This is a genomic window from Amycolatopsis acidicola (assembly GCF_007713735.2).
GTDB classification, from domain to species: domain Bacteria; phylum Actinomycetota; class Actinomycetes; order Mycobacteriales; family Pseudonocardiaceae; genus Amycolatopsis_E; species Amycolatopsis_E acidicola.
Genome location: NZ_VMNW02000063.1, coordinates 1 through 52996, shown reverse-complemented (window position 1 = coordinate 52996; position 52996 = coordinate 1). Strand labels below are relative to the sequence as shown.

The window sequence follows — 52996 nt, the reverse complement described above, 5'->3', positions numbered from 1 at the left end:
GACATGCGGTGGGGAACACGAGGAACGGGTTGGGACGGGATGGCGAATCGGGATGGCAGAGCGGTGCGGCAAGGCGGTACGGCGAGAAGGATGCGCCGACCGGCCTAAGCGACTACGGCCAAAAGGACGACAGTGACGACAGCGACCACCCCGCCCGCCACCCAGCCGCACTGTCCACTGTGTACAAACGGGCACCGGATGCGCAAGCCACTACCGGTTCAGCCGGAAGCGAGCCGTCCGCTGGAGCGGCGGCCGGCGTCGGACACGCGTGCCAGGAAGCCCGCGAGCAGTTCGAGTTCGGCCTCGTCGTAGTCGGCGCAGATCTCGTCCATCTCGCCGTTCATCCCGGCATAGAGCCGGAAAAGCTCGCCCGCCCTGTCCGGCAGCGCCCGCACGAGCACGGCCCGTCGATCGGCCGGATCCCGGTCCCTGGCCACCCAGCCGGCACGCTCCAGCCGGTCGAGGATCCCGGTGATGGTGGCCGGATGCAGCCCCGCCTGCCGGGCCAGCGCGCTCGGCCCGATCGGCCCGTGCCGGGTGATCAGGTCGAGACAGTCGAGGTCCACGTCCTTCAACCCGGCGTGCCCGCCCACCTGGTGGTTCAACAGCGACAACTGGATGCTCAGCTCGCGCAGCGTCTCCTTGATCCCGGTGGCCAGCCGCCGCTTCCGCCGCCCCGCGTCCGCGCTCACCTTCACGTTCACAGCATGAAGATACGCGAAGATCCGGCCAGCGAGATTCGATCGCCGTTTCGGGGGTACTCCGTCCGGGCAGCTGACAACAGGATGCGAGGGACGGACGGCGTGGACATTTACGGGTGGGATGCGGCGGAATCGGCTCTGCGGGCGTACATCGCCGTCACGGCGAAAGCGCTGGGGGTCCCGCCCGACTCCACCTGTTGCACGATGGGCCGCCCCGCCACCGGCTACATCGCGCTCGACGACCGCCTGCCGGGATTCCCGGACCGCGACCTCGCCCTGCTCTGGGAGGACACCCGCGGCTGGGCCGCCGCGATCGAAACGCACTGCGGCGAGGACCTCATCGTGGTCTCCTACCTCGGCGTGGACCCCGTTCCGGCACCACACCAGGTGGCCGGGTTCGTCAAGGACCTACTCGCCGACGCACAGCCGGGTTCGATCACGCCACCGGAGTTCCCGGTCACCCCCGACCTGCTTCGCCGCCTTGCCGCTTTCGGCTACACCGGTACCCACCACTGGATGACGACCCGCTCCTCTTCGTGACCGACCTCGCTGCCTCCACCATGCAGCAGCGCGCGCTCCAGGAGCTCGGCGACGAGCCGCTGGTCGGGGCCGCCGCCGTGGGCGGGCGCGCGCACCCGTAACCGGACCTGGAAGTCGTCACGGGACAGGGCGATCTCGACGGGACCGCCGGAGTTCGCGGAGCCCACGGCGCGCAGCGCGTCGCCGAGCACCCCGGGCACCTCCACCGCGAGCCACTCCGGGAGGTCGTGGTCGAGGTCGCCGGTCAGCACCAGCTCGGGCACCACGCCGAGCCCGTTCTCCAGATCGTCGACCAGGTTCTGCACGGCGATGCCGAGCGACTCGGTCACCACGATCTGCCCGTACAGCGCGCCGCGCAGCCGGTTGATGGCCTGGTCGAGATCGGCGATCGTGCGGGTCAGCAGCACACGCGCGCCAGGATGGCGGGCGGCGCCGGACTGCAGGTTCAGCCCGATCGCGAACAGCCGTTTGATCACCGTGTCGCCGAGTTCACGGGCGATCCGGTCGGTCTCCTCGAGCCGCGCAAGCTGCTGGGACTTCTGCGCGGTGAGCTCGATCTCCGCCAGGGTGCGCGCCCGCATGGTCTCCACCGCGCGGCCCACTTCGGCGACCTCGTCCGGGCCGGCGGGATCCACGCGCGCCCCGAGTTCCCCATCGGCGACGCGGCGCACCTGGCCGACGAGCCGGGTGAGCGGCAGGGCGAGCGAACGGCGCAGGATCAGGATCGTGGCCGCGCCGAGCACCAGCGCCACGAGCGCGCAGGTGATGGTGACCGTGCGGGCGGTGGCCTGCGCGCTCGTCGCGGACTCCAGGCCGACCGCGGTCAGGTCACTGATGCGGCCCTGCAACTCCGTGGTCCTGGTGCGCAGGACGTCGAAAGTTTCCTTACTGGTGGCCAAATCCGCCACCGTCGCACCACTTCCGCCCGCGCGCGCCGACGCGATCTCCGGCATCGCGGACCCGCTCTGCCACCGCGAAAACGCCGCGTCGACGCCGTCGAGCATGCCCAGCGACACCGGGTCCTCGGTCAGCAGCCGGCGAAGCTCCTGGGTCTGCCGGGCCGCGTCCGCCTGGCCGTCGACGTAGGGCTGCAGGAACGACTCGTCCCTGGTGAGCAGGAATCCGCGTTCCCCGGACTCCATGTCCACATAGCTCTTGCCCAGTTCGGCGACCGACTGCTGCGCGGGCCGGAACACGGTGCGCACGTGCGCGCCGATGTCGCTGGCGTGCAACCACGTCAGCGTCGCCGCCGCCGCGGTGACGAGCACCAGCACCAGCAGCGCCCAGACGAGCAGGTAGACCCGCCACCGCAACGTGCGTGGCCGGAGATGGCTGAGCACGGCTCAGCGTAACCCGGCGAACCGCCTGTGCGAGTGAGATCCGGATGGCATGGGCACTTCCGGCGCAACGGGTGCGCGCCGGAAGTGGCCGGGCTTGCCTGCCGGTGCCGCTGCCCTTAGCGTCTTTGCCAGCATCGGGTAACGGGTGGCGTCGACCGAAAGAAGTCAGGTGAAACTTCCCCCGGTGGCGGGTACCCCGACGGGGCGCCGGTTCCAGTTGGCCGCGCTCCTCAAACACCTGCGTGAAGAGCGGGTGATGACGCAGGAGACGGTCGGGCGGCTGTTGTGGCCGGGCGCCCGCGCCGTCCAGAACAAGCTGACCAGGCTGGAAAACGGCGACAGCGCGATCAACCAACGGGATCTGAGCAGGCTGCTGGAGATCTACCAGGTGCTCGACCCGATCACCGTCGCGCTCGCGATGCGGTTGTGCGACGGCACTTCGCAGCGCGGCCGGTGGCGCGGCTACCGCGCCTCGTATGAAAAGGAGCTGTGGCCGTACATCGATCTGGAGGAGGACGCCGAGCAGATCCGGATGGTCGGCACCGAGCAGCTGCCGGGTCTGCTGCAGTGCGAGTCGTACGTGCGCGCGGAATTCGGCATGACGGCCCCGGCCGGCACGGTCGACGCCGCGGCCGAAGCGGTGCGGGCGCGGCAGGCGAAGCTGCTGCGGCCGGGGAGGCCGGCCGAGATCTACGCCGTGCTGAGCGAATCCTGTCTGCGCCGGGTGCGCGGCAACGACGAAGTGATGCACGAACAACTGGAGTATCTGCTGGAGCTGTCCTACCGCCCGAACCTCACCTTGCAGGTGGCGCCGTTCCGCTCGCCTTCCGGCACCTCGGCCGCCGGGCTGCTGGAGCGGTTCATCCTGCTGCGCCTCAGCGCTCCGGGCGTGATCAGCGATTTCCAGCAGCACCTCGACTTCGTGTTCACGCGCGTCGGCGGCAGGCTCACCTCGGGCGAAGACGTGCACGCGTACGAAGATCTGTGGCGCGGCGCGACCAGCGCGGGCCTCGACCCCGAGCGCACGCGGCGCTTCCTGCGCGAAGTCAGCCGCGGCTACCGGTATCTGAGCAAGGAGCCCCACTATGCCGACCGAACCTGAAGCCCGGCAGCGCGGAGCGCACGCGTCCGATCCGTCGGTGGCCACGGCCGCGCGCGTGTACGACTACATGCTCGGCGGCACGCACAACTACCCCATCGACAGGGCGGCCGGCGCGCGCACGCTGCAGTCGTTCCCGCTGGCCACGCTCGTCGCCCGCTACAACCGCGAGTTCCTGCAACGCGCGGTGCGTTTCCTGGCGCGCGCCGGGATCCGGCAGTTCCTCGACCTCGGCTCGGGAATCCCGACGGTCGGCAACGTGCACGAGATCGCGCAGGCGGAGGCGCGGGGCTCGCGCGTGGTGTACGTGGACTACGAGTGGGACGCGGTCGCGTTCGGCAGGGAGATCCTCGGCGAGGATCCGGACACCCGGTACCTGCACGCGGATCTGTGCGAGCCGGAGGCGGTGCTCGACAGCCCGGAGGTGACCGGGCTGCTGGACTTCGCGCAGCCGGTGGCGGTGCTGATGATCTCCGTGCTGCACTTCGTCACCGACGACGCCGAGGCGCTCGACGTGGCGCGGCGGTACACCTCGCGGCTGGTGCCGGGCAGCTATTTCGCGCTGAGCCACCTGGCCCCGCCGGAGAGTTCGGACCGCAGCCTGGCGCTGCAGCGGGAGACGAACAAGGTCTACAACAGCTCGGTGGCCGAGGACCTCGCGATCCGCAACCGCGCGCAGATCACCGAGTTCTTCGGGAACGCCGAACTCGTGCCGCCCGGCCTGGTGCTGCTGCCGGACTGGCGCCCCGACGACCCGGGCTACGTGCCCGACGACGAGGACGCGTCGCGGCAGATGGGGGTGGCCGGGGTGGGACGGATCGGTTAGGCGTCGTAGTCGACGGTCAGCTTTGGGCCGCACGGGAGAGTCTGGCAGGTCAGCACGAAGCCCTCCGCCACTTCCGCCTCTTCCAGGGCGAAGTTGCGGCGCATATCCGCCTCGCCGCTGGTGACCTTCGCGCGGCAGGTTCCGCAGACACCGCCCTTGCACGCGAAAGGCAGATCGGGCCGCGCTCGCTGGGCGCCGTCGAGGATGGCGAGGTCGCGGGGCTGCGCGGTGGTCGTCGAGCGCCCGTCGAGGATGATCGTCACCTCGGTGGTCAGGCCCTCGGCCTTCGCGTCCTCGTGGCGCACCGGTTCGGGCGGCACATCGTCCACATAGAACAGTTCCTGGTGGATTCGTTCGACGCCGATCCCCTTGTCGCGCAACAGGTCCCGCGCCTCGGTGACCATGCCGAACGGGCCGCACAGCCACCAGTGGTCCACCGCGGACACATCCGGGAACAACGCCATCAGCGCGCGCAGCTTGGCCGCGTCGAGCCTGCCGGTGAACAGCTCCGCCTCACGCGGTTCGCGGGAGAGCACGTGCACCAGTTCGAGCCGGTCCGGGTACCGGTCCTTCAGGTCGGCGAGCTCGTCGGCGAACATCACCGTGTCCGTGCGGCGGTTTCCGTAGAGCAGCGTGACCGTGGACTTCGGCTCGCGCAGCACGGTCGACGCGATCGAGAGCACCGGCGTGATCCCCGATCCCGCCGCGATGAGCACGTGGTGGCCAGGCTCGGCGCCGGGGGTGAAGGCGCCGGCCGGGGTGCCGACCTCGATCTCGTCGCCGGGCCGCACCTCCCGCACGAGCCAGCTGGAGAACAGCCCGTCCGGCACCTCGCGCACGCCGATGCGCGGCTTCTCGCCCTCCGGCGCGCAGATCGAGTACGAGCGGCGTTCTTCGCGGCCGTCGACCATGCGCCGCAGCGTCAGGGACTGCCCTGCCCGGAACCGGAAGTCGTCCGCGAGCTCCGGTGGCACGTCGAAGGTGACCGCGACCGCGTCTTCGCACAGCCGGTCGACCCCGGCAACGGCGAGCGAGTGGAAACTGCCCCGCACACGTGTGGTGGTCAACTCAGATCTCCTTGACGTGCTCGAAAGTTTCGTGACAGCCGTGGCAGCGCCGCAGCGCTTTGCACGCGGTGGGCCCGAATTCCGACACCGCCACGGTGTCGGCGGAACCGCACAGCGGGCAGGTGACCCGCCGCACCGCGGGCCCGAGCCGCAGCGGAATCGGGCCGCGGGGCGCCGCGCCGGGCGGGGCGATGCCCGCCTTGGCGAGTTTGCGGCGGCCGTCGTCGGTGATCCAGTCGCTGGACCACGCCGGGCGCAGCACCGTGCGCACCTCGACGTCCTCGTAGCCGGCGCGCTCCAGCGCGTGCACCAGGTCGTCCCGCATCGTGTCCATCGCCGGGCAGCCGGTGTACGTCGGCGTGATCGACACGACCACGCGTCCGTCCTCTTCGGACACTTCGCGCAGCACGCCGAGGTCGGCCAGCGTGAGCATCGGCAGTTCGGGATCGGTCACCGATTCGGCGGCCCGCAGCGCGCTCACCATGTCGCGTCCGGATACGCGCGTGCCACGGACTGCAGCTCCGCCAGCAGGTAACCCATCGCCTCGGTGTGCACGCCGTCGCGACCGGTACGGCCGGAAACCCCGGCACGTGCGGGCACCTCGGGCACGTCCAGCGTTGCCGCCGAACACACCTGCGCGAGCACGTCGTCGAATTCTTCACGCAGCGACGCCGGGTCCACGCCGACGCTCACCTCGACCGGATGCGACGCGAACAGCTCGCCCACGTAAGGCCAGATCTCGTTCAGCCCGGCCTGCATGCGCTCGTGCGAGAACTCGGTGCCGTCACCGAGCCGGACCGCCCACTGCGCCGCGTAGTCGCGGTGGTAGGCGACCTCCTTGACGCCCTTGGTCGCGATGGCCGCGAGCACCGGGTCACGCGAGTCGCGCAACCGCTGCAGCAGGGCGAGCCGCCAGGTGGAGAACACCAGCAGCAGGGCGATCAACCGCCCGAAGTCGCCGCGCGGCAGCTCGGCCAGCCGGACGTTGCGGAACTCGTGCTCGGCGCGGAAGAACGCGTAGGAGTCCTCGGAACGTTCGCTGCCGTCGGCCTTCCCGGCCCGCGCCAGCAGCAGCCGCGCCTGGCCGAGCAGGTCGAGCCCGATGTTGGCGATCGCGACCTCGTCCTCCAGCTCGGGCGCGTTGGTGCACCACTCCTGGAGCCGGTGCGAGAAGATCAGCGCGTCGTCGCCGAGCATGAGGCAGTACGCCGAAAGCTCGGCACCGTCCATTCCGGACGGCAGCGTGGTGTCCACTCCGGACAGTGGGTCGGCGAACCCGGTACCGAACGCCCACCTCGAGTCGTCCTGGGCGTCCGCGAGTGCCTCGTAGGCAGTGTCAAAGGACATCGTCAGCTCACATGTGGGGAACGTCGTCGGGAATGTCGTAGAACGTCGGGTGCCGGTACACCTTGTCGGCGCTCGGCGCGAAGAACGGGTCCTTCTCGTCGGGCGAGGCCGCGGTGATGTCGGCGGCCTTGACCACCCAGATGCTCACGCCTTCGTTGCGCCTGGTGTACAGGTCGCGGGCGTTGTGCAGGGCCATCTGGTCGTCCGCCGCGCGCAGCGAACCGACGTGCACGTGATTGAGGCCCCGCTTGCCCCGCACGAAAACTTCGTACAACGGCCACTCGTTCACGCCGCCACCTCCTGGGTCTTGCGCGCATGCGCGGCCGCGGCTTCGCGGACCCACGCCCCGTCTTCGTGTGCCTGCCGGCGGTGTTCGACGCGCTCGGCGTTGCACGGGCCGTTGCCGGAGACGACCTGCTTGAACTCGTCCCAGTCGACGGCGCCGAAGTCGTAGTGCCCGCGTTCGGCGTTCCACTTCAGCTCCGGGTCCGGGAACGTGACGCCGAGGATCTCCGCCTGCGGTACCGACATGTCGACGAAACGCTGGCGCAGCTCGTCGTTGGTGTGCCGCTTGATCCGCCAGGCCATCGACTGCGCGGTGTTCGGCGAATCGCCGTCCGGCGGGCCGAACATCATCAGCGACGGCCACCACCAGCGGTTCACCGCCTCCTGCACCATCTCCCGCTGCGCCCGGGTGCCCTTCATCATCGTCATCAGCAGCTCGAAACCCTGCCGCTGGTGGAAGGACTCCTCCTTGCAGATCCGGATCATCGCCCGCGCGTACGGGCCGTAGCTGCTGCGGCACAACGGCACCTGGTTGCAGATCGCCGCGCCGTCCACCAGCCAGCCGATCACGCCGACGTCGGCGAAGGTCAGCGTCGGGTAGTTGAAGATCGAGGAGTACTTCTGCCGCCCGGTGACCAGCCGTTCGGTCAGGTCACCGCGGTCGGCGCCGAGGGTTTCGGTAGCCGAGTACAGGTACAGCCCGTGGCCCGCCTCGTCCTGCACCTTCGCGAGCAGGATCGCCTTGCGGCGAAGGGAAGGCGCGCGGGTGATCCAGTTGCCCTCGGGCTGCATGCCGATGATCTCCGAATGCGCGTGCTGCGCGATCATCCGGATCATCGTCTTCCGGTAGCCCTCGGGCACCCAGTCGCGCGGCTCGATCCGCTGGTCCTTCGAGATGGTGTGCTCGAAGTGGGCTTCGAGGTCCTTTTCGGACAGTGTGGCGGTCACGAGTCCTCCTTGGCGACCAGGGTGAGCACGTCGTACTTGGCGACCGAGTCCCCGCCGGCGTTGGTCACGTCGGCGTCCCAGCGGACCTCGCCGTAGTCCTGGTCGAGTCGCGGGGTGATCTGCTTGCAGGTCAGGGTCACCGTCAGCTCGTCGCCCGGTTTGACCGGGGTCAGGAAGCGCAGGTTCTCCAGGCCGTAGTTCGCGAGCACCGGGCCGGGCTCGGGCGAGACGAACAGGCCCGCGGCGAACGAGACCACCAGGTAGCCGTGCGCGACGATCCCGCCGAACAGCGGGTTCGCGGCGGCCGCATCGGGGTCGGTGTGCGCGTAGAACGTGTCGCCGGTGAACTCGGCGAAATGGTCGACGTCCTCGCGCGTGACGGCACGGGGCCCGGCCACCACGGAGTCGCCGATCTTCAGCTCCGCCAAGGACTTCCGGAACGGGTGGACGCCCTCGGCACGCGGCGCGCCCGCCACCCACCGGCCCGTGACCGCGCTCAGTACCCGGGGGCTGGCCTGCACGGCGGTGCGCTGCATGTGGTGCAGCACGCCGCGGATGCCACCCATCTCCTCGCCGCCGCCCGCGCGGCCGGGGCCGCCGTGGACCAGTTGCGGCATCGGCGAACCGTGCCCCGTGGACTCCTTGGCGTCGTCGGTGTCGAGCACCAGCAGCCGCCCGTGCCACGGCGCGACGCCGAGCACGATCTCGCGCGCGAACTCCGCGTCGCCGGTGACGACCGAGCCCGCGAGGCTGCCCTCGCCGCGGGCCGCGTAGCCGATGACCTGCTCGGCCGACGTGTACTGCAGCAGCGTGGACACCGGGCCGAAAGCCTCGACCTCGTGCGGCTCGGCGCGCTCGGGGTCGCCCTTGAGCAGGATCGGCGAGATGAAGGCGCCGCGCTCGGCGTCGGCATCCGTGACCTCGACCCGTTCGGGGTCGCCGAACACGATGCTTCCCGCCGCCTGCAAGGCTTTCAGCGAGCGGCGGACTTCTTCGCGCTGCTCCAGGCTGGCCAGCGCGCCCATCCGCACGCCTTCACTGTTCGGGTTGCCGACGACGACCTTCGCGAGCCGCGCGCTGACGGCCTCGGCGACGTCGTCGAGCAGTTCCGCGGGCACGAAAGCGCGGCGGATCGCGGTGCACTTCTGCCCGGCCTTCACCGTCATCTCGGTGACGAGCTGCTTGACGTAGAGGTCGAACTCGGGCGTGCCGGGCTTCGCGTCCGGGCCGAGGATCGAGCAGTTGAGCGAGTCGGCTTCGGCGTTGAACCGGACGGCGTTGCGCACGATCGCCGGGTGCGCGCGCAGCTTCCGCGCGGTGGAGGCGGAACCGGTGAAGGACACCAGATCCTGCGCCGTGACGTGGTCGAGGAGGTCACCGGCGCTGCCGCACACCAGCTGCAGCGAGCCCTCGGGCAGCAGGCCGGAATCGATGATCAGCTCGACGAGCTTCTCGGTGAGGTACGCGGTCTGGCTGGCCGGCTTCACGAGGCTCGGCACACCCGCGAGGAACGCGGGGGCGAACTTCTCCAGCGGGCCCCAGACGGGGAAGTTGAACGCGTTGATCTGCACCGCGACGCCGTGCAGCGGGCTCGCGATGTGCTGCGCGACGAAGGTGCCACCCCTGCCCAGCGGCTCCACGTCGCCCTCGACGTACACCGTGTCGTTCGGCAGCTCGCGCTTTCCCTTGCTGGCGAAGGCGAACAGCACACCGATACCGCCGTCCACGTCGAACTTCGAGTCACCGAGCGTGGAACCGGTGCGCGCGGAGAGCGCATACAGCTCGTCACGGTGCTCGCGCAGGTGCGAAGCCAGCGCCTTGAGCAGCGCGGCACGCTGGTGGAACGTCAGTTCGCCCAGGGCGGGCCCGCCGACGCGGCGGCCGTAGTCGAGCGCCGCGTCCATGTCGACGCCGGTGGAGGAGATCCGGGCGACCTCCTCGCCGGTGACGGCGTCGTGGAGCGGGGCGCCCTCGTCGGGCGCGGTGAACCAGTCGCCGCTGACGTAGCTCCGCAGGAGCGTCATCGATCCTCCTCGAATTACCAACCGAACGTTCAGGAAGTCATGGTAGCGCCTCGTGGCGGTTTGCGAAAGACACCCACCCCTTGACAGACCTCGCGGAAAGGGTCACTTTAATTACCGTCCATTCGGTCAGTCACAAGGTGGTGAACGAGTGTCGGAGTCCACGGCAGCTCAGGCGATGTTCGACGACGACGTGGCGTCGAAGGCGCTCGGGATCGAGCTGCTCGAGGCGGGTGACGGGCGTGCCGTCGCGCGGATGACGATCACCGATCAGATGGTCAACGGGCACGCCATCGCGCACGGCGGGTACCTGTTCCTGCTGGCCGACACCGCCTTCGCCTGCGCGTGCAACAGCCACGGCCCGGTCACCGTCGCCTCCGGCGCGGAGGTCTCCTTCGTCAGCAGCGCGCGGCTCGGCGACGAGCTGGTGGCCACCGCCGACGAGCGCACCCGCTACGGCCGCAACGGGATCTACGACGTGACAGTGCGCCGCGGCGAGGAAGTCATCGCCGAGTTCCGCGGCCGCAGCCGCACCATCGAACGCCCCGAGAACTGAGGAGCCCCCGATGACCACCACGCACAGCGAAGTGCCGCACGCCAAGCGGCTGGGGACCGCGCCCGCGGCCGACGACCTCACGGCGGACGAACGGCTGAGCGTCGACGAGCTCCGTGCCCGGCAGCTCGAACGTCTACAGTGGACGCTCAAGCACGCCTACGAGAACGTGCCCTGCTACCGCGCGAAGTTCGACGAGGCCGGGGTGCGCCCGGAGGACTGCCGCGAGCTGGCGGATCTGGCGAAGTTCCCGTACACCACCAAACAGGACCTGCGCGAGCACTACCCGTTCGGCATGTTCGCGGTGCCGCAGGAGCAGGTCCGCCGCATCCACGCCTCCAGCGGCACCACCGGCAAGCCGACCGTGGTGGGCTACACCGAGCAGGACATCGACACGTGGGCCACCGTGGTGGCGCGGTCGATCTTCGCCGCGGGCGGGCGGCCGGGGCACAAAGTGCATGTGGCGTACGGGTACGGTCTGTTCACCGGCGGGCTCGGCGCGCACTACGGCGTGGAAAAGCTCGGTGCCACGGCGATTCCGGCGTCCGGCGGGATGACGGCACGGCAGGTGCAGATCATCACCGACTTCCGGCCCGAGGTCATCATGGTGACCCCGTCGTACATGCTCACCCTGCTCGACGAGTTCGAGCGCCAGGGCATCGACCCGCGCACGAGCTCGCTCAAGGTCGGCATCTTCGGCGCCGAACCGTGGACCGAGCAGATGCGGCTGGAAATCGAGGAGCGGATGGACCTCGACGCGGTGGACATCTACGGGCTGTCCGAGGTGATGGGCCCCGGCGTGGCGCAGGAAGCGGTGGAGACCAAGGACGGGCTGCACGTCTGGGAGGACCACTTCTACCCTGAGGTGATCGACCCGGTCGACGAAAACGTGCTGGGCGAAGGGGAAACCGGCGAGCTGCTGTTCACTTCGCTGACCAAACAGGCGATGCCGATCATCCGCTACCGCACCCGCGACCTGACCGCGCTGCGCCCCGGTACCGCGCGGCCGGCGTTCCGGCGGATGGACAAGGTGACCGGGCGCAGCGATGACATGATCATCCTGCGCGGGGTGAACGTGTTCCCCACCCAGATCGAGGAGATCGTGCTCGCCACCGGCGGGCTCGCCCCGCACTTCCAGCTGCGCCTGACCCGCAAAGACCGGATGGACCACCTCACGGTGCTGGTGGAGGCGCGGTCCGACACCCCGGCCGAGCGCCGGGGCAGCGCCGCGGCGGAGATCGCGACCAGGGTCAAGGACGGCGTCGGGGTGAGCGTCGGCGTCGAGGTGCTGGACCCGGACACGCTCGAACGTTCGGTCGGGAAAATGCGCCGTGTGATCGACCAGCGGCCGCGGCCGTGACCGTGCTTGCGATACTCGGATCATGACGAGCGCACCACCCGCCCGCCGGGGCAGGCCGGGCTACGACCTCGAGTCGCTGCTGGCGGTCGCCGTCAAGCTGTTCAACGAACGCGGGTACGACGGCACCAGCATGGAGGATCTCTCGCGCAAGCTGGGGATCACCAAATCGGCCATCTACCACCACGTGCCGAGCAAACAGGAACTGCTGCGGCTGTCGGTGAACCGCGCGCTGGACGGGCTGTTCGGCGAGGTCGACAAGCTGGCCGCGATCGAGGGCCGGGCCGTGGACAGGCTGGAACACCTCGTCCGCGGCAGCGTGGTGGTGCTGGTGGAGGAGCTGCCGTTCGTCACGCTGCTGCTGCGGGTGCGCGGGAACACCAAGGTGGAGCGGGACGCGCTGGCCCGCAGGCGCGAGTTCGACCATTTCGTGACGGGCCTGGTGGCCGAGGCCGCGGCCGAGGGCGACCTGCGCCCGGACGTCGATCCGGCCACCGCCGCGCGGCTGCTGTTCGGCATGGTCAACTCGCTGATCGAGTGGTACCGGCCGCGCGGCGGCGCCTCGGCGAGCGAGCTGGCGGAGACCGTAACCACGGTGGCGTTCAACGGATTGCGCGTGCGGGCGCGATGACTTTCCCGGCGCCGGTAGGTCTTCACCGGCAACGGAAGAGGTGGTCGCGATGGCGGGCAAGGTCCGGGAACGCACTGGGCGCGACGGGGAAGAGTGGTTCGCTCTGCTCGACGAGTGGGGCGCGGCGAAGCGGTCGCACGGCGAAATCGTCGGACGGCTGAGCACGTACGGCATCGGCAACTGGTGGGCCCAGCACCTCACTGTCGAATACGAACGCGCCCGCGGGCTGCGCGCACCGAACCAGGCGCGCGGGGGCGGTTTTTCCGCGACCGCGGGCAAGACGGTCGCCGTTCCGGTCGAGCGGTTGTACGAGGCGTTCACCGAGGACGCCGTACGTGCCGGCGCCCGGGTCCGCACGGCCACCCCGCCGAAGACGTGGCGTGCCGACTGGACCGGCGGAACGCGGCTCGCGGCCGGGTTCGTGTCCAAAGGGGACGGCCGGTCGCAGGTGGCGCTGGCGCACGAGAAACTCGCCGGCGCGGCCGCCGTCGAGGAGGCCAAGGCGTACTGGCGGGAACGGCTGGCGGCGCTCAAGGACCGGCTGGAGAGATAGCGCGCCCGGTACCCTGTGGTGGTCCAGCCGAGGAGGAAGCCCACCGGATGAGCGCGCACCAGCAGACCGTCGACGAGAAGACCCCGTCCAGCCGTGTCCAGCGGAAACGCGGCCGGCGGATCCAGGAGATCCTGACCGTCGCGGCAGAGCTGTTCGGCGAGCGCGGGTACGACGCGGTCAGCCTGGACGACGTGGCCGAGCGCCTCGACGTCACCAAGGGCTCGCTCTACTACTACTTCCCCAGCAAGGACGAGCTGTGCACGGCGGCGATCGAGACGCTGGGCAACGACTGGACGGCGCGCCTGGAGCAGCTCCCAGCGGACGGCACGGTCACCGAGCGTCTACGCGCGCTGATCCACGAGCACGTCACCATCGCGGTCAACGACTACCCGGCGGCGCTGCGGCTGTTCCTGGTGCCACGCGAATGGCCGGAGCCGCAGCGGGCGCGGATCAAGGAACTGCGGCTGCGGCACGACAACCTGTTCCGCGGCCTCGTCGAAGAGGGCGTCGCGAGCGGCGAGTTCAAGGTCACGAGCGTGGACACGGTGCTGCAGTGCCTGCACGCTTCGATGACGCAGGCGCCGTTGTGGTGCGGGGAGCTGGGCGTACGGGCGCGCAAACGCGCGGTCGACGAGCTGGCCGACACGCTGATGTCCCTCGTCGGCCGGTGAACCGATGGACGTCATCGAGGCGCTGAAACAGGTGGTGCCCGGTCTCGCCGCCACGTTCGGGCGCTCGTGCGAGGTCGTGTTGCACGACTACCGCCAGGGCGAGCGGTCCGTCGTCGCGGTGTCCGGGGAGGTCACCGGGCGGCACGTCGGCGGCGCGCTGAGCGAGATCGGGCTGGCGATGCTGGCCCGCGGCGAAGACGCGGAGGCCGAGCTCAACTACGTGACCAGGACGCCCGAGGGCCGCACGGTGAAATCCTCCACGCTCCCCTTGCGCGACGACGACGGCACGCTCGTCGGCGCGTTGTGCGTGAACCTCGACGTGACGGCGTTGCAGCAGGCCGGGGACGTGCTGGCGGACCTCGCCGGGATAGCGTCCGCGCCGGTCCCGGCGACCACCTTCACCGACGACTTCGACGAGGTGGTGGAGGCCGTGGTGCGCGCCGAGGAACGCAACCTCGCCAAGCCCGTCGCCACCCTCACGCGGCGCGAGCGGCTCCCGCTGCTGAAGGCGTTGGACGAGCGCGGCGTGTTCGCCGTGCGCGGCGCGGCCCCGAAAATCGCCGCACGGCTGGGAATTTCGCGCGCTTCGCTCTACACCGATCTCGCCGAATGCCGGAAGCGCGAAGTCAGGCGCTGACGGCTTCGCGCAGCAGCGGCAAGGAATCCGGGTCCTCCAACGCCGAGCCGACGGCAACGCCACGGCATCCGGCGCGGAGGAACTCCCCGGCGTTGCCCGCGCCGATCCCGCCCGTGGCCACGAATCGGACGGCCGGGAAGGGCGCCAGCTGCGCGGTGATCCACTCCGCGCCGAGCTGTTTCGCCGGGAAAGCCTTGAGCCACGTGTAACCCCGCGCGAGCGCCGCGGCGATCTCGGTGGACGTGGCGACACCGGGCAGATGCGGGAGGCCGATGCGCTGCGATTCGTCGGCCACCTCGGGGTGCAGCCCGGGCGCGACGGTGAAGGCGGCGCCCAGCTCGTGCACCTCGCGCAGCTGCGAAACCGTGGTTACGGTGCCCGCGCCGACAGCCTTGCCCCGCTCGCGCGCCGCGTCCAGCGCCGCACGGAGGGACGGCACGGCGTCCGGGGACTGCACCGGTATTTCGACCAGCTCCACCCCGAACTCCCAGGCCCGCTCACAGGCCGCGACCGTCTCGGCCGGGTCGTGGTTGCGGAAGATCCCGAGCACCGGGCTTCCGGCGAGTCGGTGTTCGAAGAACTCAGCGCTGTCCATCGCCCATCCCTGTTGCACATTCTGCAAACGTCATGCCTTATGTGCACACGCTAGAGCGGGCGGCCTCGCGGACGCAACCGGACGTTCGGCAACGCGGGCGCGGGCAGCGGCGCGCCGTCGTAGCCGTCCACGCGGCCGTAGCGACCCGTGGACGTGCCGCCGTGGATCACCTCCGCCTGCCACTGGTCCCGCAGCGCGGCGATCTCGTCGTGACTCCGGCCGATGAAGTTCCACCACATCACGATCTGCTCGGCGAACGGTTCGCCACCGATCAGCAAGGCGCGCAACGGTTCCTCACCCGCCTGAATGTCCAGTTCGGACAGTCCAGTGCCGACGACGCCGAGCCGGGCCGCCGGGACCTCGACGCACTGGAGCTTCGGCGTCCCGGCGTCCACCACCAGCCCGTGCTCGAACTCCGGGTCGACCGGGAGCCGGACACTCGCCCCGGCCGGCAGGTCGAGCTGCGCGCCGACCAGCCGAGTGAATCCGGTCACGGCGGCCTTCGACCCGAGCAGCTCACCGGCGAAGACCCGCAACGTCGCGTCGCCGAAGGAGATCGGCTCCGGCACGAAATGCTCGAAGAACGGCGCGACGTGCCGGCTCGCGTCGGGCAGCGCGACCCACAGTTGCACGCCGTGCAACGGGCGGGCGTCGGCGGTGGACACCTCGGAATGCTGGATGCCCGCGCCCGCCGTCATCAGGTTCACCTGGCCGGGCGTGATGTGCGCGAGTGTGCCGACGGAATCGCGATGCTCGATCCGGCCCGCGTAGAGCCAGCTCACCGTCTGCAGGCCGGTGTGCGGATGCGGCGGCGTGTCCATCGTGCGCGGCGCCGACGACGGGGTGGGCCCGTAGGAGTCGACGAAACACCAGGCGCCGACGAGGCTGCGGCTGCGCTGCGGCAGCGTGCGCCGCACCTTCAGCGCTCGCGGGCCGCCGAGCGGAACCTCGCGCGGCTCCAGGATTTCCACGACAGCCGGGTTTTCCCCGGCCGTGCAGACCACTTCCACGGGGTCGCGCTCGAAGTTGCTCACCTTCGCATGCTAGCCGCGTCCTGCAGGACACAGTCGCCGCAAACGGGGCCCGTTCCCCCGGGAGCGGCACGGTAGATCAGGCAGCAGCTGCGCCGCCGGAACCTTCCGCCGACGACCGTGCTCGTGCCCTTGAGCGGTGGGGCCGACAGCAGTCCGTTCGCCAGCTCGCGGGCGCGGCCCAGCCAGTCCGGCGCCGCCGCGCCGACCATCGTGAGCGCGCCATTGACGGCGGAGCCGACATTGCCCCAAAGCACTTGGGAGGACACGGAAAACGGCTCGAACGCGGCGTTGAGGTCGGCGAGCGGTTCGAGCGTCAACTCGCCGCCGACCGGGCAGACCGACAGCGGCAAAGCACCGCCCACGACGTCCTGCCACCAGATTTCCGACGGCACCTCGCCGCGCGACGCGTTGAGCGCCAGCGCGGGCGAGAGAAGCCGTGCGGCGAGGCCGAGATGCGCCACCGACGCGGCGACGCGCAGCTCGACCTCGTCCTCGGGACGGCCGTTGGCGAGATGCCGCCGCACCGCCCGCACGCGCTCCGTGAGGTCCGCCTCGTGGAACGCACGCCACGGTGGCGGGGGCACCGCGCCCGCGGCGTGCGTCTCCACGGCGAAGAACGGGCCGAGCTCCTCCAGCATCAGGCGACCGCGGCCACCTTGCCGCGCTCCCGGTCGAGCAGGCGCTCGGCCAGCGGCCCGAAGGCGAGCCCGAGCGCGCCCCACAGGACGATCTGCGCGCCCACCGAGTACAGCCGGAACTTGAACAGCACGTCGGCCGGGTAGCCGGGGAAGACGATCACCCCGGCGTCGTTCGTCATCGCACCGGGGGTTTCGGCGATCGTCGGCAGCACGGCCATCACGATGCCGATCACGACGAGGAACGCCGCGCCCGCGACGAGGGTGGCGTTCCAGTTGCCCAGGCGTGCCCGCAGACGGCGGCCGAGCCACAGCGCGAGGCCGAGGACCACGATCGACGCCAGCACCATGACCAGGTACATGCTGCCGCGTTCGCCGATGGTGTCCGAGCCGCCGATGCCCGGCGGGTTGGCCGGGTACTTCAGGAACGGCACCAGGTAGACGCCGGCGAACCCGGCACCGGCGACGAGCAGGGCCAGCGTGCGCGCCCGGACATTGCCGACCCGGCCGAGGCACACCGTGTACACGACGGAAAACAGCGCGCCCATCGCGACGCCGAAGAGCACGATGCCGACGCCGATACCCAGGTTTCCCTGGACAGCGCGGCTGAACAGCTCCATCTCCTCGCCGCCGCCGCTGTGCGTCATCGCCTGCTCGGCGGACTCACGGCCCGCCTCGTAGTCGATGCCGGCCTGGATCTGCGGCTCGGCGAAGACACGCGCGAAGACGAACGCGAGCAGCCCCGCGAAGGCGCCCGCGAGGACGCCGCGCAGGATCAGTTTCTTCTCCATGTTCGGTTGTCCCCCCGCGGATCAGTGGCAGGGGAAACCGAGGAAGTGACGCGCGTCGTGCACGAACTCGTGGATGTGCATATCGCTGCCGAACACGGACGTCGCGCCCTGGTCGATGCCGATGAAGTAGTACAGCGCCAGCGCCAGGAACACGGTTCCGGCGAGCCACAGCACCGCCTTCGTCGCGGGCAGGACGACGGGCGTCGCTCGGGTGGATTCGGCGGGAATGGCAGTCATGGCTGGCGAGCCTCCTTCGGGGATCACGCGTCCCGTTTCGAGCGGTCATCGCGACGGCTCCTGGACCTGACTCGCCCGGTGCGGGCTCACAGTGGCGCGACCGTGCTGGATTCTCACCAGCTTCCCGGAACCGTCACGCGGGGATGACAGTACGTGCGCCGCTGTCACGCAGTCAATCAAGGTGACCCGCCTTGCACGATTCATCACCCGGGTGCCGAGGCACGCTTCCAGCCATCACACCGACACCCGCGGCCAACACGCGGCCAGCCAACACGCCAACCCGGGCAGCCAACACACCGACGCGAGCGGCCAACACGCCAGCGCGGCCAGCCAACACACCGACCCCGCCAACCCGCCAGCGCCACCGGCCAACACGCCAACCCGGCGGGCAAACACACCAACGGGAGGGGCCAACACGCCGCGGGCGCAGGTCATCGAGTGGCGAGCCACTCGCGGTACCGCGACAGCAGCCCCGCCCGGCGGCGCTGGTCGAGGCGTAGCGCGGCGGCGGGGTCGACGGACGACGGGGTGGTGCCGGTCGCGGCCGTGCGGCGGAGGAGCCAGCGCACGGCCGCCTGTTTCGCGGCGGACGGGGCGGAAAGTGCTGCGGGGCCCGGGTTTCCGCGCTCCCAGTCCCTCGGCAGCGTGGGCCGCTGGGCGAGGGCGGTGGCCACCCCGACCACGGCCACCCCCGCGGCCAGCACCTCGCACGCGCCCGCGCGGGTCCGGATACCGCCGGTGAGCATCACGGGCATCGGCGCGGCCGCGACGACTTCCTTGGCGAGATCGAGAAAATACGCTTCCCGGCTACGGGTCCGCTCGCTCATCCCGGCACCGTGCATCGCGGGCCGTTCCGCGCTGCCGCCGGAAAGCTCCAGCAGGTCCACGGGCAGCTCACCGAGCAGCGCCACCACTTCGAGCGCGTCGTCCGGGCCGAAACCGCCGCGCTGGAAGTCCGCGGTGTTCAGTTTCACACCCACCGACACCCCGGCCGGCAACGCCTCGCGCACCGCCCTCACCACTTCGAGCAGCAGCCGGGCGCGGGCGCGCACCGAACCGCCCCAGCCATCCGTGCGCCGGTTCACCAGTGGGGAAAGGAACTGCGATAACAGATATCCGTGCGCCCCATGGATCTGCACCCCGGTGAACCCCGCTTCGGCGGCCCGCGCGGCGCTGGTGGCGAACATCCGGACCAGCGTGCGGATGTCGGCCACGCTCATCGTCGACGGCAGCGCGAAATCCCCGCCGATCGGGATCCCCGACGGCGACCACGCGACCCCGCCCTGATCCGCGCGGACCTGCCGCCCCGGGTGGTTGAGCTGCATCCACACCTGCGCGCCACCCGCCCGCGCGGCCCGCGCCCACGAGGCGAACGGCGCCAGCGGACTGCGTTCGTCGAGGACCACGCCCGCCGGGCCGGTGACCGCCCGCGCGTCCACCATCACGTTCCCGGTCAGCAGCAGCCCGGCACCGCCGGAACCCCAGGCGCGATAGAGCTTGCGCAGCCGGTGATCGGGCACCTGACCGGCCGCCGCCAGGTTCTCCTCCATCGAGGCCTTGGCGATACGGTTGACCAGGACGGCGCCGCCAGGCAGGGACAACGGCGAGAAGAGCTCCACGTGTTGCAGGATAAGCAACTCGTTGGGCATTATGCAATGTATGGACACCACCAAGACCCCGATCGTCCTCGGCGGCAACGTGTTCGGCTGGACGGCCGGGCGCGAGGAATCGTTCGCCGTCCTGGACGCGTACGTCGCCGCGGGCGGCACGCTCATCGACACCGCGGACTCCTACTCCCAGTGGGCGCCGGGCAATTCCGGCGGTGAGTCGGAAACGATCCTCGGCGCCTGGCTGGCGGAGCGCGGGCCGTTCCCCGTCGCCAGCAAGGTCGGGCAGTCGAAACACCGGCCAGGGCTGTCGGCGGAGAACATCCACGCCGCCGTCCGAGATTCCCTGAAACGGCTCGGCCTGCCCTCGATTTCCTTGTACTACGCGCATTTCGACGAGGACGGCCGCCCGATCGAGGAGATCGCGCGCGCGTTCTCGGAGCTCCGCGAGGAAGGGCTGATCGAGGAGATCGGCGTGTCCAACCTCAGCGCCGAGCGCATCGCCGCGTGGCTGGACGTCGCCGAGCGCGACGGCCTGCACGCGCCGACCGTGCTGCAGAAGGAATACAGCCTCATGGAGCGCGGGATCGAGGCCGACATCCTGCCCCTGGCCCGGGAACGCGGGCTGACCGTCCAGACGTACTACTCGCTCGCGCGCGGCTTCCTGACGGGCAAATACCGCGATGGCGCGGCCTCCGTGGACAGTCCGCGCGCGGGCGTCGCCGCCGGTTACCTCGACGACCGCGGCCGCGCGGTACTGGCCGCGCTGGACGAGATCTCCGGCCGTCACGACACCACGCAGACCGCCGTCTCCCTCGCCTGGCTCGCCACGCGCCCGCAGGTCAGCGGGGTCATTTCGTCCGCACGCGACACCGGGCAGCTCTCCGGCGTGCTCGCGGCGACCGAGGTGAAGCTGAGCGAGGAGGACATCGCCCGGCTGGACGCGGCGTCGGCCGCCTAGGATTTCCCCATGACCGAGATCACGGCGCTCAAACGAGGTCTGGACATCCTGGACATGTTCAGCGCCGAGCAACGGGTCGTCGGGATCAGCGAAATCGCCACCCGGCTCGCCATCCACAAGTCCAGCGCGTCCCGGCTCGCCGCCACGCTGGCCTCGTCGGGCTACCTCGTCGCGGCGTCGGCGGGCAACTACGCGCTGGGCCCGCGGCTCGCCGCGCTCGGTTCGCTCGCCGCCGCCCGGCAGGACCTCACGGCCGTGGTCACCCCGTTCCTGAAGGACCTCGTGGAGGTCACCGGCGAGACGGGGCACCTGGCCGTCCTCGACGGGACGATCGCGAAAACCGTGCAGGTGGTCGACGGCTGGCACACGGTCCGGATGCATTCCTGGGTCGGGAAGCTCTCGCCGGCGCACTGCAGCTCGATGGGCAAAGCGTTGCTGGCCGGGCTTTCCGACGCCGAACTCGACGAGCTGTACCCGGACGAGGCGCTGCCGGTCCGCACGGATCACACCATCACCACCCGCGAGCAGCTGCGCCACGAGCTCACGAAGCTGAGGCGCACCGGCAGCTGCCTCGACTACGAGGAGCTGGAGGTCGGCCTGCGCTGCGTCGCCGCGCCGGTGTTCTCGCCGGACGGCACGGTGGACGCGAGCATCTCCATTTCCGGTCCGGCGCAACGGCTCACCCGCGACAGGATGCAATTCCTGGCCAGGCTGGTCCGCTGGCACGCGTGGCGGGCGAGCCTCGCGCGCGGCGTGCTCGCGGTGCCGCCCGGCTGGCCCGCTCCCCTCGCGGAGGAGCCGCCGGCCCCGGACTGGGCCGTCCGGTCCGAGGCACGGCACTCCTGATCAGCGCGCCGCGTCGAGACCGGCGAGGTACCCGAAGGTCATCCCGACGGCCAGTGTCGCGCCAGGGCCCGGATAGCCGTCACAGGTCCAGAAGGCCGCGGCGTTCCCGGCCGCATACAGTCCGGAAAGGACGGTCCCGTCGCGGGTCAGCACGCGACCCGCGGTGTCCGTGACCGGGCCTCCTTTCGAGCCGATCACGCCGGAGTAGATGCGCGTCGCGTAGTAGGGCGCGCGGTCGATCGGTCCCAGGCAAGGGTTTCCCTCCTGCCACGGGTCGCCGTAGTAGCGGTCGTAAGCGTTGTCGCCCCGATGGAAGTCGTGGTCCACGCCCTCCGCGCAGAACCCGTTCCAGCGCTCGACGGACTCCGCCAGCCCGCCGGGGTCCACGCCGATCCGCGCGGCGAGCGCGGGCAGGTCGGGCGCCGTCACGATGTGGGCGGGCAGCGGGCCGGAAGGCGTCAACCCGGGCAGCGGGTAGCGCGCACGGAAGCCCTCGTCGAAGATCAGGTACGCCTCGACGTCCGCGCCCTGGCGGTGCATGGCCTTGCCGAACTCGTTGTAGGGCAAGGCTTCGTCGAGGAACCGCCGGCCTGCCTTGTTCACCACGATCTGCCGCGGCACGCCCCGTTCGCGCACCAGGCCCCGCGGGTACGGCGCGCCGTCGACCACATCGCCCTCGGGCGTGGCCATCGGCATCCACCAGCCCTCGCCGAGGTTTTCCGTGGCCAGGCCGAGTTCTTCGGCGACGGTCAACGCGATGCCCGTGTCGCTCGGCGCCGAGGCCGAGACTCCAAGCCCGGCGGGCAGCAGTTTCCGGCGCAGTGAGTCGTCCGCGTCGAACGCTCCCGTCGCGAGGATGACCGAGGACGCACGGATTTCCCGCTCCCCCACGCGCACACCGGTCACGCCGTCCGAGTCGGTGAGCACTGCCGTCAACGGCGCGTTCGCCCACACCGTCGCGCCCGCCCGGACAGCTCCGTCGAGCAGCGCGGCGGCCAGGCCGAGCCCGCCGGTGCGGATGCCTTGCGCCTGCCGGGAAGCGAGCAGCTCGGTGTCGATGTTGGCCGGGTAGCGCCAGTTTTCCCATTCGGCGTGGGTGATCGGCGAGTAACCCGGCGGCTGCCGGACCGAGCGCGCCTCGGGAACCAGCTCGCGCAGGTGCACCGGGCCGACGTCGAAGCAGCGGCCGCCCTGGGTGGCTCCCTCGTAGTCCTGGTGGTAGTCGGGATAGTTCGGGCAGATCGCGAAACGGTGCGGGGAATGCTTCTCGACGAACTCGGCCATCGCGCGCGCCTCGTGCACGAACGTGCGGATCATCGGTTCGTAGCGGGTGTCGAAGATCCGGTCGAGGTAGGTGTTCGCGAGTTCCTCGGAGTCACCCGCGTTCTCCGGCCTGCCGTTCGCGGGGATCCACACCCGGCCACCGGAAAGCGCGGTGGTGCCGCCGAGTTCGCCCGCCGATTCGAGCACCAGCACGCGGGCTCCGCCGGTGGCGGCGGCCAGCGCGGCGGTCAGCCCGGTGGCGCCGCTGCCGGCCACGACGACGTCGAATTCCTGCTCGCTCATGGGAAATCCTCTCACTCGGGCCGGTGCAGGTTGAGCACGACGATGCGGGGGTCGGTCATGTCTTCGACGGCGTAGCGCGGGCCTTCGACGCCGTGCCCACTGTCCTTCACGCCGCCGTAGGGCATGGCGTCGGCGTGGTAGCTGGAGGTGTCGTTGATCATCACCCCGCCCACGCGCAGCTCGCGCGCGGCGTGGAAGGCGCGGTCGAGGTCCTGGGTGAAGACGCCGGCCTGCAATCCGTAGCGGCCTTCGTTCACCCTCGCGATGGCCTCGTCGAAGTCCCGCACGGGCACCACGGACACGACGGGCGCGAAGATCTCCTTGCTCAGCACCTCGCTCTCCGGCGCCGGGTCCGCGAGCAGCGCCGGGGTGAGCACGCTGCCGTTCCGTTCACCACCGACGCGAAGCCGCGCGGCGGACCTGCTGACCCACTCCTCGGCACGAGCGGCCTCGGACTCCGCGATGAGCGGGCCGAGGTCCGTGCCTTCCGCACGCGGATCACCCGCGGTAAGCGCTTTCACACGCTCCGCGAGCGCCGTGGTCAGGTCGTCGAACCGGCTCTCGTCGACCAGAATCCGTTGCACGCTCGTGCAAACCTGGCCCGCCTTGCGGAACCCGGCGGTGGCGACCAGCCGCACCACGTCGTCGAGCCGGGCGTCGGCGGCGACGATGGACACGCTGTTGGAGCCGAGTTCGAGGTGTGTGCGGGCGAGCCCGGCGCCCGCGGAGATCACCCGCCCGACCGCCGTCGAGCCGGTGAAGGTGTAGAAGCGCACACGGTCGTCGTCGAGCAGCGCCGAGCCGATGGCACTGCCGGAAGCACACACCAGCTGCAGGAACCCGGGCGGCAGACCGGCGTCCGCAAACGCTTGCACCACGTTGAGCGCGCTGAGCGGGGTCTTCTCCGCCGGCTTGAGCACCACTGCGTTGCCCGCCGCGATCGCGGGCCCGATCTTGTGCGCGACCGTGGACAACGGCGCGTTGAACGGGGCGATCGCGACGACCACGCCGACCGGCACGCGGACGGTGAAGGCGAGCCGGTTCTCGCTGCCGGGCGTGGCGGAAAGCGGCACCTGCTCCCCCGCGATCCGCAGGGCTTCCTGTGCGCTCAGGCGGTAGATCGAAGCTGCTCTTCGCAGCTCGTTGCGCGCATCGGCGGTGGTGAACCCGGTTTCCGCCACGTAATCGGCCACGAATTCGCCGGCCCGCGCATCCAGCAGGCCCGCCACGGTTTCCAGCACCCGCGCGCGTTCCGCCGGTTCGAGCGGCCGGGAACTCGCGGCGTGCGCCCCGGCGATCGCGTCCTTCACGTCCGGCTCCGTCGCCGCGGCGATTTCGGCCACGACCTCGCCGGAATACTTGTCCAGCACCGGGATCCGGCCCGCGGCCGGGCGCCAGCCGCCGTCGACGAACAGCCCGCTCGAGCGTGTCGCTGTGCTCACTCATCGTCTCCTTCGACTCCGCGTCCGTCTCTTGACGCGCGCCCCAGAGCCTACCTACCATCTCGCATCATGCAAGGCATTGCGTACTACGCAATGCACATCGTTCGTGGAGGGCACACATGGGCCGCACCGGCGCGCAGATCATCACCGAGTACCTCGTCCGTGAGCGGGTCCCCTACGCGGTCGGCCTGTGCGGGCACGGCGACCTCGGCCTCCTCGACGCGCTGGTCGAACGCACCGACGAGATCAGGACGATCTCCGTGCACCACGAGTCGATCGCCGGGTTCGTCGCCGACGCCTACTACCGCGTGGCGCACCAGCCGCTGGCCACGTTCACCTCATGCGGTCCCGGTTCGGCGAACATGCCGATCGCGCTGGGTTCGGCGTTGATGGACGACTCGGCCTTCCTCGCGATCACCGGCAACGTGCCGACCAGCCAGTTCAACCGCGGCCCGTTCCAGGAGAGCGGCAGGCACTTCCAGGCGGACTTCCCCAGCGCGGTCCGGCCCTACGTCAAGCGCAGCTTCCAGGCCACGCGCGCCGATCAGCTGCCGTTGATGCTGCGGCAGGCGTTCTCCCAGATGCGCGGCGGCCGCCCCGGCCCGGTGCACCTCGACGTGCCACTGGACGTGTTCGTCGAGCAGACCGACGAGCCGGTGCCCGAGCCCGCGGATTGGGACACCGCAAGGGTTTCCCAGCCCGCGGCGGGGCGCGCGGAACTCGACGCCGCGTGCGAGCTGATCCGCGACGCGGGGCGCGTCGTGATCGTCGCGGGCTCCGGGGTGGAGGGCAGCGAGGCCGAAGCGGAGCTGCTCGCGTTCGCGCACGAGCACCGGTTCCCGGTCGCCACGTCGCCGCTGGGGAAATCCGGTTTTCCCAGCAGCGACGCGCTTTCCCTCGGCACGACCGGGCGCAACGGCACCTTCCAGGCCAACCACGCGGCGCGGAACGCGGACCTCGTGCTGGCCTTCGGCACCCGCTTCGACGATCGCGCGACGAGTTCCTGGCTGCCCGGGTACACCTACTCGTTCCCACCGACGAAACTCGTGCACGTCCACCTGGACTCCCTGGAGCTGGGCCGGAACTTCCCGCCGACGGTGGGCATCCACGCCTCCCCGCGGGAAGTCCTGCGCCAGCTGCGGGAACGCCTGCCCGAGTTCGCGCCCGACGCGCAGGTCACCGAAAAGCGCCGCCGCTGGCTCGACGAGCTCGCCGAGGCGAAAGCCAAGTGGGTTCAGCACATCGAGCCGCACGACTACTCCGACGCGAAGCCGATCCGGCCCGAACGCGTACTCGCCGAACTGCGCGATGTGCTGCCCGGCGACGGGATCCTGCTGTCGGACGTGGGCGTGCACCACAACTGGATCGTGCAGAACTGGCGCACCGACGCCGCCAGAACCCTGTTGCAGAGCTGGGGTTTCGCGTCGATGGGCTTCGGGGTCGGCGGGGTGATGGGCGCACATCTCGCGGCGCCGGACCGGCCGGCCGTCGCCGTCGTCGGGGACGGCGGGTTCCTGATGTTCCCCGGCGCCGTCGCCACCGCCGTCGAGTACGACCTCCCGGCGGTGTGGGTGGTGTGGAACAACCGCGGCTTCATGTCGATCCGTGACCAGCAGAAACTGTACTTCGGCGCGGACCGGCAGCTCGCCACCTCCTTCGCGGACACGAGCGGCGCCCCGTACTCCGCGGATTTCGCCGCGATGGCCCGGTCGATGGGCGGCGAAGGGCTCACCGTCACCGATCCCGCCGACCTCGGCTCCGCCTTCAAGACCGCCATCGACCTGCGCCGCCCCGTGGTGGTCGACGTCCGCGTGGACGACGCCGTCGGCCTGCCCGCCGCGGCGACGTGGGAGCTGCCGCCGCTGTCCCACCCCGAGCCTTCGTTCGGCTGGCCCGACGCCTGAGGAGACGGTGATGAAAGCCCTGATCAAGACCGCGCCCGGGAACGGGCACCTGGAATGGGCCGACCGGGCCGAGCCGGCGCCGGGCCCCGGCGAGGTGGTGCTGGAGCTGACCGGCGCCGGGCTCTGCCACACGGATCTCGGCATGATCCACGGCGCGTACGGCCCCGGCAGCGGGTACTCGCCGAGCTTCCCGATGGTGCTGGGCCACGAGTACACCGGCCGGATCGCCGAAAACGGTGCGGGCACGGAACTTCCGCCGGGGTCGCGGGTGGTCGGCAGCGCGCACCTCACGTGCGGCCGTTGCGCCTGGTGCGATCGCGGCCGGTCGATGCTGTGCGACCAGCGCCGGGTGCTGGGGCTCGACGTGGACGGCGTGTACGCGGAACGGTTCGTGGTGCCGGAGCGCAATCTCGCCGTGCTGCCGCCGTCGGTACCGGACCGGCTCGCCGTCCTCGCCGAACCGTTCGCCGTCGCCGCCCACGCCGTGGACGTCGCACGGCTCGGTGACAACGAGAAGATCTGCGTGCTCGGCCCGGGCACGGTCGGGCTGCTCACGCTGGGCGCGCTTGCCGGGCGCGAGGTGACCGTGGTCGGCCGGAGCGAGGACAGCGCACAGGTGGAGCGCGCACGCGAGCTCGGCGCGACGGAAGTGGCCACGACGGAAATCGAGGCGCTGCACGGGAAGTTCGACGTGGTGTTCGAGACGGCGGGCACCGGCGCCGCGGTCACCACGGGCACGAAGCTGCTCGGCCGCGGCGGTCGCCTGATCTGCGTCGGCCTGCCCGCGGAGGAGGCGAACTTCTCGTCGGCGCAGCTGGCCTGGAACGAGCAGTCGATCATCGGCTCCCGCGCGTACGACGTGTCCACCTGGGAATCCGTGCCGTCGAGACTCGCCGCCGCACCCGGCCTCGAGTCCATCGTCACGCACACCGTGCACCTGTCCGACCACGAGCGCGCGCTCGAACTGGTCGAGTCCCGGCAGGCGACCAAAGTCCTGCTGCATTCCTGAGAAAGGTGGAGACGTTGAGCCGAGACACCGAGGTCGTCGTCGTGGGCGGGGGCAACGCCGGGTTTTCCGCGGCGCACGCCGCCGCCGAACGCGGGCGGCGGGTGGTGCTCCTGGAGCGCGCGCCGCGAGAGCTCGCGGGCGGCAACAGCTACTACACCGCGGGCGCCACCCGGATCGTCCACAACGGACTGGACGACGTGCGTGACTTCGTCGAGCCCGACGAGCGGCACGCGCGGACCACGGTGCCGCCGTACTCCGCCGAGGAGTTCACCGCGGACCTGGTCAAGGTCACCGACGGCCGCAACGACCCGCGCATGACGGAAATCCTCGTCGGCGAGAGCGCGGACACGATCCGCTGGCTGGCGGGCAAGGGCGTGCGGTACCGGCTGATGTACGAGCGCCAGGCGTACGAACGGGAGGACGGCTACCTGTTCTGGGGCGGTCTGCACGTCGGCAACGTCGACGGCGGGATCGGCCTGATCCGTGACCACACCCGCATCGCCGAGGCCGAAGGCGTGGAGATCCGGTACGGCCACCACGTGACCGGCTTCCTCGTCGAGGACGGCGCGGTCACCGGTGTCCGGTACGAGGGCGGGGAGCTGCGCGCGGAATCGGTGATCGTCACCGCGGGCGGCTTCGAGTCCAACGCCGCGATGCGCGAGCAGTACCTCGGCACCGGGTGGGCCAACGCCAAGGTGCGCGGAACCCCTTACAACACAGGGGAACTCCTGTTCGAGGCGCTCGAACTGGGCGCGGCGCGCGGTGGCGACTGGAGCACCTGCCACAGCACGGCCTGGGACGCCTGGGCCGAGCACAACGAGAGCAACCGCGAGCTGACCAACCGGCTCACGCGCCAGAGCTACCCGCTCGGCATCGTGGTGAACACCGACGGAAAGCGCTTTCTCGACGAGGGCGCCGACTTCCGCAACTACACCTATGCCAAGTACGGGCGGGAAATCCTGCGCCAGCCCGGCTCGGTGGCGTTCCAGATCTTCGACGCGTCGTTGCGGCCGATGCTGCGCGCCGAGGAGTACGAGATGCCGGGCATCAGCGTGGTGCGGGCCGACAGCCTCGACGAGCTGGCGCGCGGGATCGACGTCGACCCGGCCGCGCTCGTGAGCACTGTCAAGGAGTTCAACGAATCCATCGACCCCCGCCCGTTCGACCCGACCGTCAAGGACGGCAGGCGCGCCTCGGTCACCCCGCCGAAGAGCAACTGGGCGGCGGCGATCGAGCGGGCGCCCTTCTACGCGTACCCCGTCACCTGCGGGATCACGTTCACCTTCGGCGGCTTGAAGGGAGACGACGACGGACGCGTGCTGCGCGAAGACGGCAGCGTCATCCCCGGGCTCTTCGCGGCCGGCGAAGCGCTCGGCGGCCTGTTCAGCGGCAACTATCCCGGCGGATCCGGGCTCGCGGCCGGGATGGTGTTCGGCAGGCGAGCCGGCTCAGTGGCCTGAACCTTCTCATTCCTCGACGAAGCGGAAGAAGATCATGACTCTCGACGACAACCCGGCCGGCCTGGCCCCCGACCGAAAGTCCGTGCGCATCGCCGTCTCCTCCGGCGTCGTCGGCACCGCGGTGGAGTACTACGACTTTTTCGTCTACGGCACCGCCGCGGCACTCGTGCTCAACCGGCTGTTCTTCCCCAACTTCTCCCCCGTGCTCGGCACGCTCGCCGCGTTCGCGACGTTCGCGGTCGGGTTCGTCGTCCGGCCGGTCGGCGCGATCCTGCTCGGGCACGTCGGCGACCGGGTGGGCCGCAAGCGGGCGCTCGTGTTCTCGCTGATGCTGATGGGCGCGGCGACGTTCGCGATCGGTTTCCTGCCCACCTACGCCACGGCCGGGATCACGGCCCCGATCCTGCTGGTCACGCTGCGCCTGGTCCAGGGGCTCGCGCTCGGCGGCGAATGGGGCGGCGCCACGGTGCTCGCGTCGGAGTACGCGACCAAGGGCAACCGCGGATTCCTCGCCTCGTTCGTGCAGACCGGTTCCCCGATCGGCCTGCTGCTCTCTTCCGGCGCGTTCGCGCTGGTCGGGCTCGCCCCGGACTCCTTTGTGGACACCTGGGGCTGGCGGATCCCGTTCTGGGCCAGCGCGGTGCTGGTCGGGATCGGGCTGTGGATCCGGATGCGGATCATGGAGTCGCCGGAGTTCCGGCGCGCCACGGCCGCGGGCGAGATGTCGGAGAAGGCGCCGATCGTGGAGGTGTTCCGCGAATCGTGGCGGCAGGTGCTGATCGCGATCGGCATCCGGTTCGTGCCGGACATCGGGTTCTACATCGCCGCGACGTTCCTGGTCAGCTACGCGGTGACCACCGAGCACTACGCGAAGGGCGACATCCTCGCCTGCGTGTCGATCGCGGCGGCGATCGAGATCTTCACCATCCCGTTCTTCGGCAGGCTTTCGGACCGGTTCGGGCGCCGGAAGGTCTACGTCGGCGGGGTGGTTTTCTGGATGCTGCTGGCTTTCCCGCTGTTCGCGCTGATCGGCAGCGGTTCGGTGGTGCTGACCGGGATCGGCGTGGTGCTGGCGCTCGCGCTCGGGCACAGCTCGACGTGGGGGCTCGGCGCGGCGATCAACTCCGAGCTGTTCCCGACGCGCTACCGCACGACCGGGGCGGCGCTCGGGCTGAACGTGTCGAACATCGTCGGTGGCGGCCCGGCCGCGCTCCTGGCTTCGGCGCTGGTGATCGCGGCCGGAGGCGGATACTGGCTGGTTTCGCTGTACATCATCGTGGCCGGCGGGCTCAGCCTGTGGGCGATCCTCGCGATGGCGGAGACGTCCCGGCGTGACCTCGCGGTGGACTACACCGGCCGCGCGGTTTCGCCGCAACCCGCGAAGGAGCAGGCGCTGTGACGGTGCTGGTGACCGGCGGCGCCGGGTTCCTCGGCCGCCCGCTCGTGCGCAGGCTCGCGGAACTGGGCGAACGGGTGGTGAGCTTCGACCGTTCCGTCACCGGTGTTTTCGGCGACGGAGTGGTCGAGGTCGCCGGGGACATCACGGACGGAGCGTTGCTGGAGCGCGTACTTCGTGAGCACGAAGTGTCCGAAGTGGTCCATGGGGCGGCGATCGTCGGGGTCACCGCGAGCGTCGCCGGGCTGGCGGATTCGGTGCGGGTCAACATCGACGGTTCGGTGGCGTTGTTCGAGGCCCTGGTACGGACGGGCGTACGACGCGTTGTCGACTTGTCGTCAGAGGAGACGTACGGCCACTTCCACGCGGACCCGATCGGCGAGGACGATCCCGCGCGGCCGGTTTCCCCTTACGGGATCACGAAATACGCGGTGGAGCGGCTCGGCGGTTATTACGCCGAGCAGCACGGTCTGCCTTACGTGGCCGTGCGGCTGTGCTGGGTCTACGGGCCCGGCTTCCCCCGGCGCCGGCTGCCGCAGCCGTGGCTGGAGGACGCTGCCGCGGGGCTCACCAGCAGCCTGGGCCAGGGCGGTGACCACCGGATCGACTTCACGTATGTGGACGACGTCGTCGACGGGATCATCCTGGTACTGCGGGCGGAAAAGCTGGAGCACCGGGCATACAACCTCGCCACCGGGCACGCCACCGGCATCCGCGAACTGGCCGCGCGGATCGCGGAGCTGTGCCCGGGCTGGCAGGTCGAACTCGGCGGCGGGCCCATCGAAATGGCGCCCGGCGTGGCGGCCGCCGACAAGGGCGCGCTCGACATCAGCCGGGCGAAGGAGCTGGGCTACGCGCCGCGCGTCCCGCTCGCGGAAGGGCTGGCGCGGACGCTGGCCGCACTCGAACCGACAGGGAGCGATTCGTGACCCCACTGGCACTCGGCGGTACCACCTACAGCTGGCTGCACCAGGCTTCGCTGTACGAGGCGATCGACCACCTGGCGGCGGCCGGGCTGCGGCAGATCGAGCTGACGTCGGCCTCCCCGCATCTGCAGGCGGGGAGTTTCGGCAAGTACGAACGGCATGAGCTGCGGCGTTTCCTCGCGGCGCGCGACCTTTCGGTGACGTCCACGAATCCCGGGTTCCTCGACATCAACCTGATCAGCCCCGGCGACACGTTCCGGCGCGCGAGCCTCGAAGCGCTGCTGGCGGAACTGGAGTTGGCGCACGATCTGGAGGCGCCGCTGGTGATCGTGATGCCCGGCAGGCGGCACGCGCTGTCCCCCGCGCCGGACGAGGCGTGCCGGTGGTGGCTGGACCAGGCGATGGAAATCCTGGTGGAACGGGCTTCGCGGCTCGGCGTGACGCTCGCCCTGGAGACCAACCCGTACGGCTACCTCGGTGATGCGCGTCAGCTGTCGGAACTCGTGGACCATATCGGCTCGCCGCACGTCGGGATCGCCTACGACGTCGCGAACACGATCAACCAGGAGGACCCGTGGGACGGCGTGCACACCGCCGGGCAGCGGATCCGGATCGCGCACATGAGCGACACCTGGCGCGATCGATGGGCCCACACGTCCCCCGGCCGCGGCGACGTCGACTTCGAACGGTACGCGGAAGCCTTGCGGGACATCGGTTTCGACGGGGTGACGGTGTTCGAGCTGATCGACATGGAGCCGCCGTTGCCGAGGCTGCACGAGGACCTGGCCACGTTCAGGAAATGGGGCTGGTCGCCGGAGGTTCGAGGCGCGGTGCCTGGGGGTGTCGGCCGAGCGGTGGTCGGCTAGTGTCTCGTGATCTTGCGGTCCTTACGCGCAGGTGTGTTTGCCCGCCAGGGCGCCGAGTTGGTCCCTCGCGTCGCCGAGTTGGCGCCTGGCGTCGCCGAGTTGGCGCCTGGCGTCGCCGAGCCGGCCGGCCGCTGCCGCCGCGGGCAAACTCACCGACCGCACGGGCAAACACGGCAACGTAAACCGGACAGGGTCACGAAACGTTAGCGCGGCAGGAGGTACCGCGCAGCGGCGAGGGCAACCAGCGAGCCGACGAAGAGCAGCAACGCCAGCAAGTGCGGCTGGAAGCTCCGCTTCGGTTCCGCTGGGCCCGCCGTCTGCGCGGCCATCGCGGCCTGCACGGCCGCGAGGATCCGGTTTTGGAGGAGATCTCCCATCAAGGCGGACACGGCCGAGCTGCCGCTGACGACCGGCGTGACCTTCCGGCCGGTCCGCAGCACCAGGCAGACCCCGCCCCCGGTCCGGTCGACCGATTCGACCGCGCCGTAGGGAATCTCGTGCCGGAAGAACCAGTCCACCACGACGATCCGGTCCTCACCGACCACGATTCGGGCCTGGATGCCGATCGACCACGCGCCCCAGGCGACCAGACCGCAGCACAGGCCGAACCCGATGGCATCGCCCAGCGTGGCCGCCCGGACCGTCAAGGCCAAGAACACGCCTGCCACCACGATCGCGGATACCACGACCCAGGCAAGACGGTAAGTCGCCTTATTGCGTAAGGTCACCGGCCCCTCGGCCCGCTCTCGCACGGTCCCCATCGTGCCACGAAACCGCCGTACACCACCAAGATCCGCCACGCCCCACTACCGGGGATGGACCATCGACATCGCGTCCACCTGTACCGAGCCGCCGAGGAGGACTTCCTGGGAGCTGGTCGCGTTGTTGGTCGCCGTCGTGCCCCAGTTGCCGCCGAACAACCTCGTGGACTCGGCACGTCCCTCCGGGGTCGAGACGTCGAGGACACTGCCGGCGCCGGGGTTGTCCTTCCGGTACTTCTTCGCGTCGATCGCGACCATCCGCTGGCCCGGCTGCCGCCAGCGTTCCGCCACTTCGAGGGACTTCGTCACGGAAATGAACCGGTCCTTGAACCCGGGCCTGCTGCCGCTGCCAACATGCCCGGCCGGGGTGCCCATCTTGTCGTAGTTGACGCTGCCGTCCTGTTTGAACAGTGGCCCGCCACTGGAGTGCCTGCCCTTGAGCGGATCCTTCGCATACAACCCCAGCCGCGGATCGTCCTCGGGCGCGAGATTCCGGTACCAGTACTCGCGCGAACCGCCGCTGCACCCGCCCGGCGAACCGGTGAGCCCCAACGGGTCCATCCACGTGACCGGGTTGTGCACGTACGCCGCGGGGTTCGGCGAAGGGGCGAGGCCCAGCGGGTCGTTGCTGGTGAACCGAGCCGTGGCCGGGTCGTAGTAGCGGTGGACGTTGTAGTGCAGCCCCGTTTCGGCGTCGAAGTACTGGCCGGGGAACCGCAGCGGCGTGCTCGCCCGGCTGGGCGGCGCCGGGAGCTGCTCGCCCCACAACGTCGATTTTGCTTGCCACGCAAGGTTTCCGCGCACGTCCACCAGCTCCGTGGGCGTGCCGATGATGTCGGTGACGATCGAGTAGAACTCCGCGTCCACCCACTCCGCCCGCGCCGTGCGCACTCGCTCGGCCTGGGTGATCGGGGTGCCGGTCTTCTCCTGGTAGTTCCAGGTCGTCGCGCGCTGCCCGTTGTGCACCTGCTCGACCAGCGTCGCGTCGTCCCAGGTGAAATCCAGCTGCTCGGCGACGGTCACGCCGTCCGGGGCGAGCCGCTGCTTCGCGACCCGGCGGCCGAGCGCGTCGTAGCGGTAGCGCCAGCGCGTGCCGTCCGGGGTGACGGCGCCGATCAGCCTGTCCTCGGCGTCGTAGCTGAAGTGCCACGTGTCCGGCTTGCGGGACAAGCGTTTCCGCTGCCGCATGACCACCCGGCCCTGCGCGTCGTAGCGATAGGTCAGGCCGCCGGCCGACTGGAGCCGGGTGCCCTGGTACGCGCGCGGGCCCTGCGCGTCGGGCTCCACTCCCTGCCACGCCGCGTCCACGACGTTGCCCGCGCCGTCGTAGGCGTAGCGCTCGGACCGGCCCGCACCGCGCACGCCCGTCACGCGACCGCTGCCGTCGAGGTCGAACGCGCGGTTCCCGGCGAGCCTGTCGTCGATGGCTTCCACGTGATCGTCCGCGCGGTAGCGGTACCGCCGCTGCTGGATCTGGTTCACCTGCGTGCCACCACCGGCCACGACGGACACATGCTGCTCCGCCAGCCGGTTCCGCGCGTCCCACCGCTGCGCCAGCACGATGCCGGTGTCGAGCAGCCGCTCGACTTCGCGGCCCGCCACATCCAGGCCGAAGCTCAGCAACCGCCCGGCGGTGCGCAACCCCGTGGCCTGGTGATCGACGTCGTAGTCCCAGACGCTCTCCGAGCCGGTCGGGGTGCGCCGGTACACGCGCCGGCCCGCCGCGTCATAGCGCGACTCCAGCACCCGGCCGTTGACGATCTCGCGCAGCTCCCGCCCGAGCACGTCCCGTTCGATGACCACTTCGGCGTCGGCGTTGACCGCGCGCACCAATCGCTCGGCCGGGTCGTACTCGAAGGTCGCGACCTGGTCGCCCCAGCGCTTTTCCACCACGTTGCCGAGCGGATCCCGGACGAACCGGGTGACTTCGCCCGCCCCGTTGACGGACTCGACCAACTGGCCCGCGGCGTCATAGCCGTAGCGGAGCCGGCGGCCGTCGAAGTCCGTCTCGGCGACCAGCCGGCCCGCCGCGTCGTACTGGTACCGCCAGCTCAGCCCGTTCGTGTCGCGGACCGCTGTCAGCCGGAGCGCCGAGTCGTACTCGTATTCGAGCCTGCTGCCATCGGGCCGGGTTTCGCTGGCAGGCAGGTCGAAATGGGTCGTCTCGACGCGGATCATCCGCCCCTGCGCGTCGACGAGACCGACCTCGTTGCCCTCGGCGTCACGGCGCAATTCTTCGGTGCTGCCATCGGGAAGCGTCCGCGAAAGCAGCCCGCCCTCGACCGTCCACCGCAACGTGGTCACCCCGCCGAGCGGGTCGGTGATCGTGGCGACACGGCCGAACTGATCGCGGGTGTAGCGGGTGGTGCCGCCTTGGCGGTCGGTGATGGCGACTACGCGGCCCGCGGCGTCGTTCTCCATCCGGAGTACGCCGCCGAGCGGGTCCGTGACCGCCACGAGACGGCCGTTTTCGTCGATGCCGTAAGCGATCCTGGCACCGGCGGGGTCCACGACCGCGGCCAGGTAGCCGCGCTCGTCGTAGAGGTAGCGCCAGACCGCGCCGTCGGCGTCGACCACCGTGGTGCGCCTGCCCTGCTCGTCGAACTCGGCGAACTCCTGCGTGCCGTCCGGCCGCGTGATGCGCGCGATTTCGCCCTGCTCGGTGTACTCGTAGCGGTACGTCCGGCCCAGCGGGTCAGTGCGCGAGAGCAGCCTGTTGTACTCGTCCCACTCCGAGAGCGTGACGTTGCCGAGCGGATCGGTTTCGCGGACCAGCTGGTGCGCCTCGTTGAACTCGAAGCGCGTGGCGTGGCCTTCCGCGTCGGTGTAGACCGTCGTCGAGCCTTCGTACTCCCACTCACCGGTGAGCGCGCCGCCCGAACCCTCCGTGCGCACCACTCGCCCGGAGCCGTCGTAGTGGTAGGCGTACCACTCGCCGTTGCGGTCCTCCCAGCGCGTGACCCGGCCCGAAGCGTCGTAGCCGAAGCGCATCGGGCGCCCGGAGGAGTTGGTGACCTCGGTCAGCCGTCCGTCCTCATAGGAGTAACGGACCAGCGAGATGGTGTTTTCGCCGTCTCGCAACAGGAACTCCGTGACGAGCCCGTTTTCCGTGCGCACCTCGAGGTGATGGCCGCCGGAGTGGCGGATCGCGGTGAGCCCGCCCTCGTCGCGGTCGAAGTCGATCCGGTCGCCGTTCAGGTCCAGCACGGCGGAAACCGGGGAGAGCCCGTCGGCCTCCGGTCCGAAATGGAGCGCCCGCCCGGCGAGGGGTTGCACGATCCGGTAGCCCTCAGCTGTACGGGACAGCGGCCACCGCTCCCCTGCCTCGGGCAACACCTCGGCGCCCGTCGCGGGCGGGTTCGGGTAGACCAGCAGGGCGCCGTCCTCCGCCGTGAACACCACGCCCTTGGCGTCGAACTCCAGCCGCTGGTCCACAGTGGACGCCCAGCCGCGGCCGAACGACCGGCCCGCGCGGTAGGCGGAGATGTGACTGCGCCGCAGCACCAAGGCCAGCGGTGCATCGATCCGCACGTCGGTGAACGACTGGAACATGTCGCCGGTCGCCGGGTCCACCGGGTCACCGGAACCGGGTTTGCAGCCCTCGTTGCGGCCCGCGGTCTGAGGATCGTCGGGGCGGGCGCTGCTGGTCTCGGTCTTGCCGTCGCCCCCGTCCCTCGTGCTCGAGGACGATCCGGAATCGCCCGGCTTGTCCTTCGCGCCCGAAGGCGTCGTGCCGCCGCTGCCCGGATCCTTGATGTCCCTGGCGCCCGAGGGGAGGGTGTCGACCTTGCCCGGGTTCGCCTTCGGCCCGGCCTTGAGGTTCTTCATCGCCTTCGACGCGTCGCCGAACAGCTTGCCCGCCTTGCCGAGCAGTTTGCCCAGCTCGCCCAGCGCCTTCGTCAGGTTCTTGATCAGCTCGGCGATCTGCTTCGCCGTCTTCGCCACCAGGCTCACGACCTGGGGCACCACCCACGCGAGCCCGATGCCGAGGGTGAACAGCACCTGCAGCGCCCACGAGATCATGTGCCCGACGACCTGGGCGATGATGTCGCGCACCAGCGAGCGCACCGCGGCGACGACCTCACCGGCCGTCTTCACTCCGCTCGAAGCGCCGTCACACGCCTGCGAAGCGCCCTCCAGCACCTTCGCGACATCCTCGGCCTGCGTGCGGTACGCGTCCGCGCCCGGTCCCGTCCATGACTGCACGTCGGCCTTGACCTGCTTCGCCAGGTCGGCCGACACGTCGCCGAGCTCCTTGGCGACGTTCTTCCACGTCTCCGAATGCGCGGTGATCTTGTCGGGGTCGCCGGCGAGCTTGTCCAGCGCCTCCTTGAGCGGGCCGACGTGCTCCATCAGCCAGCCCACCCCGGCGGCCAGGATCGCGCCGAAGGGATCCGCGACCATCGCGAGCGTGTCCATGGCGGCACCGGCGACGCCGAGCACGGTCGAGGCCCAGTTCCCGCTCTCGATCCCGTCCTTGATCGTCTTGGCGTCCTCGAGGATCGGCACCCCCGACATCGCCGTCGTGGAGCTCTTCTCCTGTGCCACCAGCGGGTTGGTCACGTACTGCCCCTCGATCGATGGATCGGCAGCTCGTTCCCCGTTCCGCCGAACGTCACTCCCTCGATACCAGCGCGCTACCCGGCCGGGCAAGGGAATGGAGGGAACGCTAACATTTTCCCGTGGAATCCGGCCGACAGTTCCGGTCCACTATGGACTGATCGACCGGTCCTGCCGCGAGGTCGCGGCGAGAGTTCCCAGCAACGCCAAAGCTTCGCTGCTCGGCGAGCCCGCCTCGGCGTGGTACACGACCAGCTCCTGCCCCGGGCTGGAGCGCACGTCGAAGGTCTGCATGGTCAGTGTCAGCCCGCCGACCTCGTGGTGCTCGAACCGCTTGCGCTCCAACGTCTTTCCCCTGGCGTCGTGCTTCGTCCACAGCTCCGCGAACTCCGGGCTCGCGGCCAGCAGTTCGCCCAGCACCTGCCGGATGCGCGGATCGTCCGGTGCTTTCCCGTGGCCCAGCCGGAAGCCGGCCACCGAGTTCCGCGCCACTTCCGGCCAGTCGCGGTAGAACGAACGCGCGGCCGGGTCGGTGAACACGATGTGCATGAGGTTCCACGAGTGTGCCCAATCGTGGAACAGCGCGTCGGCGATCGCGTTGGACGCCAGCACGTCGTAGGCGCGGTTGTAGACGATCGCCGGGTTGCCCGGCCACGCGGACATCAGCTCCAGCAGGCTGGGGTCCACCCTGTCACTCACCGCGGGGTCACCGGCGCGCGGACTCAGCCCGCCCAGACGGAACAGGTGCTGGCGGGAGTCCTCGGGCAGCCGCAGCGCGGCCGAAAGCGCGTCGAGCACCGAAGCGGACGGGGTGCGCTCGCGCCCCTGCTCCAGCCGCACGTAGTAGTCCACGCTGATCCCGGCCAGCAGCGCCACCTCTTCGCGGCGCAGGCCGGGCACGCGCCGGTACCCGGTGCTCGGCAGGTTCACCTCGGCCGGGCCGACCAGCCCGCGCCGGGCGCGGAGGTAATCGCCTAGCTCAGTCACGAATCCCAGCGTAGGCGGCCGCGAGCGGATCTTCCTGGGTGCGGCGCACCCAGGAAGAAACCGCCCTCCCTGACCGTTTCCGCGGCGCGGATCGTCGAGGCCATGAACGCTGGCGAGATCGTCGTCCGCCCCGCCGCACAACGCTGACAAGGAATCCCATGGACTTCACCGGAAAGACCGCCGTCGTCACCGGAGCCGCCCGCGGCATCGGCCGCGCCACCGCGGAGTTGCTGCGGGAGCGCGGCGCGCGGCTCGTCGTCACCGACCTGTCCGAAGCCGTGAAGGATCTGGAAGCCGACGACGTGGCCGTGCTCGTGGGCGACGTCGCCGACGAGGACCTCGCCCGCGCCACGATGCGGCTCGCCGTCGAGCGGTTCGGCGGTCTGGACATCCTGGTCAACAACGCGGGCCGCACGCTGAACAAGCCGGTCACCGAGACGAGCGTCGCGGAGTTCGAAGGCATCCTGCGGGTCAACGCGGGCGGCAACTTCGTGCAGGCCCGCGAAGCCTTCCGCGTGATGGAGGCGCGCGGCGGCGGTTCGATCGTGTCCATCGCCTCGGTGTCGTCGGTCGTCGCCTTCGAGACGCAAACCGCTTACGCCGCTTCGAAAGGCGCGCTCGCGCAGATCACGCGAGTGCTCGCGATCGAGGGCGGGCCGAAGGGCATCCGGTCGAATGCCGTGCTGCCGGGCGTCATCGACACCGACATCATGGAGGGCGTGGTCGAAAACGGGCGCGAGATGCTCGCGTCCTTCGGTCCCGCGCACCCACTCGGCCGGATCGGGCGTCCCGGGGAGGTCGCGGAAGCCGTGGCCTTCCTGTCCTCCGACGCGGCCGCCTTCGTCACCGGCGCCCTCCTCCCCGTCGACGGCGGCTGGACAGCGCAATAGGGTCGGACTCCGGACTGCCGAAGGAGGTCGCCGTGCCCGTATTGCCCGAGCTGCTGACCGCGCTGCGAGACGAGCGGGTGGAGGTGGTCGACCTGACAGCCCCGCTGTCGGAGTCCACCCCCATCCTCCAGCTGCCGCCGCCGTTCGCGAACACGGTGAACTTCCGGCTGGAGGAGATCAGCCGCTACGACGAGCGCGGCCCCCGCTGGTACTGGAACGACATCCACACCGGCGAGCACGTGGGCACGCACGTCGACGCGCCGAACCACTGGCTTTCCGGCAAGGACGGCGCCAGCGTCGACCAGATCCCGCTTCGCACGCTCGTCGCGCCCGCGGTCGTGCTCGACGCGACCGACAAGGTCGCCGGGAACCCCGACTTCCTGCTCGAAGTCGAGCATGTGCAGGCATGGGAAGCCGAGCACGGCCCGCTCCCGGAGGGTGGCTGGCTCCTCTACCGCACGGGTTGGGACAGCCGGTCCAACACTCAGGACGAGTTCCTCAACGTCGACGACGGCGCCTCGCACACGCCCGGCGTGTCCCCGGACTGCGCGCGGTGGCTGGCGGAGCAGACCCCGATCGCCGGGTTCGGCGTGGAGACGGTGGGCACCGACGCGGGCCGCGCCGCCGAGTTGGACCCGATTTTCCCTTGCCACGACAGGATTCTCGGCGCCGGGAAATGCGGGCTGACGCAGCTGCGGAACCTCGCGTTGCTGCCGCCGACCGGCGCGGTGCTGGTGGTGTCGCCGCTGCCGATCGTGGGTGGGTCGGGCAGCCCGGCCCGGGTCTACGCGCTGGTGGAACGGGTGGTGTGAGCGTGCTGGTCGCGGAGCTGACCGGGCGGGTGCTGGCGCGGCTCGGCGCCGGCCCGGTCTTCGGGGTCGTCGGCAGCGGCAACTTCCACGTCACCAACGCCTTGCGCGCGGCGGGCGTGGAGTTCTACGCGACCCGGCACGAAGCCGGCGCGGCGACGGCGGCCGACGCGTACGCGCGCACGAGCGGCCGCGTGGCGATCGTGTCGACGCACCAGGGCTGCGGGCTGACCAACGCGATGACCGGCATCGGCGAGGCGGCCAAGAGCCGCACCCCGCTGCTGGTGCTCACCGCGGACACCCCGGAATCCGATCCCCTCAACAACTTCCGCATCGACCAGGACGCGCTCGTCCGGTCCGTCGGCGCGCTCTCGCACCGGGTGCGCTCCCCCGGGACGGCCCTCGAAGACACCGTGCACGCGTACCGCACAGCCCTGCACGAGCGCCGGACGGTGGTGCTGAACCTGCCGCTCGACGTGCAGGCGATGGATGCGCCGGAACCAGGCGAGATCGAGCCGATCGGGCCCGCTCCCCTGGTCGAGCCCGACGAACCGGGCCTGGCCGCGCTCACCGGACTGCTCCGGAACGCCGAGCGCCCGGTGTTCATCGCCGGACGCGGGGCGCGCGGAGCGGCCTCGGAAATCAGCGCGCTGGCCGAGGCCTGTGGCGCGCTGCTCGCCACTTCGGCGGTGGCCAACGGGTTGTTCCACGAAAACCCGTGGTCCCTCGGCATTTCCGGGGGCTTCGCCTCGCCGCTGGCGGCGGAGCTGATCACGGGGGCCGACCTGATCGTCGGCTGGGGCTGCGCGCTGAACCGGTGGACCACCAAGCAGGGCAAGCTGATCGGGCCCGGCGCGCGACTGGCGCAAGTGGACATCGAGAAGCTCGGCGAGCAGCGGCCCATCGACGCCGGCGTCCTCGGCGACTGCGCCCTCACCGCCGCGGCGCTCCTGAGCCGGGTCGAAAAACGCGACGGCTACCGCTCCCCCGAACTGCGCGAGCGGATCGCCGCGAGGGCCCGGTGGTCCACGGCGGACTTCACCGACGAGTCGACCGGCACGCGGATAGACCCGCGAACCCTCTCCGCCGAACTCGACCGGATCCTGCCGGCCGAACGCGTGGTGGCCGTGGATTCCGGCAACTTCATGGGCTACCCCAGCGCGTACCTGAGCGTGCCCGACGAGCTCGGATTCTGTTTCACGCAAGCGTTCCAGTCGATCGGGCTCGGATTGGCGACGGCGCTCGGCGCGGCGCTCGCCCAGCCCGGCAGGCTGCCCGTCGCGGCGCTCGGGGACGGCGGGTTCCACATGGCGGTCGCCGATCTGGAGACCGCCGTCCGGCTGCGCCTGCCGCTCGTGGTGGTCGTCTACCACGACGCCGCCTACGGGGCGGAGGTCCACCACTTCCCCGGCGACCACGCCACGGTCACGTTCCCGCCGACCGACGCCGCCGCGATCGGCCGCGGGTTCGGCTGCGCCGGGGTCACCGTGCGCACGCCCGCCGACCTCGCCGGAGTGCGTGAATGGCTTGCGGGACCCAGGGAAACCCCCTTGGTCATCGACGCGAAGATCACCGACGACGGCGGTTCATGGTGGCTCGCGGAAGCTTTCCACGGGCATTAGCTCCAGGGCCGGAGCTTCTCGGGGTTACGCACGGCCCAGATGTGCGTGATCTTCTCGCCGGTGATCTCGAACGCCAGCACGGTCAGCTCGTCGTGGTCCCGGGCCACCAGGCCGGGCTCCCCGTTGACCACCCGTTCCTGCACGGTCAGCGCCGTCGCCAGCTCGGCGAGGCCCACGAACCTCGCGGCCACCGGCGACGCCCCCACGACCGGCTCGACCGTGGCAGTCACCAGGCCGCCGCCGTCGCCGATGGCGGTCACCCCGGGGTCGAGCAGGCTGACGAGCGCCTCGATGTCCTTCGCCGCCCAGGCTCGCCCGAACTCCCGCACGATCTCCGCCTGCCGTGCCGCCGTTGTCGCCGGTGTGTGCGACTCGCGGACGCGGCGCCGGGCCGACGAAGCGAGCTGACGGCAGGCAGCGGGCGTGCGGCCGACGATCTCGGCGACTTCCGCGAAGGGGTACCGGAAAACGTCGTGCAGGATGAACGACACGCGTTCGGCCGGGGTCATCGATTCGAGCATCACGAGGAACGCCATGCTGACCGACTCGTCGAGGGTGACCCGGTCGGCCGGATCACCGCCGGCGGGCACGGGCTCGGGGATCCATTCCCCCACATAGCTTTCCCGTCGCGCCCGCGCCGAGCCGAGCAGGTCGAGGCAGATCCGCCCGGCAACCCTGGTCAGCCAGGCCGCGGGTACTTCGATCTCGTCGCGCCGCGCCGGGGAGAGCGCGTACCAGCGGGCGTAGGTCTCCTGCACCACGTCCTCGGCCTCGGCCAGGGAACCGAGCAGCCGGTACCCGAGGTTGATCAGCCGCTGCCGCTCGTTCATCAGCGCTTCGGTCATGCGATCCCCTTGTCCGTCCTCGCCGTCACCACTACGACGAAACAGCGCCCCCGATCGTGAGCCTGACATTCCGGCTGCCCGCGTCGTCTGCTCCGTATGAACCTCGCACTCTGGATCATCGCGGGCCTGCTGGCCGCCACCTTCCTGGCCAGCGGCGTCCTGAAACTCACCCAGTCCCAGGAGAAACTGGCCGCCGCCGCGCCTTTCGGCGGTGCCGGGCTCATGCGGCTCGTCGGCGTACTCGAAATCCTGGCCACCGCCGGACTCATCCTGCCCGCCGCGCTCGGCATCGCGGAAGTGCTCGTGCCGGTCGCCGCCGTCGGCGCGGCGGTGCTGATGGCCGGTGCGGTCACCTTCCACCTCCGCCGCCGCGAAGCACAGGGCGTCGTAGTGACGCTGGTGCTGCTCGCGCTCGCCGTCGTCGTCGCCTGGGGCCGGTTCGGGCCGCAGTCCTTCACCAGCTGAACGGAGGGAACCGATGGAAGACTTCGCCGACCGGTTCGAGATCGAAGCGCTGCGGGGCGAGTTCACCGACGCCGGGATGATGCACGACTACGACCGGTTCGCGGCGCTGTTCACCGAAGACGGTCACTGGCAGATCGCGCCGGGCGCGCTCGAGTTCACCGGCCGAGACGACATCCGCGCGGCCATCGAACGGTTGCAGGGCAGCTGGGAGTTCTTCGTGCAGAACACGCACCCCGGCGTGATCCGGCTGGACGGCGACACCGCGACCGGCCGCGCCTACGTCGCCGAGCTCGGCCGGTTCACCGACGGCAGCTCCCACCAGAACTTCGCCCTCTACCACGACCGTTACCGCCGGACCCCGGACGGCTGGCGCTTCACCGAGCGCGTCTACGAGGTCCGCTACGTCGACGACACCCCGTTGCCGGGCAGGACCGGGATCTGATCTGCCCGGATTGCCGGGAACTCACGAAGCCTCCCAGCCGACCTGTCCTAGTGACGGGGAGCGAAGGGAGCACGATGTCGATCGGCGAACGGGAAACACCGGTCACCGGCACGGTGCCGGTGACCGGCTGGGCCGCGATCCGGCCCCTGCTGCTGCGCCTGCACTTCTACGCCGGGGTCTTCGTCGGCCCGTTCCTCGTCGTGGCGGCGTTGACCGGGATCGCCTACGTCTACACGCCACAGCTGGAGCAGGCGCTGTATGCGCACGAGCTGCACGTTCCGGCGGCGCCGGGCGCGGTCTCGCTGGACCGGCAGGCCGAGATCGCGCAGGCACTGGTGCCCGAGGGGAAGATCACCGGAATCCGGCCGGGCGCGACGGCCACCGACACCACGCAGGTGATCTTCGACCGGCCCGGGCTGGCGCCGAGCTACCACGACACGGTCTTCGTCAACCCGCACGACGGCGAGGTCCGCGGCCGCCTGGAAACCTACGGCTCTGGCCAGGCGCTGCCGGTGCGCGGCTGGATCGACACGCTGCACCGCAGCCTGCACCTCGGCGACTTCGGCCGGCTCTACAGCGAGCTGGCCGCCAGCTGGCTGTGGGTGATCGTGCTCGCCGGGCTGGCGTTGTGGATCGGGCGGCGGCGCAAGCAGAAACGCGCGCTGCTGCTGCCCGAGGGCGGAAAACCCGGGCGCAAACGCTTGCTGTCGTGGCACGGCGTCGTGGGCCTGTGGGCCGCGGCCGGGTTACTGTTCCTGTCCGCGACCGGCCTGACCTGGTCTTTGCACGCGGGTTCGAGCATCAGCGATCTGCGGACGGCGCTGGACTGGACCACGCCTTCGGTGTCGGCGAAGGTCGCCGCGCCCGCCGGTGCGGACATCGGGTTCCAGGCGGTGCGCGACGCCACTGTGCAGGCCGGGCTGTCCGATCCAGTCGAGGTGCGGCCGCCGACCGGCGCGGGCAAAGGCTATGTGGTGCAACAGATCCAGCGCAGCTGGCCGGAGAAACAGGACTCGATGACGGTCGACCCGGTCAGCGGCCGGATCACCGACACGCTGCGTTTCGCCGACTACCCGATCGCGGCGAAGCTCAGCCGCTGGGGCATCGACGCGCACATGGGCCTGTTGTTCGGGCAGGCCAACCAGATCGTGCTCACGCTCCTCGCGCTCGGCTTGGTGTGCCTGGGGTTCTGGGGTTACCGGATGTGGTGGCTGCGCGGCCGCTTCGGCCGGGCGCCGGTGCGCGGAACCTGGCGACGGGTGCCGGGCAAGGTGCTCGCGCCGGTGCTCGTGGCCGCCGCCGTGATCGGGTATTTCCTGCCACTGCTGGGAATTTCGCTGCTGGCCTTCCTCGCGCTGGACGTACTGCGCGGCCTGCTGGCGGAGAGGAAGGCCGCATGATTCCCGAACCCACCCTGCGCTGGATCCTGACGATCGCGTTCGCCGCGGTCGGCGCGTTCTGCGTGTACCGCTGCGTGCGTCACGGCGGCGCCGCCCACCGCGTCAGCGACCTGCTGCATATCGCGATGTGCGCGGGCATGATCGCGATGGCGTGGCCTGCCGGGATGAACCTCGCGCGGGTGCCGCAGATCCTGTTGTTCAGCGCGGCCGCCGTGTGGTTCGCCGGGCTGCTCGTGTTCGACGTGCGCGGCCACCACGGGAAACTTTCGCTGGGCTACCACGCGGCGATGCTGGCGGCGATGGCGTGGATGGTGCTGGTGATGCCCGCGCCGATGTCCGGCATGACGATGGCGGAGATGCCCACCGGCGGCGAGCACGCCGGGATGTCGATGGGCGCCGGCACGATGACGCTCGACGCGCCGCCGCACGTCACGGTGGTCGCGCTTGTGCTGACCGCCGGTTTCCTGGTGGCCGGGGTGTTCTGGCTGGCGCGGGCGATCGACACCGCCCGCGTCGCCGATGGCCCCCGGCTCCCCGCCGCGGGCCTGGCCGTCGACGCCGTGATGGGCCTCGGCATGGCCGTGATGACGGGGCTGCTGATCTAGCCCGTGTTGGCCCGCCACGCGCGCGAGTTGGCCCGCCACGGCCACGGCTTGGCCCGTCACGCGCGCGCGTTTGCCCGCCACGGCTACGTGTTGGCCCACCACGCGCGCGAGTTTGCCCGCGGTGCGCGCGAGTTGGCCCACTCCGCACGCGAGTTTGCCCACTCCGCACGCGAGTTTGCCCGCGCCGTGTGCGACTTGGCCCGCGGTGCGCGCGAGTCTGCCCGCCCACGGCCGCGAGTCGGCCCGCCACGCAGGCGCGCCTGTGTTGGCCACCGTCGGCGGCCAACACACCAACCGGAACAGCCAACACACCAACCGGAACGGCCAACACACCGACCGGGGCGGCCAACACACCGACCGGGGCGGCCAACACGCGGGCTGGGCGCCACTCCGGGCCCTCGGCCCCTCAGCGGATGTCGATCGTGGTGGCGACGACCGTCTCGTCGAGGTCGGAGGTCCGCACGGTCAGCGCGAGCTGCCAGGAACCGGACGCCGGGATCTGCTCGCCCAGCGCCTCGTAGCCGAAACCGGTGGGGCGCAAGGGAATCTCCAGCGGGCCGAGGCCACGGTCGGGGCGCGTCAGCCGCGCGTGCAGCTCGGGCACCTGCCGCGGCCGCCCGGCGCTGTCCTCGACCACGATCCGCACGGTGTTCGGCCCGCCGGCGGCCGGATCGATGTCCACCTCCACGCGGCCCGAACCCCCGGGACCGCCTGTGTCGTAAGCGACCTCGCGGTGCACGGGCCCGGGCGGCGCGGCCGTCGCGGTACGGCCCGGTTCCGACTCCACCAACAGCGCGGTCACCGACAGCACCACAACCCCCAGCCCGGCCTCGGCCAGCACGCTCCACCGGAACGCGCGCGGCCCCGCCTCACCCCGCTGCCGCACCCAGCGCCGCGAAAAGGCCGCCGCCACAACGACGAACGCAACCACGACGACCTTCACCAGCAGCAGCCGCCCGTATCCCGTGGACAACCACGCGCTCCAGGTGCCGAGCTGCCGCCACGCCTGGTAGCTCCCGGTGGCCACCAGCACCGCCACCGACGCGGCGGCAATCGTCGAGAACCTCCGCGCCGCCCCCATCAGGTCCGCTTCCGGCACCACTCGCCGGAAGATCACCACCAGCAGCGTCGTCAAACCGCCCAGCCACACCGCCATCGCGATCAGGTGCAGCACGTCGACGGGCACCGCGACCGCGGGCTGCAGCCCGACCGCGGCGTGCCCGCCCACCGACCACGTCAGCGCCAGCGCGACGGCGAGCACACTCCCAGCCACACCGAGCGCCCACCGGTGGCCGCGGCGTCCGGGCGCCGAGCACAGCCATACGACGTAAACCCCGCACAGGAACAACAAGAACAGCCGCGCCTGCAACGCCCCGCCGATCCGGCCGGCCATCACCTCCTTCAGCACCGGCACGTCGAACGCGGCCCCGAGGCCGAGGCCGAACCCGTAAGGTCCTTGCAGGAGAAGGGATCCGAGACAGCCGGCCACGGAACCCGCCCAGCCGGTGAACACGACGATGCGGACCGCGCGCGAGATCATCGCGCCCGGCAGGCAGCTGAGCACGAAGGCCGCGGAGCCCACGAGCACCGCGAAGGCGGCGAAGGCGACCGCACGCGCTATCGCGTAAAGGACGCTCACAGTGCTGTCGCCCGGCGGCGCCGACGCTTCCGCCCGGGCCGCCGAAGCGTGCCCGATGGAGAACGTGAACGCGCCCGACACGGGATGCGAGTCGGCGGAAACCACGCGCCACGACACCGTGTACGTGCCCTCCGGCAACCCGCCGCGCAGACCGACGAAGACCGCGTTACCCGCGCTTCCGGCCTGCCCGGCGTCCGCCTGCGTGCCGTCCGGAGCCAGCACCCGCACGCCGTTCCCGGCCACCTGGACTGTCTCGCTGAAGGTCAACGTCACCCGCGCGGGCGCCGTGGCCAGCACGGAACCCTGCGCGGGGTCCGTCGAGTCGAGCGCCGCGTGCGCGGAGGCGACTCCGGCACCGGCGACGAGCAGCAGCCAGCCGGTCAGCGCGACGAACAGGACACGGGCCGCGATCACTCCGCCCGGGTACGGGGACGGCGCAGCACGGCGACCGCGAGCGCCGCCACGGCGACGACGAGCGCGATGATCCCGAGCACGATCCCGGTGCTGCTGCCCGGATCCTGGGTGTCGCTCACCGCCGCGGCTTGGACGGCCGCGTTCTTCGGCGTGAGCGTCAGCGTGGGCGCGGGGTGCTCCGGCTCGGGCGCGCCCGGCGACGCGGTGTCGATCCAGCGGACGATCTCCCCGTTGTCGTAGGTCTGCAACGCCTTGAACGCCAGCTCGCCGGTGTCCGTCGGCAGGGGCCCGATCGAGACGTCGAACTCCTCGAACTGCCCCGGAGGGATCTTGCCCCCGGTCCAGACGATCTTCGACACCGCCTCGGTCAACTGCCCGTCATCGGTCGTGATCGGCTGCGCCAGCGGGGTTTTCTGCACCTGTGCCGTCCAGCCCGGCACCGCGCGGGTGGACACCGAGGCAAGCGGATGATCGGCGGGGAGGTCGATTTCCAGCTGCGTGGTCGAGGCGTCGTCGCGCTCGTTGGGCACGCGGAAGGAGACCTTGGCGTAGCCGCCTTGCTCCGCCGTGCCCGGGTTCGCGGTCACGTGCGCGGAGGCGGAAGCGGGCACGGCGAACACCGCGAGCACGGCGGCCGCGCACACCACGGTCAGCCGTCGAAGGGATCGGGACAAGACACACTCCAAGGGGGATTCGGGGGGATCGATCAGGCCACGTGGCGACGGCTCGCCGGCCGCTGCCACCGGCCGTGCTTCGGTGGCGTTTCCGTTGCGGGATCAGGAAGATCCGCCCCGCCGCGGAGGTCACTGCCCGGGGTGAGCGCGTCGCCTGCGCCCGGCCTGCCGCCGTTGCGCCGATGCTGCCGGACGACGACGAACAGCAGGGCGAGCCCGGCGAGCACGAAGACGTGGGAGACCAGACGTTCGACGGTCACCAGCTGCCCGGCGAGGTCGGCGATGGAAAACCCGGTCAGCACCACCACGAACCCGGTCAGCAGCGGCAGCTGTCCCGCCGCCGTCTTCGGCCGCACCGCGGCCCACAGCAGGCCGACGCCCACCGCGGCGTTCCACGCCGTGCTCTCGTGGGCGAGGTGCCCGGCCATGGCGTCGCCCATCCCGGTGGCCACGCCGAGCAGCTGCGCCATCGACAGAGTCAGCTGCGCGATCGCGACGAGCCCGAGCGCGATCCGCGCGCCCCAGCGTTCGCCGCTCGGCGCGGGAATCCGGTCGAGGATCACCTCGGTGAGGTCGGGGACCTCGGGCGCCGAGCGCACGGTCATCAGCCGGCGCAGGTCCTGCGCACGGGCGTACCACGCGCGGCATTCGGCGCAGGTCTCCAGATGCCGGTCGAGCACCACGGGTTCGACCAGCTCGTCTTCCCCGTCCAGCCGTGCCGACAACGCTTCGCGGAGGGTCTCGCATCTCACAAAGACTTAGTCGCGCCCGGGCCGCGGAAGTTCCCGGCGGCCCGGAACGGTCCCGCGGAACCCGGCCAGCCGGAGGCTGTTGGACACCACGAGGAAGCTGGACAGCGCCATCGCCGCACCCGCGATCATGGGGTTGAGCAGCCCGAACGCGGCCAGCGGCAGCGCCGCGAGGTTGTAGGCGAACGCCCAGCACAGGTTGGCTTTGATCGTGGCGAGTGTGCGCCGGGACAGCGCGATGGCGTCCACCGCCGCGAGCAGATCGCCGCGCACGAGCGTCAGGTCACCGGCCTCGATCGCGACGTCCGTGCCGGTGCCCATGGACAGGCCGACATCCGCAGTCGCGAGCGCCGCCGCGTCGTTCACCCCGTCGCCCGCCATCGCCACGACGGCTCCGCGCGACTGTAGTTCGGAGATCACCCGCACCTTCCCCTCGGGCGACACGCCCGCGAACACCTGCCGGATCCCGACGTCCTTCGCGATCGAGCGGGCCGCCGCCTCGTTGTCGCCGGTCAGCAGCACCGGCCGCAGCCCGAGACGACGCAGCCGCCGCACGGCCGCCGCCGACGTCGGCTTCACGGCGTCGGCCACCACCAGCACCGCGCGGACGATGCCGCCCCAGCCGGCCGCGATCGCCGTGCAGCCCGCGCGCTCGGCCTCGTTCTTCGCGTCCAGCAAGGACTTCGGCATCCGGAACCCGGTCAGCAGATCGAGCTTTCCCGCCGTGACAACGCATCCGCCGACCACTCCGCGGACACCGGCGCCGGGCACGGACCGGAAGTCGCGGGCGGGCGGCAGTTCGCCGAACTGCTTCACCGCGGCCGTGGCGATGCAGGCGCCGATCGGGTGTTCCGACGCGTCCTCGACCGCACCGACCAGCCACAGCGCTTCCTCGGCCGAGACTCCCTCGCAGGTGCGTACCGCGACGAGGGTGGGCCTGCCTTCGGTGACCGTGCCCGTCTTGTCGAGCACGATCGTGTCCACCCGCCGCGTGGATTCCAGCACCTCGGGACCGTTCACGACCACGCCGAGCTGCGCGGCGCGCCCTGTCCCGACGAGCAACGCTGTCGGCGTGGCCAGGCCGAGCGCGCACGGGCAGGCGATGATCAGCACCGCGACGGCCGCCGTGATGGCGGCGTCGGCCCCCGCTCCGGACCACAGCCAGAAACCGAGCGTGCCCAACGCCAGCACCAGCACGATCGGCACGAACACGGCCGCAACGCGGTCGGCGAGCCGTTGGGCGGCGGCCTTGCCGCTCTGCGCTTTCTCGACCAGCGCGGCGATCCGCGCCAGCCGGGTGTCGGCGCCGACGCGCACGGCACGCACGACCAGGCGCCCGCTCAACGCGATCGTCGCGCCCGTGACCTCGTCCCCCGCCGACACTTCGACGGGCATGGACTCGCCGGTCACGGCGCTCAAGTCCACAGTGGAATCCCCGGCCAGCACGACGCCGTCGGTCGCGATCTTCTCCCCGGGCCGGGTCACGAACTCGTCGCCGACGCGCAGCTGCTCGACGGGAATGCGCTGTTCGCGACCGTCCCTCAGCACCGCGACGGTCTTCGCGCCGAGGTCGAGCAGCGCGCGCACGGCCGCACCGGCGCGTCGGCGGGAGCGGGCCTCGAAGTAGCGCCCGGCCAGGATGAACACCGTGACCCCGGCCGCGACTTCGAGGTAGATCCCGTCGTGCGCAAAGGGTTTCGGGGCAAGGGAAAACTCGTGCCTCAGGCCCGGCACGCCCGCGTTGCCCAGGAACAGCGAGTACAGCGACCACAGGAACGCGGCGGTCACCCCGAGCGACACGAGGGTGTCCATCGTGCCGGTGCCATGCCGCAGGTTCGCCCACGCCGCGCGGTGGATCGGCCACGCGCCCCAGACCGCGACCGGCGCGGCGAGCGTGAGGGAAAGCCATTGCCACTGGCTGAACTGCAGGAACGGCACCATGCCGAGGACGATCACCGGCGTGGCCAGCACGGCCGAGATCAGCAACCGCGTGCGCGCCGGATCGGCGTCGCTGTCCGGGGCCGGCTGCTCCTGGCCCGCCGGGCGCGCCGTGTAGCCGGCGGTTTCGACCACGCGCACGAGGTCTTCGGTGGTCGTGGCGGTCGGGGCGACGACGTGCGCTTTCCCGGTGGCATAGTTGACCGTGGCGCTGACGCCGTCGACCTTGTTGAGCTTGCGCTCCACTCTGGCCGCGCAGGCGCCGCAGGTCATCCCGCCGATCGCCAGCTCGACTTCGGCCAGTGCCGGTGCTTCCGCGACCGTCCGCATCAGCGCAGGCGTTCGTACCCGGCGGGCGCCGCCTCGTCGATGTCCCGGTCGAACGTCGCCTGGCCCATTGGGACCTCCGTGTGACTGGGTCGTGTTTTCTTCGTTACGGGATACGGCCCCGGATGGCCGGGGGTTCACATCGCGGTGACTTTTGTCGGGACGGCCGAAGTTCGCTAATCTCCGCGCTCATGCCCGGAAAACGCGAAGACGACGAGCGGGTCACCGCGCTGGCCCTCGCCGCCGGGCGGGGCGATCGCGGCGCGCTCACCGAATGGGTCCGCGCCACCCAGGCCGACGTCTGGCGCCTGCTGGCGCACCTCGCCGACCCGGATCGCGCGGACGACCTGACGCAGGAGACCTACCTGCGCGCGTTCGGCAGCCTGTCGCGGTTCGCGGGGCGCTCGTCGGCGCGGACCTGGCTGCTGTCCATCGCGCGCCGGGTGCTGGTGGACCACATCCGCGCGGCGGGCGCGCGGCCGAAGCTCGTCGCCACGGGTGAGTGGGAGCCGGTGGACCGGCCCGGCGGCGGCGCGGGGTTCGAGGACATCGTCGAACTCCGGATGCTGCTGGCGGGTCTCGACGCGCAGCGGCGGGAAACCCTTGTGCTGACCCAGATCCTGGGCCTGTCGTACCAGGAGGCGGCTGACGTGTGCGGCTGCCCGGTCGGCACGATCCGCTCCCGCATCGCCCGAGCTCGCGAAGACCTCCTGGCCGCCGGCGACCTTCGTGACGGCAACGCGCTCTGAGCTGCGGAGTCCTCAGGCGGCGCGGCCCATCGGCTTGCCTTCGATCCAGTAGCCGCGAGCCTTGATCGCCGTCCGCGGCAGGCCGAACTGCTTCTGCAGCAACGCTTTCAGCCGCCGCGTGACGCCGGACTCGGTGGCGACCCACGCGTGCCAGCCGTCAAGGTCGCCTTGGTCCTTTATCGCTTCGGTCAGCTCGGCCGTGGTCCAGCCGAGCTTGTCGCCATCGCGGGTGTACACGGGTAGCCGGGCGTCGTCTTCGTGTTGCTGCTTGAGGAAGATCCGGGCGGGCACGTCCGCGGGCAGCGCGGCGAGGATCTCGTTGATAGCGGGGAGCGAGGCGGAGTCGCCGAGGAGCAGGTATCCCTTGGGTGGCGGGTCTTCGAGGGCGAGCAACTCTCCCGTGTAGACAGTCGCACGCAACTCCGCCCCCGGCTCGGCCCCGCGCGCCCACGCACTGGCGATGCCGGGCGTGTCGTGCAGCACGAAGTCCACTGCGAAGAGGTTCTCCTCCGGGCGGACTCGCGTCACGGTGTAGGCGCGCTGGTACTCCTGGCCGTTCGACGGGATCCAGAGCCGCAACCAGAACGTCGGCGTGATCTCGCGCTCGGCCAGGAGTTCCGGCGCGGCGAAGTGCACACGGCGGCAATGCCCGGTGAGGTCCTCGACCTCGCGCACGGTGAGCGGGTAAGTCGGCGCACGCAGCAGGGCCAGCACAGCCCGGTCGAAACGACTCACGAAACCCTCCCTCGGTGGTTGAGGTTAGGTTAGGCTCTGCTAAGTGCTTTGGGAAGGGGCAGGTGGAAGCTCCGTTCGAACCGGGAGGTGGCAGGGCTTTGAACCCGACCGAGTTGGTGGTCATCCCGTCGCCTGCCCTGGCCCCTATCACTTCAGCCCGGGCCCGCAACCTTTTTTGCCAGCGCGCGCCCGAGTGCATGAAGCTTGCGGGCCCGGGGTGAAGTGATACCGCTACCGCAGGCGACGGGATGACCACCGACGCAACCACCCACTTTCGGTGAGTGGATCTGCAAAACCCCCTGTTATCCCGGAGTCTGCCTCCCCGGCGAGGGGCTTCTTTTGTCTTTTCCCCTCGGCCTTGTTGTTGCTCGGTTTGGGGCAGCAACGGACGCGCGGGGGCCGCGCTGTGTGGACCCCTCCGCCGCCCCGATCCGTAAGTGTTTGCGATCTTGGGGCTGCGTCAAGGCGGGAAAGAGTACCTTGACCCAGCCCCAAGATCGCAAAAGCAGGCTGGGGATCGGAGCGGCGGAGGGG

At 70.7% G+C, this 52996-nt stretch carries 50 protein-coding genes and 1 riboswitch; of the genes, 25 read left to right on the top strand and 25 right to left on the bottom strand.

Annotation, left to right across the window (positions count from 1 at the left end):
* Positions 1 to 218: 218 nt before the first annotated feature.
* Entirely contained in the window at positions 219 to 704 is a 486-nt protein-coding gene (locus tag FPZ12_RS31510; protein ID WP_243770123.1) for a MarR family transcriptional regulator, read from the bottom strand.
* A gap of 99 nt (positions 705 to 803) precedes the next feature.
* Between FPZ12_RS31510 and FPZ12_RS31505 the strand changes: the two genes are divergently transcribed.
* The gene (locus FPZ12_RS31505) at positions 804 to 1241 is read left to right on the top strand and encodes a DUF6292 family protein (RefSeq protein WP_144749538.1); all 438 of its coding nucleotides are present in this window, start codon (positions 804 to 806) and stop codon (positions 1239 to 1241) included.
* On the opposite strand, the gene FPZ12_RS31500 is transcribed toward FPZ12_RS31505, so the two are convergent.
* Positions 1196 to 2581 carry a CHASE3 domain-containing protein gene (locus tag FPZ12_RS31500; RefSeq protein ID WP_144749536.1) on the bottom strand — a complete coding sequence of 462 codons (1386 nt, stop codon included), beginning with the start codon at positions 2579 to 2581 and terminating at the stop codon, positions 1196 to 1198. The two genes, FPZ12_RS31505 and FPZ12_RS31500, sit on opposite strands and share 46 nt — an antisense overlap.
* 169 nt (positions 2582 to 2750) lie before the next feature.
* On the opposite strand from FPZ12_RS31500, the gene FPZ12_RS31495 reads away from it, so the two are divergent.
* Positions 2751 to 3683 (top strand): helix-turn-helix domain-containing protein, encoded by a 933-nt coding sequence (locus FPZ12_RS31495; RefSeq protein WP_144749534.1) that lies wholly within the window; start codon positions 2751 to 2753, stop codon positions 3681 to 3683.
* The gene (locus FPZ12_RS31490) at positions 3667 to 4506 is read left to right on the top strand and encodes an SAM-dependent methyltransferase (protein WP_144749532.1); all 840 of its coding nucleotides are present in this window, start codon (positions 3667 to 3669) and stop codon (positions 4504 to 4506) included. The genes FPZ12_RS31495 and FPZ12_RS31490 overlap by 17 nt, the downstream gene beginning before the upstream one ends.
* On the opposite strand, the gene paaE is transcribed toward FPZ12_RS31490, so the two are convergent.
* The 6 genes from paaE to paaZ are packed head-to-tail and all read right to left on the bottom strand — an operon-like array spanning position 4503 to position 10177.
* Positions 4503 to 5573: a 1,2-phenylacetyl-CoA epoxidase subunit PaaE gene (gene paaE, locus FPZ12_RS31485; RefSeq protein ID WP_144749530.1), complete on the bottom strand. Its 1071-nt coding sequence runs from the start codon at positions 5571 to 5573 to the stop codon at positions 4503 to 4505. The two genes, FPZ12_RS31490 and paaE, sit on opposite strands and share 4 nt — an antisense overlap.
* Before the next feature lies 1 nt (position 5574).
* Complete coding sequence (paaD, locus tag FPZ12_RS31480; RefSeq protein WP_144749528.1) at positions 5575 to 6057, bottom strand: 1,2-phenylacetyl-CoA epoxidase subunit PaaD; 483 nt, start codon at positions 6055 to 6057, stop codon at positions 5575 to 5577.
* Positions 6051 to 6920: a 1,2-phenylacetyl-CoA epoxidase subunit PaaC gene (gene paaC / locus FPZ12_RS31475; protein ID WP_144749526.1), complete on the bottom strand. Its 870-nt coding sequence runs from the start codon at positions 6918 to 6920 to the stop codon at positions 6051 to 6053. Before paaC ends, paaD begins: the two co-directional genes overlap by 7 nt.
* Before the next feature lie 7 nt (positions 6921 to 6927).
* Complete coding sequence (gene paaB, locus FPZ12_RS31470) at positions 6928 to 7209, bottom strand: 1,2-phenylacetyl-CoA epoxidase subunit PaaB (protein ID WP_144749524.1); 282 nt, start codon at positions 7207 to 7209, stop codon at positions 6928 to 6930.
* Entirely contained in the window at positions 7206 to 8153 is a 948-nt protein-coding gene (gene paaA, locus FPZ12_RS31465; protein ID WP_144749522.1) for a 1,2-phenylacetyl-CoA epoxidase subunit PaaA, read from the bottom strand. Before paaA ends, paaB begins: the two co-directional genes overlap by 4 nt.
* The gene (gene paaZ / locus FPZ12_RS31460) at positions 8150 to 10177 is read right to left on the bottom strand and encodes a phenylacetic acid degradation bifunctional protein PaaZ (protein ID WP_144749520.1); all 2028 of its coding nucleotides are present in this window, start codon (positions 10175 to 10177) and stop codon (positions 8150 to 8152) included. Before paaZ ends, paaA begins: the two co-directional genes overlap by 4 nt.
* A gap of 175 nt (positions 10178 to 10352) precedes the next feature.
* Here paaZ and paaI point away from each other — a divergent pair, with 175 nt between their 5' ends.
* From paaI to FPZ12_RS31430, 6 genes are read left to right on the top strand one after another with little or no spacing between them, the layout of a single operon-like run.
* Positions 10353 to 10730 carry a hydroxyphenylacetyl-CoA thioesterase PaaI gene (gene paaI / locus FPZ12_RS31455; RefSeq protein WP_144749547.1) on the top strand — a complete coding sequence of 126 codons (378 nt, stop codon included), beginning with the start codon at positions 10353 to 10355 and terminating at the stop codon, positions 10728 to 10730.
* A 10-nt stretch (positions 10731 to 10740) separates the two neighbouring features.
* Positions 10741 to 12087, top strand: coding sequence for a phenylacetate--CoA ligase PaaK (paaK, locus tag FPZ12_RS31450; RefSeq protein WP_144749518.1), 1347 nt, complete (start codon positions 10741 to 10743; stop codon positions 12085 to 12087).
* A gap of 22 nt (positions 12088 to 12109) precedes the next feature.
* Positions 12110 to 12715, top strand: a complete 606-nt coding sequence (locus FPZ12_RS31445; RefSeq protein ID WP_144749516.1) for a TetR/AcrR family transcriptional regulator — start codon at positions 12110 to 12112, stop codon at positions 12713 to 12715.
* Positions 12716 to 12764: 49 nt separating this feature from the next.
* Complete coding sequence (locus FPZ12_RS31440) at positions 12765 to 13268, top strand: hypothetical protein (protein ID WP_144749514.1); 504 nt, start codon at positions 12765 to 12767, stop codon at positions 13266 to 13268.
* A 47-nt stretch (positions 13269 to 13315) separates the two neighbouring features.
* Positions 13316 to 13939 carry a TetR/AcrR family transcriptional regulator gene (locus FPZ12_RS31435; RefSeq protein ID WP_144749512.1) on the top strand — a complete coding sequence of 208 codons (624 nt, stop codon included), beginning with the start codon at positions 13316 to 13318 and terminating at the stop codon, positions 13937 to 13939.
* Positions 13940 to 13943: 4 nt separating this feature from the next.
* Complete coding sequence (locus FPZ12_RS31430) at positions 13944 to 14576, top strand: helix-turn-helix transcriptional regulator (protein WP_144749510.1); 633 nt, start codon at positions 13944 to 13946, stop codon at positions 14574 to 14576.
* Here the strand turns inward: FPZ12_RS31430 and FPZ12_RS31425 are convergent.
* The 6 genes from FPZ12_RS31425 to FPZ12_RS31400 form a co-directional block, all read right to left on the bottom strand.
* Positions 14566 to 15171, bottom strand: coding sequence for a bifunctional 4-hydroxy-2-oxoglutarate aldolase/2-dehydro-3-deoxy-phosphogluconate aldolase (locus FPZ12_RS31425; RefSeq protein WP_144749508.1), 606 nt, complete (start codon positions 15169 to 15171; stop codon positions 14566 to 14568). The two genes, FPZ12_RS31430 and FPZ12_RS31425, sit on opposite strands and share 11 nt — an antisense overlap.
* Positions 15172 to 15221: 50 nt before the next feature.
* Positions 15222 to 16205, bottom strand: a complete 984-nt coding sequence (locus FPZ12_RS31420; RefSeq protein ID WP_144749507.1) for a pirin family protein — start codon at positions 16203 to 16205, stop codon at positions 15222 to 15224.
* Positions 16202 to 16843, bottom strand: a complete 642-nt coding sequence (locus FPZ12_RS31415) for a (2Fe-2S)-binding protein (protein ID WP_144749505.1) — start codon at positions 16841 to 16843, stop codon at positions 16202 to 16204. Before FPZ12_RS31415 ends, FPZ12_RS31420 begins: the two co-directional genes overlap by 4 nt.
* Positions 16843 to 17631 (bottom strand): CbtA family protein, encoded by a 789-nt coding sequence (locus FPZ12_RS31410; protein ID WP_144749503.1) that lies wholly within the window; start codon positions 17629 to 17631, stop codon positions 16843 to 16845. Before FPZ12_RS31410 ends, FPZ12_RS31415 begins: the two co-directional genes overlap by 1 nt.
* A gap of 21 nt (positions 17632 to 17652) precedes the next feature.
* Entirely contained in the window at positions 17653 to 17868 is a 216-nt protein-coding gene (locus tag FPZ12_RS31405; RefSeq protein WP_144749501.1) for a CbtB domain-containing protein, read from the bottom strand.
* A gap of 49 nt (positions 17869 to 17917) precedes the next feature.
* Positions 17918 to 18006, bottom strand: a riboswitch (adenosylcobalamin (AdoCbl) riboswitch).
* Positions 18007 to 18299: 293 nt separating this feature from the next.
* Positions 18300 to 19487, bottom strand: a complete 1188-nt coding sequence (locus FPZ12_RS31400) for an oxidoreductase (protein ID WP_243770122.1) — start codon at positions 19485 to 19487, stop codon at positions 18300 to 18302.
* A 40-nt stretch (positions 19488 to 19527) separates the two neighbouring features.
* Between FPZ12_RS31400 and FPZ12_RS31395 the strand changes: the two genes are divergently transcribed.
* Positions 19528 to 20436 (top strand): aldo/keto reductase, encoded by a 909-nt coding sequence (locus tag FPZ12_RS31395; protein WP_243770121.1) that lies wholly within the window; start codon positions 19528 to 19530, stop codon positions 20434 to 20436.
* Positions 20437 to 20445: 9 nt separating this feature from the next.
* Positions 20446 to 21282, top strand: a complete 837-nt coding sequence (locus FPZ12_RS31390) for an IclR family transcriptional regulator (protein WP_144749497.1) — start codon at positions 20446 to 20448, stop codon at positions 21280 to 21282.
* On the opposite strand, the gene FPZ12_RS31385 is transcribed toward FPZ12_RS31390, so the two are convergent.
* The gene (locus FPZ12_RS31385; RefSeq protein WP_144749495.1) at positions 21283 to 22848 is read right to left on the bottom strand and encodes an FAD-dependent oxidoreductase; all 1566 of its coding nucleotides are present in this window, start codon (positions 22846 to 22848) and stop codon (positions 21283 to 21285) included.
* A gap of 11 nt (positions 22849 to 22859) precedes the next feature.
* Positions 22860 to 24290 carry an aldehyde dehydrogenase family protein gene (locus FPZ12_RS31380; RefSeq protein WP_144749493.1) on the bottom strand — a complete coding sequence of 477 codons (1431 nt, stop codon included), beginning with the start codon at positions 24288 to 24290 and terminating at the stop codon, positions 22860 to 22862.
* 119 nt (positions 24291 to 24409) lie between these two features.
* On the opposite strand from FPZ12_RS31380, the gene FPZ12_RS31375 reads away from it, so the two are divergent.
* The 6 genes from FPZ12_RS31375 to FPZ12_RS31350 are packed head-to-tail and all read left to right on the top strand — an operon-like array spanning position 24410 to position 31851.
* On the top strand, positions 24410 to 26194 hold the full coding sequence (locus tag FPZ12_RS31375; protein WP_144749491.1) for a thiamine pyrophosphate-binding protein: 1785 nt from the start codon (positions 24410 to 24412) through the stop codon (positions 26192 to 26194).
* A gap of 10 nt (positions 26195 to 26204) precedes the next feature.
* Complete coding sequence (locus tag FPZ12_RS31370; RefSeq protein WP_144749489.1) at positions 26205 to 27203, top strand: zinc-dependent alcohol dehydrogenase; 999 nt, start codon at positions 26205 to 26207, stop codon at positions 27201 to 27203.
* A gap of 14 nt (positions 27204 to 27217) precedes the next feature.
* Complete coding sequence (gene tcuA / locus FPZ12_RS31365) at positions 27218 to 28663, top strand: FAD-dependent tricarballylate dehydrogenase TcuA (protein WP_144749487.1); 1446 nt, start codon at positions 27218 to 27220, stop codon at positions 28661 to 28663.
* Positions 28664 to 28697: 34 nt separating this feature from the next.
* Positions 28698 to 30062, top strand: coding sequence for an MFS transporter (locus FPZ12_RS31360; protein ID WP_144749485.1), 1365 nt, complete (start codon positions 28698 to 28700; stop codon positions 30060 to 30062).
* Positions 30059 to 30988 carry an NAD-dependent epimerase/dehydratase family protein gene (locus tag FPZ12_RS31355; RefSeq protein WP_144749483.1) on the top strand — a complete coding sequence of 310 codons (930 nt, stop codon included), beginning with the start codon at positions 30059 to 30061 and terminating at the stop codon, positions 30986 to 30988. Before FPZ12_RS31360 ends, FPZ12_RS31355 begins: the two co-directional genes overlap by 4 nt.
* Entirely contained in the window at positions 30985 to 31851 is an 867-nt protein-coding gene (locus tag FPZ12_RS31350; protein WP_144749481.1) for a sugar phosphate isomerase/epimerase family protein, read from the top strand. The genes FPZ12_RS31355 and FPZ12_RS31350 overlap by 4 nt, the downstream gene beginning before the upstream one ends.
* A gap of 203 nt (positions 31852 to 32054) precedes the next feature.
* Here FPZ12_RS31350 and FPZ12_RS31345 read toward each other — a convergent pair whose 3' ends face one another.
* The 3 genes from FPZ12_RS31345 to FPZ12_RS31335 form a co-directional block, all read right to left on the bottom strand.
* Positions 32055 to 32510 (bottom strand): PH domain-containing protein, encoded by a 456-nt coding sequence (locus FPZ12_RS31345; protein ID WP_166462969.1) that lies wholly within the window; start codon positions 32508 to 32510, stop codon positions 32055 to 32057.
* Between the two features lie 147 nt (positions 32511 to 32657).
* Positions 32658 to 37175 (bottom strand): RHS repeat-associated core domain-containing protein, encoded by a 4518-nt coding sequence (locus tag FPZ12_RS31340; RefSeq protein ID WP_144749477.1) that lies wholly within the window; start codon positions 37173 to 37175, stop codon positions 32658 to 32660.
* Positions 37176 to 37322: 147 nt separating this feature from the next.
* Positions 37323 to 38159 carry a helix-turn-helix domain-containing protein gene (locus tag FPZ12_RS31335; RefSeq protein ID WP_208026089.1) on the bottom strand — a complete coding sequence of 279 codons (837 nt, stop codon included), beginning with the start codon at positions 38157 to 38159 and terminating at the stop codon, positions 37323 to 37325.
* A 158-nt stretch (positions 38160 to 38317) separates the two neighbouring features.
* Here FPZ12_RS31335 and FPZ12_RS31330 point away from each other — a divergent pair, with 158 nt between their 5' ends.
* Genes FPZ12_RS31330 through FPZ12_RS31320 form a run of 3 tightly spaced genes read left to right on the top strand, consistent with a single transcriptional unit; the run spans position 38318 to position 41480 of the window.
* The gene (locus tag FPZ12_RS31330; protein WP_144749475.1) at positions 38318 to 39049 is read left to right on the top strand and encodes an SDR family NAD(P)-dependent oxidoreductase; all 732 of its coding nucleotides are present in this window, start codon (positions 38318 to 38320) and stop codon (positions 39047 to 39049) included.
* Positions 39050 to 39081: 32 nt separating this feature from the next.
* Positions 39082 to 39861, top strand: a complete 780-nt coding sequence (locus FPZ12_RS31325; protein WP_144749473.1) for a cyclase family protein — start codon at positions 39082 to 39084, stop codon at positions 39859 to 39861.
* A 2-nt stretch (positions 39862 to 39863) separates the two neighbouring features.
* Positions 39864 to 41480 (top strand): thiamine pyrophosphate-binding protein, encoded by a 1617-nt coding sequence (locus FPZ12_RS31320; RefSeq protein ID WP_144749542.1) that lies wholly within the window; start codon positions 39864 to 39866, stop codon positions 41478 to 41480.
* Here the strand turns inward: FPZ12_RS31320 and sigJ are convergent.
* Complete coding sequence (gene sigJ / locus FPZ12_RS31315; RefSeq protein ID WP_144749471.1) at positions 41477 to 42325, bottom strand: RNA polymerase sigma factor SigJ; 849 nt, start codon at positions 42323 to 42325, stop codon at positions 41477 to 41479. The genes FPZ12_RS31320 and sigJ overlap by 4 nt on opposite strands.
* 96 nt (positions 42326 to 42421) lie before the next feature.
* On the opposite strand from sigJ, the gene FPZ12_RS31310 reads away from it, so the two are divergent.
* The 4 genes from FPZ12_RS31310 (at position 42422) to FPZ12_RS31295 (ending at position 45237) form a co-directional block, all read left to right on the top strand.
* On the top strand, positions 42422 to 42790 hold the full coding sequence (locus FPZ12_RS31310) for a DoxX family protein (protein ID WP_144749469.1): 369 nt from the start codon (positions 42422 to 42424) through the stop codon (positions 42788 to 42790).
* Positions 42791 to 42803: 13 nt separating this feature from the next.
* Positions 42804 to 43232 (top strand): nuclear transport factor 2 family protein, encoded by a 429-nt coding sequence (locus tag FPZ12_RS31305; RefSeq protein WP_144749466.1) that lies wholly within the window; start codon positions 42804 to 42806, stop codon positions 43230 to 43232.
* 74 nt (positions 43233 to 43306) lie between these two features.
* Complete coding sequence (locus tag FPZ12_RS31300; RefSeq protein WP_144749464.1) at positions 43307 to 44632, top strand: PepSY-associated TM helix domain-containing protein; 1326 nt, start codon at positions 43307 to 43309, stop codon at positions 44630 to 44632.
* Positions 44629 to 45237 carry a DUF5134 domain-containing protein gene (locus tag FPZ12_RS31295; protein ID WP_144749462.1) on the top strand — a complete coding sequence of 203 codons (609 nt, stop codon included), beginning with the start codon at positions 44629 to 44631 and terminating at the stop codon, positions 45235 to 45237. The genes FPZ12_RS31300 and FPZ12_RS31295 overlap by 4 nt, the downstream gene beginning before the upstream one ends.
* A 406-nt stretch (positions 45238 to 45643) precedes the next feature.
* On the opposite strand, the gene FPZ12_RS31290 is transcribed toward FPZ12_RS31295, so the two are convergent.
* Genes FPZ12_RS31290 through FPZ12_RS31275 form a run of 4 tightly spaced genes read right to left on the bottom strand, consistent with a single transcriptional unit; the run spans position 45644 to position 50981 of the window.
* Complete coding sequence (locus FPZ12_RS31290; RefSeq protein ID WP_144749460.1) at positions 45644 to 47290, bottom strand: copper resistance CopC/CopD family protein; 1647 nt, start codon at positions 47288 to 47290, stop codon at positions 45644 to 45646.
* On the bottom strand, positions 47287 to 47964 hold the full coding sequence (locus FPZ12_RS31285) for a YcnI family copper-binding membrane protein (protein ID WP_243770120.1): 678 nt from the start codon (positions 47962 to 47964) through the stop codon (positions 47287 to 47289). The genes FPZ12_RS31290 and FPZ12_RS31285 overlap by 4 nt, the downstream gene beginning before the upstream one ends.
* Before the next feature lie 32 nt (positions 47965 to 47996).
* A complete protein-coding gene (locus FPZ12_RS31280) occupies positions 47997 to 48716 on the bottom strand; it encodes a zf-HC2 domain-containing protein (protein ID WP_144749458.1) in 720 nt (239 codons plus the stop codon).
* 6 nt (positions 48717 to 48722) lie between these two features.
* Positions 48723 to 50981, bottom strand: coding sequence for a heavy metal translocating P-type ATPase (locus FPZ12_RS31275; RefSeq protein ID WP_144749456.1), 2259 nt, complete (start codon positions 50979 to 50981; stop codon positions 48723 to 48725).
* A gap of 188 nt (positions 50982 to 51169) precedes the next feature.
* On the opposite strand from FPZ12_RS31275, the gene sigC reads away from it, so the two are divergent.
* The gene (sigC, locus tag FPZ12_RS31270; protein WP_144749454.1) at positions 51170 to 51727 is read left to right on the top strand and encodes an RNA polymerase sigma factor SigC; all 558 of its coding nucleotides are present in this window, start codon (positions 51170 to 51172) and stop codon (positions 51725 to 51727) included.
* Positions 51728 to 51739: 12 nt separating this feature from the next.
* On the opposite strand, the gene FPZ12_RS31265 is transcribed toward sigC, so the two are convergent.
* On the bottom strand, positions 51740 to 52462 hold the full coding sequence (locus tag FPZ12_RS31265; RefSeq protein WP_144749452.1) for a siderophore-interacting protein: 723 nt from the start codon (positions 52460 to 52462) through the stop codon (positions 51740 to 51742).
* Between the last annotated feature and the right edge of the window lie 534 nt (positions 52463 to 52996).

Bases quoted from the DNA above. Each gene is read 5' to 3' on its own strand.
- FPZ12_RS31490 (WP_144749532.1), top strand. From the start codon at position 3,667: ATGCCGACCGAACCTGAAGCCCGGCAGCGCGGAGCGCACGCGTCCGAT.
- paaD (WP_144749528.1), bottom strand. From the start codon at position 6,057: ATGGTGAGCGCGCTGCGGGCCGCCGAATCGGTGACCGATCCCGAACTG.
- paaC (WP_144749526.1), bottom strand. From the start codon at position 6,920: ATGTCCTTTGACACTGCCTACGAGGCACTCGCGGACGCCCAGGACGAC.
- paaZ (WP_144749520.1), bottom strand. From the start codon at position 10,177: ATGACGCTCCTGCGGAGCTACGTCAGCGGCGACTGGTTCACCGCGCCC.
- paaI (WP_144749547.1), top strand. From the start codon at position 10,353: ATGTTCGACGACGACGTGGCGTCGAAGGCGCTCGGGATCGAGCTGCTC.
- paaK (WP_144749518.1), top strand. From the start codon at position 10,741: ATGACCACCACGCACAGCGAAGTGCCGCACGCCAAGCGGCTGGGGACC.
- FPZ12_RS31445 (WP_144749516.1), top strand. From the start codon at position 12,110: ATGACGAGCGCACCACCCGCCCGCCGGGGCAGGCCGGGCTACGACCTC.
- FPZ12_RS31440 (WP_144749514.1), top strand. From the start codon at position 12,765: ATGGCGGGCAAGGTCCGGGAACGCACTGGGCGCGACGGGGAAGAGTGG.
- FPZ12_RS31435 (WP_144749512.1), top strand. From the start codon at position 13,316: ATGAGCGCGCACCAGCAGACCGTCGACGAGAAGACCCCGTCCAGCCGT.
- FPZ12_RS31430 (WP_144749510.1), top strand. From the start codon at position 13,944: ATGGACGTCATCGAGGCGCTGAAACAGGTGGTGCCCGGTCTCGCCGCC.
- FPZ12_RS31425 (WP_144749508.1), bottom strand. From the start codon at position 15,171: ATGGACAGCGCTGAGTTCTTCGAACACCGACTCGCCGGAAGCCCGGTG.
- FPZ12_RS31415 (WP_144749505.1), bottom strand. From the start codon at position 16,843: ATGCTGGAGGAGCTCGGCCCGTTCTTCGCCGTGGAGACGCACGCCGCG.
- FPZ12_RS31410 (WP_144749503.1), bottom strand. From the start codon at position 17,631: ATGGAGAAGAAACTGATCCTGCGCGGCGTCCTCGCGGGCGCCTTCGCG.
- FPZ12_RS31405 (WP_144749501.1), bottom strand. From the start codon at position 17,868: ATGACTGCCATTCCCGCCGAATCCACCCGAGCGACGCCCGTCGTCCTG.
- FPZ12_RS31395 (WP_243770121.1), top strand. From the start codon at position 19,528: ATGGACACCACCAAGACCCCGATCGTCCTCGGCGGCAACGTGTTCGGC.
- FPZ12_RS31390 (WP_144749497.1), top strand. From the start codon at position 20,446: ATGACCGAGATCACGGCGCTCAAACGAGGTCTGGACATCCTGGACATG.
- FPZ12_RS31385 (WP_144749495.1), bottom strand. From the start codon at position 22,848: ATGAGCGAGCAGGAATTCGACGTCGTCGTGGCCGGCAGCGGCGCCACC.
- FPZ12_RS31375 (WP_144749491.1), top strand. From the start codon at position 24,410: ATGGGCCGCACCGGCGCGCAGATCATCACCGAGTACCTCGTCCGTGAG.
- FPZ12_RS31370 (WP_144749489.1), top strand. From the start codon at position 26,205: ATGAAAGCCCTGATCAAGACCGCGCCCGGGAACGGGCACCTGGAATGG.
- FPZ12_RS31360 (WP_144749485.1), top strand. From the start codon at position 28,698: ATGACTCTCGACGACAACCCGGCCGGCCTGGCCCCCGACCGAAAGTCC.
- FPZ12_RS31330 (WP_144749475.1), top strand. From the start codon at position 38,318: ATGGACTTCACCGGAAAGACCGCCGTCGTCACCGGAGCCGCCCGCGGC.
- sigJ (WP_144749471.1), bottom strand. From the start codon at position 42,325: ATGACCGAAGCGCTGATGAACGAGCGGCAGCGGCTGATCAACCTCGGG.
- FPZ12_RS31310 (WP_144749469.1), top strand. From the start codon at position 42,422: ATGAACCTCGCACTCTGGATCATCGCGGGCCTGCTGGCCGCCACCTTC.
- FPZ12_RS31305 (WP_144749466.1), top strand. From the start codon at position 42,804: ATGGAAGACTTCGCCGACCGGTTCGAGATCGAAGCGCTGCGGGGCGAG.
- FPZ12_RS31300 (WP_144749464.1), top strand. From the start codon at position 43,307: ATGTCGATCGGCGAACGGGAAACACCGGTCACCGGCACGGTGCCGGTG.
- FPZ12_RS31295 (WP_144749462.1), top strand. From the start codon at position 44,629: ATGATTCCCGAACCCACCCTGCGCTGGATCCTGACGATCGCGTTCGCC.
- FPZ12_RS31275 (WP_144749456.1), bottom strand. From the start codon at position 50,981: ATGCGGACGGTCGCGGAAGCACCGGCACTGGCCGAAGTCGAGCTGGCG.
- sigC (WP_144749454.1), top strand. From the start codon at position 51,170: ATGCCCGGAAAACGCGAAGACGACGAGCGGGTCACCGCGCTGGCCCTC.